Raw genomic sequence first — 54,263 nt, forward strand, 5'->3', positions numbered from 1 at the left:
TACGGACCATGGGTGCCTCCGGGATGGCGGGGATGATGCCATGCAATCTGCCGGAAAGCCCATGAAAGATCGAGACTTGACGGCCTCGCCGACACGACGGCGGCGTGGCGGGTCACGTGCCGGACGGCCGTGACGGCCGGCCCATCGCTGAGCCGGTGGCCGGGCAGCGGCGGCACAGCCTGATCGGCCGCTCCCCGCGACCGTGACCGGGCGCGTGTTGCCTTGACACCGGCGACAGGGTTCTAACGTGACTGCGACGGGCGGGTGAGGAGGCCGGAACCCGGCCGACGGCTACGCAAGTCATCGCACCGGCCGACCAGAGGAATGTCGATGAAGTTCGCGATCAGCTACAACACCGCCTACTACGGCGCTGACCCTGACAGGATCATCGCCTATGCCCGGCACGCCGAGGACTGCGGTTTCGAGTCGCTGTATCTGCCTGAGCACATCGTGCTGTATCCCGGGGCGATGGCCGGGCCCTTCGAGCTCCCGCCGTCGCTGCCCTACGTCGATCCGCTCGACTGCCTGAGCTTCGTCGCCGCGGCCACCCGGCGGATCCTGCTCGGAACGGGTGTGCTGCTGCTGCCCTACCACCATCCGGTGGTCCTCGCCAAGCGCCTGGCGACCGTCGACGTGCTGTCCAGGGGGCGGATGCGGCTGCTGACCGTGGGGCTCGGCACCCTGCCGGGCGAGGCCCGGGCGGTGGGGGTCGACTTCAGCACCCGCGGCCGCCGTGCCGACGAGGCGATCGACGTGATGCGGCTGCTCTGGGCCGGCGGCGAGGACGGCGTCAGCTTCGCCGGGGAGTTCTTCTCCTTCGACGACCTGTGCAGCTTTCCCAAGCCCTACGGGGTCGCACACCTGCCGATCCACATCGGCGGATCGAGCCGGGCGGCCGCGCGCCGGGCCGGACTCCGCGGCGACGGATACTTCCCGGGTGGCGCGCTCGATCCGGACGAGCGCGCCCTCCAACTGGACCTCGCCCGGTCGACCGCCGCAGAGGCCGGCCGCAGCCCGCAGGCACTGGAGTACACCCGGTGGGGATCGATCGACATGACCGCCGAACAGGTCGAGGCACTCGCCGCGCAGGGCGTGACCCGCATCGTCGTGACCCCCACCGCCACCGAGCCGGACCGGCAGCGCGACGAGATGTCCGCGTTCGCCCAGCGGTTCGCCCTCCTCGAACACCTCTCCAGCTAGTCCGGCACGACGTCACCGGCGCGACATCACTGGCACGGCACCCGTCCGGCACGGCACCCGTCCGGCACGGTGCCGGTCCGGGGCGGCAGGCGGGCACAGGCACGCGGGCCGGGTCTATCGTGAGGCCATGAATCCGGGTCTATCGTGAGGCCATGAATGTGGACACGGCCTTCGTGCTCGGCGGCGGAGGCGTGCTCGGCGCCCACGAGGTGGGCATGCTGCAGGCGCTGGACGAGGCGGGCATCAGGCCGGACGTGATCGTCGGCACGTCCGTGGGAGCGCTGAACGGCGTCATGCTGGCGGCCGCCCCCGGCGACGCGGTCGCCGGTCTGACCCGGCTGTGGCGCTCCGACGTGGTCCGCACCGCCTTCGGCGGGTCGTGGATGACCCGGCTGTCCACCCTCGCCAGGACGGGCACCCACCTGCACTCCCCCGGCCCGCTGCGCGGCCTGCTGACCGAGATGCTCCCGGTCTCCAGCATCGAGGACCTCGCCGTGCCGTTCCAGTGCGTGGCGGCCTCCGTCGAGCGCGCCACCGCCCACTGGTTCACCGAGGGCCCTCTGGTCGACGCCGTCCTCGCCTCCTGCGCCGTCCCCGGCCTGCTGCCCCCCGTCCGCATCGGCGACGACCACTTCCTCGACGGCGGCCTGGTCCACAGCATCCCGGTCGGCCGCGCCGTCACCCTCGGCGCCCGCCGCGTGTACGTCCTGCACGTCGGCCGGATCGAGCGGCCCCTGGTCGCCCCGCGCCGCCCGTGGGAGGTCGGCCTGATCGCCTTCGAGATCGCCCGCCGCCACCGCTTCGCCGAGGAGATGGCCGCCCTCCCCACCGACCTCGAGGTCCACGTCATGCCCGCCGGCGGCGGAACCCGCCCCGGAGTGGACCTCTCCCAGCTGCGCTATCGGGACGCGTCACGTATATCTGAATACATAGAACGCGCCTACAGGGCATCGTCCCAGTATCTGGCCCAGCGCTCGACGCGCTGAGCCGGGCCGTTCAGGCCATGTCCCGGCAGGAGGTCTCCATGCTCCCTCCCCGCATCCTCCGCCGCCTGATCCTCGCGCCCCTCGTCATCGTGCTCACCGTGGTCGCGGTGGTCACGCTTCCGATCTGGCTGCTGGTGGTGACCGCGGCCTCCCTGCGCCTGCCGCCCCCGCAGCGGCGCGGCACCCGGCTGGTCTGGTTCGCGGCGGCATGGCTGACCCTGGAGTCGATGGCGCTGGTCGCCTGCCTGGGACTCTGGGTGGCCGGCGGGTTCGGCGGGAGGCTCCACCGGGACGAGCAGCAGGAGCGGCACTACGCCCTGATCCGGTGGTTCCTGTCCCGGGTGTACGGCGCCGCCGTACGGATCTTCGGCCTGAGCGTCGAGGTCGACGAGCCGGCGCAGACCGCCGACGAGCTCTCCCGCCGGCTCACCCGCCCGGTCATCGTCCTGTCCCGCCACGCGGGCCCCGGCGACTCCTTCCTCCTGATCCACCATCTCCTCAGCGTGTACGGCAGGCGCCCGAGGATCGTGATGAAGGCGATCCTCCAGCTCGACCCGTCCCTGGACGTGGTGATCAACCGCCTCCCCAACGCCTTCGTCCCCCGCAGGACCGCCGAGAGCGGCATCCTCACCGAGATCCGCCGCCTGGCCTCGGACATGGACGCCGACGACGCCCTGGTGATCTTCCCCGAGGGCGGGAACTTCACCCCCAGGCGCCGCCTGCGGGCCATCCTCCACCTGGAGCGCAAAGGGCTGGCGGAGGAGGCGGCCCGGGCCCGCGGGATGGAACACCTGCTGGCCCCCCACCCCAACGGGGCCATCACCGCCATCGAGTCCTGCCCCCAGGCGGACGTGGTCTTCGTCGCCCACACCGGCCTCGACGACCTGGTCACCCTCGGCGACCTCTGGCGCAGGCTCCCGATGCGCGCCGAGATCAAGGCCCGGTGGTGGCGGGTGCGGGCCGCCGACGTCCCCCGCGACCGCGAGAGCCGGATCCACTGGCTCTTCGACCACTGGGAGGAGATCGACGCCTGGATAGCCGAGAACCGGCCCGCCCCGGCGGCGAAGACCTGACCACACCCGCTCGACCCGCGCCGCCGGACGGAGCGGCTCCGGGCCCCGCCGATCAGCCGGCGCGGCTCCTCCCACCGGTCCTGTCACCAGTCCCGGGAGAGGGCGGACACGCGGCTCACCAGTCCTGGGAGAGGCCGGACATGCGGCGGAGGTATTCGTCCTCGTCGATCTCACCGGCCGCGTAGCGGCGCTTCAGGATCTCCTTGGGGTCGTCGAGCCCGGGCCGGCGCGCCCGCGACGCGCGGAACACCAGGGCGGCGCCGAGGACCACCGCGGCGACCACGGCCATGATGAAGAGGATCAATACGACCCGGGTCATCTTTCACTCTCCATGCCTCTATTCTGCGAGAAATCGGGTGCGCCGTGCGGAGATCCGCCGGGCGGCAGCAGCGGCAGGCCCTGCGGGGCGCCGCCTTCCAGGAGCCGCAGCAGGGCGTCGGTGTCCACATGGCGTTCGATCAGGTCGCCGAGGGCGTCCAGCCGCTCCTCACGCGCCGCGGCGAAGGAGACGCCGGGGGCGGGGGTGAAGTCACGGCCGGAGACGGCCGCCACGTCGGTGAGGAACGCCCGGCGGAAGTCGTCGTTCTCCAGGGCCCCGTGCCAGGTGGTGCCCCAGACCGAGCCGGACCGGCAGCCGTCCAGGAAGGGATCGCCGCCCTCGGCCGTCACGACGCCGTGATGGATCTCGTAGGCCGCGACGCGGCAGCCGTACGCCTCGCCGACCGGGCGGCCCAGCGTCTTCTCGGCGGCGAACTCCACCGTCGCGGGCAGCAGCCCGAGCCCCTCGACCGAGCCCGCCCCGGACTCGACGTCGTCGCGGATGGTCCGGGCGAGCATCTGGTAGCCGCCGCAGATGCCGAGCACGGCCCGGCCGGGCAGGGCGTCGGCCAGACCGGTGGCGCGCAGCCAGGCCAGGTCGGAGACCGTCGCCCGAGAGCCCGGCAGCACCACCAGGTCGGCGTCGTCCAGCTCGGCCGGGGAGGTCACGAAGCGGACCACCACACCCGGCTCGGAGGCCAGGGCGTCGACGTCGGTGAAGTTGGAGATGCGCGGCAGCCTGACCACCGCGACCCGCAGGGTCTGCCCGCCGTACGGCGGGCGCGCCCCGACCGCGGGGCGGTTGTCCAGGGCGAGGGAGTCCTCGACGTCCAGCCAGAGGCCGTCCAGCCAGGGCAGCACGCCGTACACCTCGCGGCCGGTCAGCTCCCTGATCATGTCTAGGCCGGGTTCGAGGAGCTCACGCGCCCCCCGGAACTTGTTGATCACGAACCCGGCGATCAGCGCCTGGTCGGCGGGCTCCAGCAGGGCCACCGTCCCGTACAGCGAGGCGAAGACCCCGCCCCGGTCGATGTCGCCGACCACGACGACCGGCAGATCGGCGGCGCGGGCCAGGCCCATGTTGGCGATGTCGCCCCTGCGCAGGTTGATCTCCGCCGGGCTGCCCGCACCCTCGCAGACCACCACGTCGTAGGTGCCGCGCAACCGCTCCAGCGCCTCCACCGCGACCTGCCGGAGCCGGTCCTTGACGTCCCAGTATTCCATCGCGTCGACATCGGCCAGCGGCCTGCCCATCACCACGACCTGGCTGCGCCGGTCGCTGCCCGGCTTGAGCAGGATCGGGTTCATGTCGGCGGTGGGCTCCAGTCCGCACGCCGCGGCCTGCATCGCCTGCGCCCTGCCGATCTCGGCGCCGTCGGCCGTGACGAAGGAGTTCAGCGACATGTTCTGCGCCTTGTACGGTGCGACCTTCACGCCCTGCCGGGCCAGCCAGCGGCAGATCCCGGCGGTGACGACGCTCTTTCCGGCGTCGGAGGTCGTCCCGGCGACCAGCAGGGAGCCTCTCACGCGCCCACCGGACACGATCGTGCGGACGGCGCGGCGGACGCGGTCACGGTGCGAACGGGCCTGGGACCGCCGGGACCGGTCAGGATCACGGGCAGCTCCTCGAATGGATCGACAATCATGGTGACCAGCATGACGCGCGACACGCCGCACCGCCCACTCAGGTCACAGGATTGTCAACGCCAGGACCCATGACGCCCGTTCGTGTCCCCCGGCCACCGGCGTGTGAGCCCATACCGCCCGCCCGCTCATGACGCGGAGCCCGTGCCGCACGTGACCACCGGCACGAGGACCCCGGCACCGCACGTGACCACCGGCACGAGGACCGCAGCACCGCACGTGACCACCGGCACGAGGTCCGCAGCACCGCACGTGACCACCGGCACGAGGACCCCGGCACCGCACGTGACTACCGGCGTGAGGTCCGCAGCGCCGCGAGAACGGCCAGGCCGGCGGCGGCACAGCCCACCGCCCGAGCCAGCCGTACGGACCTGCGGATGTCCTTGACCGACGGCTTGGGCCCGTCGCCCATCTCGGGCCGGTGCTCGACGCGGTGGCCGTAGACGTTGGTGCCGCCGAGGGTGACGTCCAGCGCCCCGGCGAAGGCGGCCTCGCACCGGCCCGCGTTGGGACTGGGGTGACGGTGGCCGTCCTCGCGCAGCACTGCCGCCGCCCGGCGGACCGAACCGCCGGCCAGGGGGGCGGCGAGGACGGCGAGCACCCCGGTGATCCGGGCGGGGACGAAGTTGGCCACGTCGTCGAGCCGGGCCGCGGCCCAACCGAAACGCTCGTAGCGGGTACTGCGGTGACCGACCATCGCATCCAGCGTGTTGACCGCCCGGTATGCCAGCAGCCCGGGGACTCCGGCCACCGCGCCCCAGAACAGCGGCGCCACGACGGCGTCGGAGGTGTTCTCGGCGATCGACTCGACGGTGGCCCTGGCCAGCTCGGGCGCCTCCAGCAGCGAGGGGTCGCGTCCGCACAGGTGGGACAGTCTCCCGCGCGCCCCGGCCAGGTCGTGAGCCTCCAGGAACTCCGCCATGGCCACCCCCTCGCGCCCCAGCGTCGTGCCGCCCAGCACCGACCAGGTCGCCACGGCGCTCAGCGCGCCCCTCGCCACCGGGTTCCCAGTGCGGGCCGCGGCCACCCCGAGCAGCGCCGCCGGGCCGACGCACAGCGCCACGTACAGGACTCCGTTGGGCCGGGCGTCGCCGTACACCCGCCTCTCCAGCGCCGCGGCGGCCCGCCCGAACAGCGCCACCGGGTGGGCGCGCCGCGGGTCGGCGAAGACGGCGTCGAGCGCGACCCCGGCGAGCATCCCCAGCGCCTCGGCCCGCCTCGACGCGGGCCGGCCGGCCGAGAACCTGAATCCCGGTCGGTCAGACGCGAACCTGGACGCGGACCGGTCAGATGAGATGGGCATGGAGCTCGTCCTGGTTGGTCTCGAGCCAGGCGCAGGCCCGGCGGATGCGCTCCCCCGCGCCCCCCTCCCACATGCGGGACCAGCCGCCGCCTGTGGTGAGAGCCTTGGTGCGCATGGCGTGGTAGGAACGGTCGAAGCGGAGCCGGGCCAGATCGAGGAGGCGGCGGCGGTCGCGCGACGCCAGGCCGTACGCGTCACAGAACAGCCGCAGCCGCGGACCGACCTCCAGATCGCGCTGGAACGGCCCCAGATCGAGGGGATCGGCGATCGGCGCCCAGTGCCGCAGGGTGGTCACCACGTCGAACAGCCGGGTCGTCGGCCGGGCCATGTCGAAGTCGATCAACGCGGCGGGGAGCCCGTCACGGAAGATCACGTTGTCGAGGTTGACGTCACAGTGGCCGATCAGCTCGGGGGCCGCGTCGTCGTTGGAACCGGCCTCCCAGACGGCCTGCGGCGGCGGGACGAAGCTCGCCGAAGCGTCATGGAAACGCCGCAGCAGCCCCGCCAGCGCGGCGAGCGACTCGTCGGTGACCGCGTAGGCGGCCGGCGGTGTGACCGCGGAGTCGCCCTCGACGAAGGTCAGGACCTCCCGCCCCTGCGCGTCCAGTCCCACCACCCGGGGCGCGCCGCCGAACCCGGCCGCCTCCAGATGCCGCAACAGCGCGTGCACGGACGGAGTGGAAGGCCGGGTGGGCCTGCGGACGGTGTCACCGACCCGCACCACCCCGTCGGTCACGTCACCGCCCAACAGGGGGATCTCCTCATGGACCGTGCCGGCGAACATGACATACGAGCCTAGACCGGTCCACCAGCCGAGAAGACCCGTTTCGGATAACCATGTCCCCCCATCAAGACATCTCCGGCCCGCCCGTAAAGCCCTCTCGCCCGGCCGCCCCCCACCTTTTCCACGCGGATCACCACCGGCTCCAGGAGAGTCACCATCGGTCCGCCGGAGCCACCAGAACGGTCGCGGCGCCGGTCAGCCCCCCGGACAGGCACCTCAGGCACCCCTCCGACAGCACCGGCCACCGGCCCCGTAAAGTGATCCTCGCGACACGAGCGCCGATCCGATGCATGGACACTCCTCAGATCATGCACAATTAGGCGGGAGCGCCCTTAGCTCAGCTGGATAGAGCATCGGACTTCTAATCCGACGGTCGCAGGTTCGAATCCTGCAGGGCGCGCTTCGCATGACCAGCAAAGAGAGCCTCTGACCAGCAACAACGCTGGGCAGAGGCTCTCTTGCTGTGTGCGATGGTGTGCGACTGTCGGCGGGCGACTGCGGCTGGCTGTGCCAAATACGTGCGCAACCTCGTCCTTGATCGTTCATGCCCAGCTGTCACCAGCACGACCGAAAAGAGGAGTGTGACGGCCGGATTTCTCCTACGGAGGCGTCTCTCATCATGTGGGGTCCGGCTCATCCATGATCATCTAGAGCAAAGGCACGCGAGGCGACCGGACTGCCCGACATTGCACAGCTGATCACCTCAGAGCCGGAGTCTTCCGCCGAAGACACCAGGGCAGGTCATGCAGCCAGCGAACAGTGTGACCCCAATGAGCAGCGCTCGTTCTAACGAAAATTCGTTTTGTGCAGTGAGACATAGGTCGATCCGATAAGAATTGACCCATGCCTAATGACACGTTATATACCGCCAACTGGAGGCTCGGAAAGCTATCGGAAGTCGAGCAGCGACTATGCACGGCGTTCATACAGGACGAAGTGGTTGATCTTAGGGTGAGCGATCCAGAGAAGGACAATCCACAACAAGGCGGCGAATGGGGCAACGAGCGGCAAGTTCGGGCTGAGGTCATCGCAGCGCTACTGCTGTCGAATGTGCAGCCGGCTATCGGTCGAGTGACGGCGCTACGCCTGGTAGGAGCACGTGTGACCGGCAAGTTGGCTCTAGCTCGTGCGGAAGTAAAGTCCTCTCTGTCCCTAGAGAGATGCTGGTTCGAGGCACCGATATGCCTGGACGAGGCTGCGACTCATACAGTGATTTTGGCTGGCAGCGTCGTTCCCAGCCTAGCTGTGAACGACACGAAGATCGACGGACACCTCTGGCTGTATGAATGTCGTGCGCAGGGCATCAGCTTGACTGATGCCCGCATCGCCGGCCAGCTTGGCTTCAGCGGAGCCCGACTGACCAACCCCAACGGAACAGCACTCGGCGCCGATGGGCTGGTCGTCGAAGGAGGCATGTTCTGCGATAAGGGATTCCAGGCGGAAGGAGAAATCCGCCTCCCGAGCGCCCGCATCGCCGGCCAGCTCAGCTTCAACGGAGCCCGACTGACCAACCCCAACGGAACAGCACTCGGCGCCGATGGGCTGGTCGTCGAAGGAGGCATGCTCCTCCAAGGAGGATTCCAAGCGGAGGGGGGAATCCACTTTCTGGACGCCCGCATCGCTGGCCCGCTCAGCTTCAACGGAGCCCGACTGTCTAACCCCAACGGAACAGCACTCAATGCCAATGGGTTAGTCGTCGAAGGAGGCATGCTCCTCCAAGGAGGATTCCAAGCGGAAGGAGAAATCCGCCTCCGAGGCGCCCGCATCGCCGGCCAGCTCAGCTTCAACGGAGCTCGACTGACCAACCCCAACGGGACAGCGCTCAGTGCCGACCGGCTGATTGCTGAAGGAGGCATGTTCTTCCGAGAGGGATTCCAGGCGGAAGGAGAAATCCGCCTCCGAAGCGCCCGCATCGCCGGCCAGCTTGGCTTCAGCGGAGCACAACTGACCAACCCCAACGGAACAGCACTCGGCGCCGATGGGCTGGTCGTCGAAGCGGAGATGTTCTGCAATGAGGGATTCCAGGCGGAAGGAGAAATCCGCCTCCCGGGCGCCCGCATTGCCGGCCAGCTCAGCTTCAACGGAGCCCGACTGACCAACCCCAACGGACCAGCACTCGGCGCCGAACGGCTAGTCGCCGAAGCGGATGTGTTCTGCGATGAGGGATTCCAGGCGGAAGGAGGAATCCGACTCCGAGGCGCCCGCATCGCCGGCCAGCTGGACTTCAGCGGAGCTCGACTGACCAACTCCAGCGGACCAGCACTCAGTGCCGAGCGACTGGTTGTCGAAGAAGGCATGTTCTTCCGAGAGGGGTTCCAGGCGGAAGGAGGAATCCGCCTCCTAGGCGCCCGCATTGCCGGCCAGCTCAGCTTCGACGGAGCTCGACTGACCAACCCCAACGGGACAGCGCTCAGCGCTGACCGGCTGGTCGTCGAAGCGGACATGTTCTGCGATGAGGGGTTCCAGGCGGAAGGAGAAATCCGCCTCCTAGGCGCCCGCATTGCCGGCCAGCTCAGCTTCGACGGAGCACAACTGACCAACCCCAACGGGACAGCGCTGGCGTGCGCGGGTGTTGAGGCCGACTCCCTGTGGTTGAGGGCAGGATTTGTCGCCAGGGGAAAAGTCGATCTTAATGGCGGGCGAGTGGGAACACTGCTCGATAACCCTTTTTGCTGGCCAGCCGATCTGAATCTGAACGAGCTGGTCTACAACGACCTAGAGCCGGATCTGCCTGCCCAGAAGCGGTTGCTGTGGCTACGCCGAGGCAAGAAGACATATCAGGCTCAGCCGTACGAGCAGTTGGCAACCTACTATCGCCGCCAGGGTCATGATGAAGAGGCCCGGCAGGTCCTGCTGGCCAAGCAGCGCCACCATCGGGCCGAACGGCCTTGGTATGCAAGGATCTGGGGCTATCTACTTGACGTAATGATCGGCTACGGCTACCGACCCGGGCGGGCCGCCCTATGGATGTTGGGGCTATTGGCTGCGGGCAGCGTGTTCTTCAACTACCACCGCCCAGTGCCGATCAAGGCAGGCGAACATCCCTCTTACCAGCCAGTGCTCTATGCCGCCGACGTGTTACTGCCGATCGTCAACCTTGGCCAGGAGAGCGCATTCAAACATTACGGGCTGGCGCAGTGGGTCGCCTCTTCGATGATCCTGCTCGGCTGGCTGTTCGCCACGGCTGTCATTGCGGGTGTTACTCGCGTACTCACCCGTAACTAGCATCGATCAACCGGCGTGCCGCCTGCAACCTTGCCCAGTGCGACCAAGATCGGGCCGACATGCCCTCTCCACTGTCTGGGGCGGTCAGAGGCACAGCCGGGTTCGACGGTGAGGATGCCGTGGGCCTGGAGGGTTCGAAGACAAGTTCACTGAGATCTACGACGAGAACTGAGTTCCGGCCCCAAGCCGCCGGTGGCCGAGACAACGTTAGTCCGCCCACTGGCCACCGAGCGGGCAGGCCATACCACTGTCTTTATCGCAGGACATCATTCAGCAGCTATTGAGCGCATCGCTGATCCGTCGTCGGGCCGACTCATCTTGCCCCACGACACACTTGGCGTAAATACGCAAGAGGACTTCCACACTGTGGCCGGCCCACTCGGCTACCTGGGTGGGTGCCACTCCAGCGTTAAGCCAGGTCGAGACGCAGGCGTGCCGGAGGTCGTAGACCCGTTTGGCCAGCGGTGAGGCGAACTCCTCCTTGGTGAGCGCGTCTTTGCGGGCCTTGGCCCACACGCGGCGGTAGGTGATGCTGGGCAGCTCTCCCTCGCGGACCCCGGAGAACAGTCGGCCGTCAGCGGCCTTGCCGTACGGCGCGGCCAGGTGGGCGCGGAGAATCCTGACCAAGGCGGGCGAGATTGGCACGGGGCGGGCGTGACCGTCCGCCCGGTGCTTGAGTGAGCGTTCCTCACGGAGCGCGCCGTCATCGGTCCACTCTCGGCCGGCGAACGGGGCGGCCGTGGCGAAGCGCAGCTCTCCCCACTCCCCCGCCGGTTCCTCCCACTCGCCGGTCTCCTTGTTCAGGACCAGGGATGGCAGGGTGACATTGTCGGCCTTGAGGTGGACGACTTCCTCAGGACGTAGACCCGCGTAGTACATGAGCGCGAAGAAGGCCACCAGGCGCTTCCCGCTCGGCTTCTGGGCTTCTACGGCGGCCAGCAGGGCGCGGGCTTGAGTGTGGTTGACCACGCTACGGCGGTCCACCTCGTGACTGCTCTTGGGTGCCTTCCACTTGATGCCCTTGAGCGGGTTCTCTGGAAGGAGCTTCAGCTCCACGGCGTAGTCCAGGGCGTTTTGCAGGATGGTCTTGTTCCGGAGAACGGTGCTCGTAGCAGCCCGCTTGCCGTCCAGGCGCGACGTGGCCGTGTCCAGCATGGTCCGCACGAGAACGGGATCATCAGCCAGCGCGGACACGGGCTTGGTGTTGGCAACCAACCAGCGGAGGGCGTCGGCCACGTCGCCGGATGCCTCGTCCCGCTGCTTGGTGTTGAAGCCCCAGCGGCGCATGGCCGTACGCAGGGCGAGGTCATCGGGCTTGCCTCGCTCGCTCGCGAGCATGGCGGGGGTGGCGGCGGTGAGCGTGCGGGCGATGTCCTGCCGGTACTTCGCCGACGCGCCCTTCCACTTCATGTCCGCGAACTTGCAGGCGAAGCCGTACCAGCTCATGTCCGGGCGCTCCGTGCGGTTCCATGAGACCGGCTCTCCGGTGAGCATGCTGAATGCCTCGCCCTTCCGCGCGGCGGCCTGAACCTCGCCTCGGTAGGTGTCGGCCTGAGCCGCGTTACGGAACGGCTTGCGCCATGGCTTCTTTCCAACCTTCCACCGTACGTAGTACGTGGTGACCTTCTTGCCCTTGTAGACCTCGGTTTTGTAGACGCGCACGTCGTAAGTGATGTCCTTCATCAGGCGGCACTCTCCAGGTCGGCAAGCCACTGCTCGAAGTCCGCGCGGCGGATGCGGAGGTCGCCGTTGGGCAGCTTGAGGCAGCGTGGGGCGCGGCCCTTGGCGCGCCAGTCATAGAAGGTGCGTCGGCTGATCTGGAGGTCGTCGCAGAGTTCGGCGAGGGTGAGCGTCCCTCGCGGCTTGGCCGTGGCCATGGGTGGTATCTCCTTGCTTCGGCGGTCAAGCAATGGACTTGCACAGGTCGGGGTGGACGGCGTAGCGCGGTGAAGGGTTGCCGCGGGTGCCGGGCGGTTCGGGCTCACGACGGATCCAGCCCAGGTGCTCCAGCAGGTCACACGCCGGTTCCAGATCGGCGGCCTTCTTGAAGCGGCGCTGTAGGGCTCGGTGGGCGTCCCGGCGGGTGAAGCGCTCGGGCCGAGTGCGAGTGAGCCAGTCGTGGACGGTGCGGGCAGCTTCCTGGTCGGGATCGGCGCCCATGGCGTCGAAGGCGGCCAGGGCGTGGGTGGTGAAGTACTCGCCCAGCTCCATGGCGGCGGCCATGGTGGTGCCGTCGATGGGGCGGCGCCAGCCGTCTTCGATGTGGCCGGCCAGGTGCAGCAGTCCGGCGAGGCGGGCGACTGCGCCGTCGAACTTGGCGGCCCAGTCGGCGATGTGGCCCAAGTCGCCGGTGTCGGGCCGCAGTCGGGGTTCAGTGCGCTCGCGCTGGGCGGTGAACAGCTCAGCCGCCTCAGGCGACAGGATGAGCCGGGCAGGGTCGTCCCAGCCGTGCATGGTCAGCACGAGGCGTTCCAGGTTCGCGGCATAGACAGTTGACACCATCTCCGGGATGGGCGGTGAGTCGATGCGGCGGAATCCGACGTTGGAGGCGGGCAGGCTGTAGAGGATGCGGCCCAACAGTCCTTTGCCGCGAAATCCGGGCGATTTGGCGATCTCGGTGATGATCTCGGGTTGGACCGCGAGCCCGAGAGTAAGGGCGGGATTATCAACCCTTTCGCGGCGGTCGCGCCGGTCCACGATCAGCAGGTCCCCGGCGTGCCCCTTGAGGAACAGGTCCAGGTTGGGGGTGCCGGAGTAGCGGCCGGCCAAGGTGGCGAAGATGCCGCCCTCTGCGCTGAGGACGGCCAGGCGTCCACCCTGCTCGGTGAGCAGCGTCGTGGCGGTCTCAGGGGTGGCATCGTCGCTGACCAGTCGGGGAGCGACCGGGACGGTGATGTCCTCCACTGCCAGGGCGGCGCTTTGTGCCTCGGCCAGCGCCGCCGGAGCGCCCTCCCCGCGGGCAGTGGTGGCCTTGTGGGTGGCTTTCTCGGCGGTCTCCTGAGCGACCTTCTGGGCAATACGGGCTTCGGTGATCTGCGGTTTGATCTGCTCTTGTAGGAGCTTCTCGGCGGCCAGCAACGGCACGACGATCGCCCGGAACACCGGGGACTTACGGCTGCCAGGTGGCATGGCCACCACTGTGTAGATGTTGACCGGCTCGCTCCAAGTGCCCCGGACGTTGACGAGGGCGCGCCCGCCAGCGGCCGTGGAGACGGCCGCCAGCGCGATGCACCCGGCCAGGTCCGGCGGGGTCTGGGTCTCCTCGGCCAACGCGGTCACGAACTCGGCCAGCCAGCTCGGGAAGACGTGCGTGGGGAAGACGGGTAGCGCGGGCCGTGCACCGAGCGGGACTGGGGTCTCCCAGGCGCGAAGGGGGGTAACGGTCTCGTCGGGCCAGGGCACCACGTTGTCCGCGCTCATGCGGCGCCCTGCTGGGGTCGGTGCTGGTCGGCGGCCAGGCGAAGTCCCTGGCGGTCGGTGGGGCGAGGTTGGGCGAAGTCCTGGTGGGGGCTGTTCCAGCGGCGGGCGTGCAGCTCGGTGTGGGTGGGGATGCGGGCCAGGGTGCGCACCTTCTCCGCCAGGGCGGCCCAGGAGATGGCCATCTCGTGGTGGGCGTGGCCGTAACCGATCTCCCAGCCGGAGCGGTGACCGTCGCGATAGCCCTGCTCGTAGGCGGCCCGTTCTCGACGGTGCTGGTCATCCAGGTCGGCCACAAGCGCGGCCATGGCGCGATAGAGGTCGGTTGGAGTGGTCATGTCGCGGTGACCTCCTCTACGGGCATGCAGGGCGGGGTGGGCCGATCGTCGTAGTTGTTGGTGTAGGTGCCGTCCGGCAGGCGCCATTCGGTCCACCAGCGGCGCCCGTACGGGTGGGGGCGCTTTTGGGCGATGGTGCCGCATCGGGTGCAGGTGGCGTTGTGCTTGTCGTGGCGGGTCCAGCAGTGTCGGGCACTGGTCTTTCTTGCGGCAGTCATGACAACTGCTCCCCGCTCTGCTTCTCCGTGCCGGGCAAAGGGGCCGGGCTGTTGGCGATCTCCAGCAGGACATCGGCGTGACAGAGGGCATCCGCCTTGCACCAGCAGGCAAGGGTGCGTCCCCGCAGCAGCCGCCGGATCTGGTCCTCCCACGGGAAGTGTGGTCCGCGCGGACTGCACCAGCCGAGCGTCTCCTTGACACGTTCGGCGCGCCACACCAGGTAGGAGCGCAGCAGCTCCACGGCATGCGCCGCGTCGCGGACAGCAACCCCGGCGAACGGGGAGTGCCAGTCGTCCGGGGTGGTTTGCCTCGGGCGGAAGGGGTTGCCGTAGCAGGAGGGCCGCCCAACGTAGACGACGCCGAAGGGCATGCGCCATCCCGCGGTGCGCTTGCGCTGGATACGTCCAGGCATGAGGTCTCCGGTGGTCTGGGTAGTGGTCATCGGGTGCCGTCCCGGTGCAGGCGACGGAAGTGGACGTAGAGCTGCCAGCCGAGACGGGGGCGCATCCCGGTGCCGTTGCAGGCGCGGCAGGTGCGGTTCTTGCCGCCCGGCGCGCACCGGCGGCAGGTCCCCCACGGGGCGATCAGGCAGCGGACGATGTAGCAGAAAGTGACGACGGGTAGGCAGAGTCCTAGTAGGACGATGGCGGTTGCCATGAGGGCCTCCAGGGCCGTTTTCGGGGTTTTCGCAGGTCGCGCTCTAGGCGCTAGGTCGCTGGTAGATCAGCGAATGGGGCTCTAGGCGGGCCTCTAGGTCTAGAGGGGGCAGCCTCTAGACCTAGAGGCGAATCTGGGGTCAGGAGACGGCGCCGGAGCCCTTCTTGCCGTCACGCTCGGTGAGGGTGGCGATGATGTCGTCGCGGACGATGCCGATCCGGTTGGCGCCCTTACCGCTACCGGCCGGCGTGCCCCACACCTGGCCAGTCTTGATGCCGTAGGGCTTGAGGGCGTTGGTGAGCTGAGCGGTCTTGGCGCTGCCCTCCTGCTCGGCCCACAGCCCGTAGACTTCCGGGCGCAGTTGGGCCAGCCGGTCCACGACGATCTCGTTCCACACCTTGGCCTCGCTCGCGGCCAGCACGGCGGCGATGTCGGCCAGCAGGTCGTAGGCCGGGGCGGTGGCCTCGGGCTGCTGTCCGGCGGCGTGGCCGGACAGCACGCCCGCCGCGGTGCGCAGCGCGTGCGCCCGGTCGGCGATGCGCTGGGTGGCCGGGGTGTCGAGGTAGGCGGCCTTGACCACCTTGGCCATCGGGGCGGCGCCGACCAGGTAGCCGGTACCGGCGTCGACCTTCGGCTGGAAGACGGTGGCGCGGATGCCGTTCTTGTAGGCGGAGGTGCCCAGGATCATGTCGTTTTCGAGCTGGCCGGCCACCCGCAGGCAGAACCGGATGGACACATTCGCGCTGATCCCGGTGGGCAGGCTGTCTTTGTCGGGGCGCTGGGTGGCCAGGATCAGCACCACGCCCAGGGCGCGGCCCAGCTTGATGATGAACTCGGCGTCCTCACCGGCCTTGTCGCCGTAGTCGGCGTGGGCGAACAAGTTCTGGCACTCGTCGATGATGCACACCAGCGGGTGCAGGCCCAGGGAGCGCTTGTCGGCGATGGCGCGGGTCACCTTCCGGTCCGGGCACAGGTCGGCCGGCAGGGTCTTCAGCGCGGCGGCGCGGCGCATGACCTCCTTGCGCAGCAGCGCCAGCGAGTCGGCGGCGTAGCCGATGGCGGCGTCGTCGATGCCGGAGACGTAGCGGTGGCAGACCTGCTCGTACGGGTCGAGGTCGCCGGTGCCCTTCAGCTCGTGAAACCACGCCTCGGTGCTGACGTCGAGCACGATGCCGGCGGCCAGCTCCCGCACCGAGGCGGTCTTGCCCTGGCCGGGCTGGGAGCCGATCAAGATGTTGTGCTCGATGAGCGGCACCGTCACCAGGCGGCCCCGCGGGTCGTTGCCGAACGGGATGCCCTTGAACACATCATGTGAGCCGGCCTTCTCCAGCGGGGACTTGACGATGGTCTTGGACAGGTCCTTGTCGCCGACCCACAGGATCAGCCGTCCCTCGTGGATGCTGGAGTCGCCCTCGGGCCAGATGCAGCCCAGCGGGCGGCGCAGCGCGGAGGCGAGCCGTTCGCGCTTGTCCATGACGTCGGTGACGGTCACGCCGTAGGGCAGGTCCACATCGGCCCGCCAGCCGGGGCCGTCACGGGTGATCGGCGCCACGAAGTTGACGTCGGCCTTGGCGTTCAGCCCGGACACGCCCAGCACGGTCAGCGCGCGGATCACGATGTCGCTGGTGAGCTTCTCCACGCGGGTCGGGATGACCGCGCGGTCGATGAGCGGCCGATCGGCCGGTCGGCCGATGACCCCCAGCACGGCCACCGCGACCGCGAGAGCGGACCACTGGGCGAAGGTAGACACGGACGCGACGATGAGGGACGCGATCAGCAGCGTGACCAGCGCGGCCCCGGACACCCACACGCGCAGCCGCACCCGTGAATCGCGCTGCCGCGACAGCTTCAGGTACGCCTCCGGGTCGGCCTTCTGCACCGCGGTCAGCCGGACCGGCTCACCCTCCAGATCGAAGGTCCAGCGCACCATGCCGGCCACGAGGCGGGCCAGACCGCGCGGGGCGCGCACGGTCAGCCGCGTCGCGTACAGCGGGGAACGGGCGAGCTGGTAGCCGGCCACGTAGGCGGAGTACTCCCCCGCCCACTTCAGCGTCTCGACAGCGTCGGCGCGCGAGCGCAGCCACAACGGGACGATCGGGCGGCGGGTACGGTTCTTCTCCGCCAGCTCGGCCCGCCAGTCGCGGTCGGCCTCACCGGGGGCGTCCACCCGGATGACCTCGCCCTCCAGCACCGCCCCGCCGGTCAAGGCGCCCGACGCCGAACCGGTCGCGGTGGTCGGGTAGGGGTGGCGGCGGTCGCGGGCGGTCTCGATGGACACCACCTGAGCGCCGGGGCCGTCGCTCTGCGGTCCGGCCGGCGGACGGGCGGGCAGGACGGTCGGCTCCGCGGGGGCGGTCGGGTTGGTCGGGCGGTGGCCGTTGGTCTCGGTCGGGAAGTCGGTCATGATGAGGTCACCTCGTGTGCCTTGGTGTGGGCGGGGTTGCGGGGCGCGGCCACTGTTCTTGGCGGAGTGGGGGCCGCGTCCCGTACAGGACGGTCGAAGTCAGTGGGGTCGAGGGGCGGCAGGCCGAGTTCGGCGCGCCAGTGGTTGATGAACAGCCACAGCCGGTGGCCGGGCGGCGGGGCCAGGGCGAGCGCTTCGGCGATGCTCAGCGCGGTGAGGGCCTGATCCCGGGTGAACAGGCGTTCCGGGTGGCCGGTCATGCTCCACCAGCTGGCCGCGGTGCGCTGGGCGTGGTGACCGGACAGCTCCTCGGTCATGGCGGTGTGGGTGATGTGGATGCCCATCACGCCGTCCCCTCGGCGAGCGCGTCGCGGACCGCGCGGGCGGTGTCCATGCCGCAGCGCAGTGCTTTACGGATCGTGGCGGCGCCGGCGTCGGCCGGCAGTTGTCCGGCGGCGATCATCTGCCGCACGTGGACGGTCAGGGCGTCGATGTCGGCGCTGCTGTAGGTGTGCTCGGCGCGGTAGGTGGACGGGGCGTTCGGCCTGTACTCCGGGCCAGTAACCCCCTTACCGGTCGGGCCGTGATCCAGGTGGGTGAAGGCGGCCAGGATGATCGGCAAGGCGGTGACGATGGCCACCGCGACGATCGGCCCGAGGATGTGCAGTACCAGCCGGGAGATGGAGAAGTCCGTCGCGATGCCGGGCAGGTAGGGCCAGGCGTTCATGCCGAGCGTCAGGGCCAGAAACAGCCACTCGATGCGGACCAGGGGCGGCGAGTCGATCGGCTGGCCCCGGGTGCCCAGATAGGCGCGGGCGCCGACGACGACCAGCAGGGCCAGGGACAGGAACGGCTCGACCAGCCAGGCGAACACCCACGACGGCGACCACGGGGAGGCGCCGTCGGCGGCGAAGGTCTGCACACCGGCCGTCGACCAGGCCAGCGCCAGCGTCAGGGAGACCATGCCCGCGCCCACCAGCAGCCGCCGCATGCGGGCGGCTTGCCAGGCACGCATGGCCGGGTCCTGGGCCAGTTCGTGCAGCCGGGCCGCCTCTCGCGCCTGCTTGCGGCGCTTGCGGACCTTGGCCGTGTCCAGCATCAGCGGGGCGTCGTCGTCCTGGAGGGCGGCCAGCGCGTGCGCTTCGGTCACCTCGGCGCGGAGTTGGCGCACGCGCCGGGTCTCACCCTCCGGGGCCGGTCGCGGGGCGGGAAGCGGCGCGGTGGGCGCCTGGGTGGCCAGGTGGCGCTCCAGGTCGGCCAGGCCGCGGGCGACGTCGTCGGGGGTCGGTTCGGGGGTGGGGGTGGTGATGCTCACTGGTGGTGTCCCTTCTCAAGGACCGGCTTGACGATGTCGCGGTGTTCCACCTGGGCGCCGAGTCCGATGCGCTCCAGCGCGGAGGACAGGGCTTCGGCGAGGGCCACCGAGCGGTGTCGCCCGCCGACGCAGCCGATGGCGATGCGCACCGGCCGGCCGGTCGGGGCCTCGGGCAGCAGAGCGACCGTCAGCACGGCCAAGCCGCGCACGGCCTCGATGGCGCCGGGGGTGGTCATGACGTGCTCGCGCACGGTCTCGTCCAGGCCGGTGCGGTAGCGCATGGCGGGGTCGTGGTGGGGGTTGCGCAGCGAGCGGCGTACGTCGAGGGTGATGTCCGCCTCGGGCGGGGCGGCGTGGCCGTAGCCGAAGGAGATGACGGTGATCTCGGTGGGGGCGGCCGGGATGGGAGCGGCCAGGGTGGGGGCGGGCTGGCCGAGGACGTCGCGCAGCAGGTCCGTGTGCGCGGCGAACACGCGCCCGCTGTAGATCACCTTCAGGTAGGCGGTCAGGGCGGTGTAGCTGTCGGCGCGCACCCACGCGGCGCGGGCGGCGTCATCGGCCCCGGTCACAGTGGGCAGGTTGCTGCGGTAGACGGTTCCCAGGTCGCAGCGGGCGGGCACGGTGACCATCCACGCCTCGTCCGAGGCGCGGGGGTCGGGGACGTAGCGGGCCGGGAGCGGCTGCCAGGACGATCCGCCTTCCAGGAGCAGGCCCGTCTCCTCGGCCAGCTCGCGCACCGCGGCGTGTGCCGGGTCTTCTCCAGGGTCCACCGTGCCGCCGGGCAGCGCCCAGCCGTGGCCGTCGCCGCGCTCGACCATGACCAGCCAGCGGCCCCCATGCTCGTCGGTGGCGGTCACGATGGCGTCGGCGCAGACCTGCTCGCCCCAGTGGCCCAGTTCGTTGCGGCCATACCGGATGCCGGTCGGGGCACCGGGGTTGACCGGGCGGCCGTCCACCACCTGGAAGGGGATCGCGGCGGCGGCCTGGCGGGCGGCCCAGTCGAGGCAGGTGGGGTCGGTGGTCGGGTCGGCCCAGCCGTCGCGGACACCGATGGTCAGCACGTCGGGGTGGGTGTAGGTGCGGGTGGTCTCGTTCATGGCGTCTCCGTGTTGGTCAGGCGGCGATGATCAGGGCGGTGATGAACAGGAAGCCGAGGTGCCAGGACTGGTCCAGGGCGTAGGCGCCGGTGCCCAGGTGCGGGGCGTCGTCGCGGCCCTCGCGGGGCTGGCCGAGGCGGTAGAAGTCGCCCTTGCCGAGCGCGTCGGCCAGGCGGGCGAGGGTGGTGCGCCGGTCGGCCCAGTAGTGCGAGAGCGCGTCCACCGCCAGGCCGGCCAGCAACGCCAGCGGGGACAGTGCCAGGTCGGTGACCAGGGCGAGCGCGGTAATGGCGGCGGCCTTGGTGATGGTGAGCGTGGCCACGTGCCGGATGCAGGCCAGCCGTCCGGCGGCGGTGGGGGCGGCCTTGACGCACGCCTGGTGGTGGGTCTGCACCCAGTGGTCACCCACGGAGTGGGCGGCGAACAGGGCCGCGAACACGGCGGCGAAGGTCGCGCTCATCGCGCGTCACCCTTGATGAGCTTGCGCACGCAGTCGTCGGCGTGCCGCTGGTCCCGTTCGGCCACACGCCGGGCGGTGACGGCGTCCATGGAGGACAAGGCTCCGGCGATCGGGTCAAGGTCGGCGATCGCAGATGCTTCGGCGGCGCTGTACTTGGCCTTGCGCGCGGCCTCTTGAAGGTTCTTACGCGTGTTGGTCATGGAAGTCACCTCGGGTCAGATGGCGGAGTGGGAACGGGCCAGACGGCGGCAGGTCCGGCAGGCCGGGACGCAGCGGGCACCGTGGACGGGGCAGCTCTGCGCGGTACGGCCGGCGGTGATGCCGCAGCGGCGGCACCCGATCGCGTTGCACGAGCGGGAACCGCAGTCGAAGCAGCGGAAGCGGGCCATCACGCCACCTCGCGGTCAGCGTCGGCGGCCAGGCTCAGGACCTCGGAGGCGGTCAGACCGGCCCACACGCCCTCCTCCGGGCGGATGGCCAGGGAGTAGGCCAGGCACGCGGCACGCGCCGGGCATCCGCCGCAGATGGCCTTGGCTTCCGCCTCACGGACCAGCCGGTCCCGCTCGGGCTCCTCGGTGAAGGCATCCGGGCCGGTGAACAGCTCCGCATCGGTGGTCTCGCACGCCGGCGCTGCGTCAATCAGCGCATTACGCAGGTCGGCGATCTCGTCACTCCCGAGCCGGGCCAGGCGGTAATGCTCGGGACGGATCGTGTCCCCGTTCTCGGCGGGGGAGAGCGGGACGGTCCGCAAGGGACGGGTCATGATGGGTGTGCTCCTTGTCTGGAGTTAGGAGCGGCCCGTGGGCCGCTCCGGTCGGTAGGGATCAGCCGAGACCGCTGGCGAAGGTGAGCAGCGCGTCGGCCACGGTCATCAGGCCATTCATGGCGCCGGTCGCGACGTTCGCGGCCTTCTCCGGCTGGCGGACGATGAAGAACAGCGCCAGAGCGACGAGCAGGAACGGCAGGAAACGGCTGGTCTTGGGAGTAGGTAGCACTGGATTGATCCCTTCGATGAGGTCACTCTGCGCTCTCTGTCTCAGAGTGCACTGAGTACTCAGACTGGTCAAGCACTTCTTCGGTTGTTTGTGTGTGATGGACTATGGAGGTGCGCCCCAGCAGGGGCTTTGGAGCGGAAGGTGAGGGCCAGATGGCGGAATGGTCAGGTCAGTTCGCTTACAAGCAGGTGGCTGACGACCTCCGAGCCGACATCAACCGGGGGAAGTACCGTCCCGGCGAGCAGCTTCCTTCCTACGACAGGCTGATGAAGGACTACGGCGTATCCATCACCGTGGTTCGCAGCGCTGTCCGGGAACTCCGCGTGGAGGGCTACGTCATCCCTCACCAGGGCAAGGGCGTCTTCGTCTGTGATCCACTCCCGGAGAACCGGGCCGCTGAAGAGTCCGCCGATTTCAAGGCCCTGATGACAGAGCTCCGCGCGGTCCGGGCTCATCTCGACTCCCTGGAAGGCCGGCTCAGCGCGGTGGAGCGCTTGGTCTCCCCCGCCGACTGAACCGCCGCTTCCAGATCTCGCAGCCGGGCCGCGACCTTGCTCATCCGCTCGGATAGTTCCCCGAGCATGGCCGCGGCCTCTGCCCGCTCCGCCTCCGTCAGTCCCATCTCTTCCTGCCCTTCCTGGCCGCCTCTAGCCGCCAAGAAAGACAGTTCCATCTGATCAGGCCCCTGAGTTGGGACAGTTTGGCCTATGCAGCGCTGGGTTAGGACTGGCTGTCATATCGCCTGGTCAAATGGCTATGACGCCAGGGCTTCGCGGTGCTTCCAAGCCAGTTCCAGTACGGCTGCCCCCGCTGCCTGCATCGGCTCGTGGTGGACGTACCGGCTCACCGAGTCATCGTCGAAGGGGATGCCCTGCATGCCGATGACCTTGCCCTCTTCGTTCGAAGCGACGATGTCACCGAACAGTGCGTCGAAGACGTCGGCGTCGATCACTGTCACAGCGAGGAAGTCCGTCGCGAAGGTCAAAGGGTCCACTCCAAGCCCGAGCATGAACGATCGCAGTAGTCCGTTCTCGCGAGCGTCCGTCATCTGCCGGTAGAGGGGCCATGCCTCGTAGTCGAAGGCGTCGCCGTACACCTCCGAGCGGCCAAGGAACTCCTCACCGTATTCACGGACCACGCACTTCCACAGGTCGAAGTCGGCTACTTCGGCACGCGGCGACTCCTCAGACGGCTGGAACACACCGACCGGCATGACCTGGTAAAGCCCCCCGCCATGCGCGACCCGAGCGGGATCACGCCAGTGGAGCACGAACGTCATCTCACCGGTACGGCAGTCGCGGCGCAGGGTCAGCATTGAGACGGCCGGCAACGCGGCACGGCGTCCCAGGTCGGTGGGGTCGGCCACCAGCGACCGGAACGGCAGTTCGGTGCCGTCGAGCACTTGGGATGCGGCGAACTCGTGGGCAGCGGCTTCGCTGACGTTCACCCCGTCGAAGTAGCGGCCCCGGGTGAAACTGAGCGTGGGCCATGACGTATCCAACAGCCGGTAGCAGGTCCGGTTCTCGAACAGGCCAGGCCGTTCCATAGCCTCCATGGCTTCGGCGTAGGTGGGGATACCCGCGGGGAGCGCGGTCGCGGCCTCGGACTCACGGCCGGTCACAGCGGGCGAGGGAGCTTGGTCGGTCCACTCCAAGCTGATGCGCTGGAGTTCGAGGGGTTGAGCCAGCGTCCATGTCTCGCGGGTGAGCAGGTGCGTGGATCCCACCTTAGGAACATCCGGGTAGAGCTGATCAGCGGTCCGCGCCAGTTGGTGACGGTGCTCGTTGAGGTAGCGACGCACCTCCCGCCATGGCATACGAGAGTCGTACGGCTGCGTGGTCGCACTCATCAACGGCCCCCGAGAACAAGGAGTGGATGCCTACCCCCGAACCCTACGACGACAGCAGAAGCGCCCGGTATCTCCACGCCATGGAGATGCATCCGGCACCGGGGGAGGCCATCGGCTCCGATCTGAGCAGCCGGTTGACGTTCTGATCGGTGAACGGGATGCCGTGCTGCTGTCCCGCCTCGCCGAAGACAGTGACACCTTCCGAGTTCGCCGTAACCACGTCGGCCAGCAGGTCATCAAACACGTCGTCATCAATCACGAGGGCGGTCATGATGGTGGTGGCCAGGGTGAGTGCGTCCAGAGCCACACCCAGGCAGTAGACCGACACCTTCCCTTCGCCACGCGCCCGTTCCAGGGCGCGGTAGAGCGGCCATGCCTCGTAGTCGATCGGCGCGCTCCGGCTGCCGTCGTGCTCGGGCGTGCCGAGTAGTTCCTCACTGAGTTCACGGACGATGTTGCGCCACAGGTCGAAGTCGTTCGACAGGTCCCACGGGGCCATGCTGGACGGCTGGAACTCACCCGCCGGGATCACGTCGTAGAGCCCCGACGCCGTGGCCACCTTGGCGGGGTCTCGCCAGTGGAGCAGGAACGTGGCCGTGCCATGCGTACGGCGCCGGCGAAGCATCAGCGTCGTGATGGCCGGGATAACCGCTCGGCGGTGAAATCCGAACGGGTCGCCAATGAGTGCCCGGAAGGGGAGGTCCTCCCATGACAGACCCGTTTGCCCTTTCATCATCGCGACGGCGGTCTCATGGCCGACGGCCTCGGAGACATCCAGCTTGTCGAAGTAGTTGGCCAGGCCGAACGTCATCTCTCCCCGACCGTTCGACCAATGCAGATCAAGCAGCCGGTAACTCGGCCGATTCTCGAACAGGGTGGGCGGGTCTATGTAACGGACAGCCGAGGTGTACCGGTCATAGGCGGAACCGGGAGCACGGAGCGGCCGGGCCGCGAACGCCTCCGGCTCGGAGCCGTCGACCGCTACCCACTGGGGACCGTCGATCCACTTGAGGGTGATGTCAGCCAATGGCACGGGCTCATCGGGAAGCCACCCCTTCCCGGCGATGAGCGGCACATCACGCACCCGGAGGTTCTTGGGGTACATGGCCACCGCTGTGGCAGCCAGGGCGGCACGGTTCCGGTTGAGGTAGCGGCGACCCTCCAGCCAGCGGCGTTGGCTGGCTGCCACTGGATCGGGAGACGCTCCCGTTTGAGGAGGATGGCCATTCGCGGGATATAGCTCGTTGAGCGGAACGCCCAGCAGATCGGCGACACGCGCAAGGAAATCCACGTCCCTGATGGCTCGAACACCGCGTTCAATCTTGGAGACATATGTCTGGTCAATCAGGAGACGGGCTGCAAGCTCTCCTTGCGTGAGTCCATTCGTAGACCGGTACGACTTCAGCATCTCCCCTAGCGACGGTGAGGCCCGCTCCACCTCTGTGGATGCACGGTGAGCGAGCCAGTCAGGGTGCGCGCCAGTCATGCTTGCATCATCGCCAAAGAGAGGCGTGAAGCACAGCCGAAACCGATTTTCTCTCTGCCGAAGATCAGAGATGAACGCCCTAAAATACTTTATTATGCTGCCTTTTATTCTCCGGTCTTTGAGGTGGTGAAGAGTTCTATCCCGCACGCTCTCCTCACAAGCCGGCGTCCGTGCAAACGTGATGAACATGACCGTCTCACCTCCTGCCCCGGACCACTCCCCCGTGGATGCTCCAACGCTGAGAGTCACGATCGTGTCCAACACTGAGCTCTCAAAAGAGGACTTTGCCTTTCAAACCCAGATGATCGGCAAGGTCGCCACCTGGAACCCGCACACACGCATATGGAGTGCAGAGCTGCCGGCCGACGATCCGCGGCGGATGGCGGAGGTGCTGGCGCACCTGTTCGAGGTCTCTCGCCACTACAAGGCTATGGTCCGGGTCTGGGCCGATGGCGCAAACTCTCCAAGCCGCTTCAGGGAGGGGCGAGAAGGGGAGGATCCGAGGATTGCTCCCTGAACCGTTGACAAGCGTGACAGTGTTGACACAGCCGAACATTCATACAGGTCAGCCCGCGTTTTTAGGAGGATGGGCGGGCGTTGACAGACGGTGACAGCCGTTGACAGCATCCTGGAGCTATAGCTAGCTGTCACCGCTGTCACCACCTGTCAACGGAGCCAGTGACACTTAAAAGGTGGATCTGAGCTGCGGAAATGGCTGAATCTGTCGACCCCGTCAACACTGTCAACGGGTACGGCCCCTATAAGGCCGAACTTCGAACTTGGGGACCTCCGGTCATGAGTAGATCCCTACCTTGACGTGTAATCTGCGGTCACGCTGACCCGGAGAGGTCTCTTCGGATCTTCCCTGCTGGTTTCATGCCGCTTCCTTCAAATAGCGACAACTGAGCCAAGAAGAGTTAGCCCCTCTCCATCGTTCGCGTAAGACAGCACCCCGCCAACTTGCAACTGGTAGGGGCACTTCCATGAGGCAAATTCCCAGACTCAAGTGAGCAGGACTGACGACCGCCTCAAATCCCAGTCTGGTGAATATAGGACACGACGGTCAGGCTCTCGTCGTCAATGAACCACGGCGAAGTACAGCGCAACGTGCCGCCAGTGGCCACCACAGGCTGGACACTACGGTTGAGCTCGATCGAGTGGACGACCACGAGTGCGTTGTGCGGCGCGAGCTCACGCTGTCGCTCAACCTCCGAACGCGTCAGGATCACCTGGGTGCCCTCGGAGATCGTCCCCTTGACCTCGACATGCAACTTCTCGTCGTCCCGAGTCAGGTATAGGTCATAGGACTCCTTTGCCCCCACGTCCTTGACCTTCCAACCCCGGGCCTCGAAGTACTCCGTCGCACGAAGGACGCTGTGCATCTCGATGGCGCGACGCTCATCAGCGGTGAGAAGGAATCCCTGCCCTGAGCGGCGCGTAGTGCGCCGGCCAGCTACTCTGGCGGCGCTCTGGGTGGCTTCAAGTACCTCTGGCGCCGTGTCCCCGGGGATGTACGGGGTGATGCTCTCCGCCTTGTAGAGCGTCCCCAGGAGCGCGCACATGAAGAGCAGATCCTCTCTGAGGACTTCAGGGCGCGGGAGCGCGTCGCGCCGGTACTCCATGGCGACGACATTTCCGGGTTCGTAGCCCCGCCCCAGCTTGGTGCGTGCCCCGAGGTGGATGGACGTGACCAAGTCGCCGCGTGCTGCCGCTTGGGCGGCGATCAGCGGCCGGGCCCAGTCCACGCGTCTCCTGAGCTCCTCTTGTTTCCGAGGCTTGAACTCTCCTCCGTTCCACACGGTGGTGCCCTGGTTCAGGGTGAGGTAGACGCGGTCGCCTGTTGCGCTGAAGAGGTAGGTGATGTACCACCCTGTGGTCGCGCTGGGGGACCGGTCCTGTGCGTAAATCCGAGTCCAGGGGATCTCGGTCTTGAGTCCGGTCGCATCGCGCCCCTGGATGCCCACTGTGTCCGAGGGGACTTCCATGGCCTGTGCTATCTCATGCCGGAACTCGCTCAACCAGTCGGGAATCTCCCGTCGGATGATGACGCCGCGGCGCTTCATGTCATCCGTGTTCTCCGCCTGCCAGACCTTCTGAAGGTCGAGGACCTCACTCAAGAGTTCATCCACACCAGCAGCCTAGCTATGCGGCCTGACAATCCGGCTGGCCATTCGAGGGCACTAATCCGTAGGCGAGTGCCCCTCTCACACGGCTGTCAGCGAGCGGCCCAGCGACGGCAACGTTCTTGACATCGACACCCGCACCTACAACATGCTGCTCCGCACCCTACGCTGCCTGGGCGAACGAGGATTCACCCTCCTGGTCACGCGCTGGCGCATCCTCCAACACATCACCATCGACGGCAGCAAAATCGGGGACATCGTCAAAGCCGCACTCGCTCTCACTCATTCCGAACACAGCTATCTGACGTAAAAGTCGTTGAGAGCACCTCACTATCGCAGGGACCATCTTCCCGAAGTGGACCGTAAGTCCTGCTCGTCTCCACCATTATGGAACTCGTGGCAAAGACAGATGAACCGACACCCACCTCAGCGGAGAAAGCCCTCGTACCCGCTTCCGGCGAAGGGCTCCGACTCGCCCGCATCGGTCCTGTTCTCACGCTTGCCTTGGCCGGTTCCATCCTTCTCAGCGGTGGCCTGTTCACCGGCGCCTTGTGGCTTCTCGACTTCCCCAGTATCACACCAGTCGCTCAGCAAGGCATCTCTCTCGCCCGCCTACTTGACCTGCTGAAACTGTCATTCGCTGTGGCTGCAGGTGTCGGAGGCGTCATTGCCCTGGTCGTCGCCTACCGCAAGCAGAAAGTCACGGAAGCCGCCGAGCACCGCCAGCAGGCCGCCGAGCGCCGGGCCGACGAAGCCCACCAACGTGAAGCCACAAAGCTGTTCAACGAGCGCTTCTCCACCGCCAGCGACAAACTCGGGCACGACTCACCCGCAGTGCGCTTGGCCGGCGTGCATGCCCTCGCTGGCCTGGCCGACGACGCCCCTGCCCGAGAACTGCGCCAGACTGTGATCGATGTGCTGTGCGCCTACCTACGTATGCCCTACGCACCCAATCCCGGCGAAGCCGGCGACCCGGCCGAGCGCTTGACTTTCGCTGGTCTGCGTGAGGTACGACACACCATCATCCGCATCATTACCGCCCATCTTCGCGACAAATCCGCGATTCCTTGGCAGGGCCACGAATTCGACTTCACTGGAGTCGTCTTCGACGGAGGAGATTTCTCCGGAGCAGTATTTTCCGGCGGCAGAGTTCAGTTCAACGGCGCGGTGTTCGCCTCCGGTGAAATCTTGTTCGATGGCGCGGTCTTCTCCGCTGATCAGGTCTCGTTCGACGACGCCGAGTTCTCGGGCAGCGAGGTCTCATTCCTCGGCACAGTGTTCTCCAGTGGAAAGGTCTGGTTCGGAGGCACGGTGTTCTCCGGCGGAGAGGTCTTGTTCCTCCGCACGATGTTCTCCGGCGGAGAGGTCTTGTTCCTCAACGCAGAGTTCTCCGGCAGCGAGGCCTCCTTCTCCGGCGCAGAGTTCTCCGCCGGCCAAGTTTCTTTTCCTGGCTCAGAGTTCTCCAGCAGCAAAGTCTCGTTCGGCGGCGCAAAATTCTCCGGCAGCACGGTTTCATTCGGTGGTGCGGAGTTCTCCGGCGGAGAGGTTTCGTTTCCTAACGCGGAATTCTCCGGCGGCAAGATCTCACTCAAGCACGCAAAGTTATCTGGCGGCCTAGTCTCCTTCCCCGGCGCAAAGTTCTCCGGCAGCAAAGTCGTGTTGAGTGGCGCGCAGGTCGTAGATCCAGCGGTGGTGGACTTCACTCAATCTAAAGATTGGTCGGTTCCCCCGGAACTGCCCTCACCGCTTCCTGCCGGGATACACCTTCCGTAGAAGCCATCTCGATGATGGAGTACCCCAACAAAGAGACATCCAGTAACCAGTAATAGGTGATGACCTTCGCCCAGGTAGCGCGATCCGCCGCATGAGCAGCCGTGATCACAATCACTTCACAAAAATCTGATTCTTGATCATGTCGAATATGTGCGCAAATCTGTGTTCGCCGAGGCTCTCCTAGAGAGTTCTCCCAGGTGAGCGACAGAGGCATACCCTGTTGCGCTCCTGACTTCTAATCCGACGGTCGCAGGTTCGAATCCTGCAGGGCGCGCCACCAAGACCAGGTCATCTCCACTCTGACCTGGTCTTCTGCATGTGTACGGCCCGCACGGCCCATGCAGCCGCAGGCAGTCGGTTGCAGCCGTATGCCACCGGTCGCGGAACTGGGCTTAATCCGGTTTGACGGACATCCGAGATCAGGGGCTCGTCCCCGGAAGGATGTCCATGATGGAGAGCATGGGGGAGAAGAACCGCGCCCTCGCCGTTCGTTCACCCGCGAGTTCAAGACCGAGATCGTCGAGTTGTGCCAGCGAGGTGACCGTTCGATCGGCCAGGTTGCCGAGGACTTCGACCCATCCGAGCCACGATCCACCCATCCACCAGCAGCGTTGCGTTGATCGTCTGAATCTGAGACGGCTTTCTTCGCGGAGACCCGGTGAGGGTGCATCCCTTCAACGAGGCGGAAAAGCAGAGCGGACACAACGTCAAACGGGCGTGTGAGCCGCTGGAGGTCTCCCGAGCCGCCTTCCATGCCCGTCGTCCGGGCGTATCTGGCCCTCGTGCGGTGCGTGATGGGCACCTGGCTGAGCGCATCACCGAGATCCATCGGCACTCGCACGGCACCTACGGCGCTCCGCGCATTCACGCCGTCTCGCAACGAGAAGGGGCCAGCTGCGGCCGGCGCCCAGTAGCGCGGCTGATGAGAGCGGCCGGATTGCAGGGCCGTCACCGATGGTGATCTTTCATTCGGATCGCGGCTGCCGATACACCAGCGGCGCCTTCGCCGAGTTGGCCGGCCGGCTCGGAGTGCGGCTGTCGGTCGGCCGGACCGGCCAGTGCTGGGACAACGCCCTGGCCGAATCGTTCCTCGCCACCTTGAAGGGCGAACTGCTCGGCGATCGTCCCTGGCCCAGCCGTGCCGCGGCCCGCAGCGCGATCTTCGAGTTCATCGAGGGCTGGTACAACCTGCACCGGTTACACAGCAGCCTCGGTCACCGTAGTCCCGCCGCCTACGAGGCCGCGCATATGGCCTGACCACCACACCAAAGGTGTCCGCCAAAACGGAGCAAGCTCACCACCGGGGTGGAGTCCACCACCCAGACATCGTCGCTCCACAGCGTGGTGTCGATCGCCAGTAGCCGTGTGGTCTGCTGGAGCAGGCCCGCCGCCTTGCGCAGCCGCTTGTTGTAGCCGGGAGCCATCGGTAGGTACGGGAACAGATTCCGTAGGTGAGCGCGGGCATGACGGATCCACCGCCGCTCGGAGGTGAAGCCCAACAAGGCCTGCGGCACCGCCAGCGTGACCAGCTCCGCGTCGCTGAGCTTCGGTGTGATGCCCACCGACGGGCGCCAGGGTGCCAGCTGAGGTGATTGTTTCAGCAGGTCGTCGGATCTCACGTACAGTGCGGTGGCCAAGCTGTCGAGGTCCGGCTTCACCGATGTCTCCGTCCCCCCAGGCTAAGGAACATGGTGCGAGGTGGGCCCTCGTTACCGAGTCAGGTGATCACACTCTTCGGCGGCACTTTCGTAACTGCCGAGAAGGAAGGTGTGGATCGCCGCCAGTTGGTCTCCGGAGAAGGTGGCCATCAAACGGCGGCTGCGAGCGTCGATCCCGTCGTAGAACGAAGCGATCCGTTCGAGTCCTGGGGCCGAGGCTTCGACGAGTACGCGGCGGCGGTCCCGCGGGTCGGGTTTACGCCGGACGTATCCCGCCTTCTCCAGACGGTCGAGCATGTGCGTGACCGCGCCAGTGGTACGCCCGAGCTGAGAGCTGAGTGCGCCGGCGGTGCAGGCTCCGGCGCGGTTGAGTACGTGCAGGCAGAGCAGATCGGTCTGTGCGATGCCGAGATGTTGGGCGATCAGGTCGTTCAGTCGTCCCAGGGCTCCGGCGAGGTCCGTCATGGAGGCAACGATCCGGTTGGCCAGTTCGTCGTTCTGGTCGTCCTGTGGTTTGACGGGCATGTGGGGTTCCATTTATCTTCGCAATTGAGATACTTAGCTATGCAGTTACTGTATCCGATGCATTGCCTCTGCGACTTGGAGAGGCAACGGCGGCCCTGGTCTGGGTCCCCCTTGGAAGGAGTCCCGCCGTGGACGGCTGGTACGTGGACGACCGCTGCATCAACTGCGATGCCGCCCGGCAGCTCGCGCCCGACCTGATCGGCGAGGTCGGCGGAAGGTCGCAGATCCTGCGCCCGCCGAACGATGAGGCGGAGACACGGCGCCTCCACGCGGCCGCCTTCGCCTGCCCCACACGCTCGATCCACCCGGCGTCCGGGCCGCCGAACCAGGCGCTCGACCCTTTTCCGATGGCCTTGGACAACGGCGTACTGATGTGCGGGCACAACTCCCGACACACCGCCGGGGCCAACTCCTACCTGCTGCTGCGTCCGTCCGGCACGGTCATGATGATCGACACACCGCGCTGGAGCCGTGAACTCGCCGAGCGTTACGCGGCATCAGGTCTGGTCACCGATGTGCTGCTCACACACCGAGACCACGCCGCACACGGCCGCCGCTATGCGGACCATTTCGGCGCTCACCTGTGGATCCACGAGGGCGACCTCGACGCGGCACCGGACGCGGACCGGGTGATCCGGGGCCTGGAACCTCTGGAGATCAGCGAGGGGGTCACCGCCCATCCACTGCCCGGCCACACCCGGGGCAGTGTGCTCTACCTCGCGGATGACCGGTACTGCTTCAGCGGAGACAGCTTCTACTGGTCGCGCACCACCGGTGATCTGGAAGTCGCGGACAGCGTGACCTGGTACTCCATCGAGGAGTTGGCCATCTCCTTGGCCAGGACGGCCGGACGGCTGCGATTCGAATGGATCCTGCCAGGCCACGGTGACCGCCAACGCCTGGCCGTCGACGAGATGTCCCGGCGGCTGCGAGCGCTGGCCGAACGCACGCGACTGCTACGGCCCAGGCCGATCGACTTCACGGCCGTCCGCTGGTGAGGGAGTGGCCCAACCGGCACCAAGGCCCGCACGGCATCGGCCACAGCACCCTTCCTCAATATTGGCGTACTGCCGGAGCCCGATGAGACAGTCCCCCATGGTGCTGCACGGTGAGCGGAAACCAGCCTTGCGCGTCACGGCGGCCCCAGCCGCCGCTCGCAACGTCGGCAGGGCCCAACTGTTCGCCCTGTCCACCGCTATCACCTCGGCGAAAGGCGACGCAACGCTGGACACGGCCAAGCCCAGGGCGGTGCTCGCCGCCGTAATCGGTTCGGTCCTGGCCCGCGGCCGCCTCGACGGTCTCTACACACGCTGACACCGCACCGACGGCGCAACAGCAACGCTAGAACTTCCCGTTACGTCGGGTTCAAGCCCACGCAGCCCACGCCTTGGAAGCAATCATCTAGTCCTCTGACAGGCGGGTCACGCCTCGCCTACCAACATGGTTTCGTCCTGAAGCGATGGAACGGGAAGGCCGAGAAGCTCTAGGGTCCTACGCAGAACTGTCTCGTTGCTGGCGACGAAGTCGAGCATGTCTAGCGCCTGGTAATTCTGCATGATCCTGTCGACGGTGCTGAGCAGTTCTTGCGCGCCTTGTTCCCGCTGCTCGACAAAACCTCTGATGATCTGCGGCAACTGCGTGCGATCGGCAGCAAGTTGAATCGCATGCACCACCCTGTCGCTTCCTTCGACGGCAGCGAGGAATTCTTGCCATTTTAGTCTGACCCTGTCAGTGCTCTCGATATGGAGTAGCGCTGCGGCAGCTTCGGACTGTATGGCGTGCTGTTTCCTGTAGGCTTCCCGGTTGATCTGCCTTACCTCCTCAGAAACGTTCACCTCAGCTCTGACTGTCCACCGGTAGCTCCCGGTCATTGCACTTGCCACCGAGGCGAGTCGTTGGTTAGTCGCGAGCTCCGCCGCGCCCGCCTCAGTGATCTCGAACTGGCGAGTGATCGACCGGACCTCTTCAAAGGCCCGCTGAAGAACTGCCTCGATCTCAGGCGTTTCATCATTGAGAACGGTGCGGGCCTGTCTCGCAGCCGATCTCGCGGTCCGGTGTAGCGTGACGGAGAAGTCATAGGCGTCGCCCTTGGCGGGCGAGTCGAATGTGAATGGCTCGATGTTCGTTGGCGGCGCGGCCTCGGGCTCATTCTGGTAGGCGTGGTAAAGCATTGGTTCCAGCCATTTGCGCATGAGATCAGCTCCTGTGAACGAGTGGGCGCAGGTGGTGGTAAAGCTCGGCAGAGATCTCACCCTGGTAACGCCAAAGCCGTAGGTAGAGCAGTGCTCGTTTGGTGTTCCACCCGTCGCTTAGGCTGAAGATCTTGTCTGTAATCTCCCGCACGGCGGATCGCTTGTCGTAGTGCCGCAGCCACTCGCTCAGCAGCAGATCCCAGGACTCTGGCACGATTAGACGCTCTCCTTCCTCCTGACTGAGCGCGTTACGCCAGAGCGTCACCAGTGAGGGATGAGAATCAAGCTGGCTCAGCTCCGGCCGTTCCAGGGTTGGGATGACTGGTGCGGCTAGCCGTACGAAGGCAAGGGCGGCGCTGCGACGGCCAGCCGGTCCTCCGTCTCTGACCCAGTTGGCGAGGTGGTTCAAGATGGTGTGAGCCGTATCGGTGCGGTACAGGTAAGCGATGGACTGGGCTACGTCCTGGTGAAACTTGACGCCCTGGGTGAGTACCAGACTTCTGAACGCAGCGAGTGCTTGGTCGGGTGCAGACAGACCGACCGATGAAGCGTAGGCGCGGATCGCGATTGCCTTCTCTGCTTCCCTTCCGCCGATCATCGAGCGGAGATGGAGGTGAATGCGACGTGTCAGAGACGGGTCTTCGGCGGCGGCCTCAAGGGCCAGGGCCGCGAGCTGGTGATCGCGCGCGCGTTGGGAACGACTCCATACCTGCAGGAACCGTTTGTCCACGGTGTCGAAGTCAAAGGTTGCTAGCTTCCCGACTGCGTGTCCGACCTTGATCCTTGTGAGCCAGGAGCCCTCGTCGCCGAGCCAGAGCAGCCAGTCGATGAGGGAGTCACGGATGGTCGGCTGATCCTCCCAGATGACGCGAAGCATGACTGCCGCCAGCTTTGGGCGCCTCAACTTCATGATTCGCCCACCCCCAGGCCCTGCGGGTGTGGCCTCGGCATCCGCATAACTGAGCCAAAGAGGCAGTCCTTCCCATAGCTGGACCGGTCTCGGTGACCTATCACGACGCCATTTCTCATCGAGCCGCTCGGCCAGGGCTAGCGCCGCACCAGAGACTTCTGCCTCGGGTAGTCCGTGGAGTACGGCGATGCTCGTCATGAAGCAGCGCCCCAGGATCGGCCGGCGCTTATCGAGATCGTTGCCCACCTTCGCCCGCATTCGATGGAATCGCCTATTCAGCATGACGTCGATGGGGGTGCCGGACTGTATCGTGGCGGCCACCTGCTTAGCCAGATCGACGACCTGCCAGGGTGCGGAGTACGCGCGTAACTCCTCGTCGAGGAGTCGCTGGTCGTCCGGAGCAAGGCGTATACCTGATGCCTGGGCGGACAGATGCTTTGCGAAGACTCTGCCATTCGGCGGCGGATCGTGGTCGATCACCGGCGCGACGGAGGATCTGGTGTGCTCGGGCACGAGGACTATCACCCTGCTCTCAGCGTTGACGCCGGCACGCTTGAGATTCGTGGTCACTCTGTCCACGCAGTCGGGGGTGTCCACGAGGTCCAGCAAGTAGCTCTGGCCTGCCTCCAGTTTCCAGTCACGCGGATTCGGCATGCTTGCCCCATGCGGGATGATCCAGTTTGCCCTGCCGCCCCAGTCGAGCATCGCCGCCAGGGCCGTGGTCGCCTTTCCGGTCTCCGTTGCGCCGCCGAGCAGGACCAGGCATTCGCCATCGAGCAGCTTGCGTGTTTCCGCCTGCGACTGAGTTGGTACCAGTGTTCGCCGCAGATCCTCGATTTCGCCGTCCGATAGGGCGTGAATCGTCTCGGTCGGTTGTGGACGTCCCTGGTCTATATGGATGTCACGCTGGGCCAGCCAGACATTTCCATCCTTGACGCGGTTCGTCACGCGTCCGATCAAATTGCGCGTGCCGACGCTGGGCCGCTCGTCGGCGAACAGGTCATCCAGGCTCTGCCTGCGTTCGAGCCACTCCTGTCCTGACGCGGTCATCTCTTCGCGGACCGATTTTCCGTGCTCCGGCTCCTCGGAAGTTTTGGCCGCTTCCTCAGAAGGAGCGTCCTGAAGATGTTTGTCTTCTGGGTGCGGAACCTCGGGGTTTTCTTCTTCGGGCGGAGAGTCGCTCACTTCTTCCTCCGCTTCGGGTCATACGAGACGTTCAGATCTCGCTGTGCAATGTTGACATCACCCCCCTTCACTCGATTTTTAATCGATCCGATTGTTGATGGAGGTGGCGGTGTCGCCTCCTCCCTGAAGGGCGAGGGTGCGGGAATCTCCATGGCATGGACATCGAAGTGCGGAACATACAAGTACGCCTGGTACGCCTGCTTCTTCTCTGCCACGGCCACCTCCAGGAACTCCGATGGCCTCGGCTGCCCCGGCCCTTGAGACACGTAGTCGCGGAACACCTCCCGAGAGATGATCAGCGCCAGGTCGGCGTCGCGGAAGGTGTCGAGAGCGGCCCGGATCGGTGCCGAGTCACGCAATCTTGCGGGTTGAACGGCGTGCTGTCCCGGCCATCCCGCCGCGCCGCCCAAGTAGAGCGGCCCGACGTGTACGGCCAGCCGTACCCTCATTCGCGCCCAGGTGGGATCGGCGCGCTGGCTGTTGTGCACCGCGATGGCCAAGTCCATCTCGGTCAAGAACCGGTCGAGGAGAAGAGGAATAGTGACGAAAGGGCCTGGTTCGGCAGGAAGGACAGCGGTCAAAGAGTCACCTCCCATCTGAACCTCCCAGGACTGGCGGTCCAGGCCGACGCGGTCTGCTGCTGTGTCGATCGCTGTGATCAGGCCTGACTGGAGGGTTCGATGCTGGGCGTCGGTACGACTGCCGTAGTTCTCGATGTCGGCGGTGAGCAGGACGCGGTAGTCGTGTATGGCCATGTCATCTCCAATGAGCGTGTGGGCTCAACGGTGAGGCATGACCAGGCGGATGAAGCCTTATAAATATGGCTTGGCGAGTAAGGGAAGGTCGGCGATCTTGGTTAGTTCGACCGGGTTCTTCACAATCACGTCGCGGTGTCCCCGCAGGATGAGTCCCTCCGCGGCCAGCTCACGCAGCGCCTTCTGTGCCGTGATCTCCTTCGCCCCCACCAGCATGCCTAATTCGGCCCTGGTGAGCGGTACGCCAATGCTCACACCGTCATCCGTGGCTCGGCCGTGCCGCGAGATCAGCGCAATTAGCACGCGTGCCAGGCAGATCTTCGTCTCATATCCAGCGAAATCGAGCCGTCGCTGATTAGCCCACCGCAGCCGGTCGGCGACGACTTGGGCCAGAGCCAGCGCTGCTGCCGGTCGCCGTGCCACGAAAGAACGGAACACGGGGCCCTTTATCTGCTGGCAGACCGCGCGCCCACACGTGGCCACGGTAGCCGACCGTGGCGACCCATCCATGGCGGACATATCGCCGACGATGTCGCCTGATACCCGGATAGCCAGCGTCGCCTCCACGCCGTTCTCAACGATCCCGGTGACCTTGACCAGTGCGTCCAATAGAAGCCAGACCGATGTGCCGCGATCTCCTTGGCTGATCAGGATGTGCCCGGGAGGGAACGTGCGCAGGGTGCCGATTTCGAGGAGTTCTGAACATAAGTCGTCCGTCAGACGGTGCATAAAGGTGCCGGCCGGCCAGCGGTTGGGCGCCACAGGTGTCCTCCAGCAATCGGTGCCTCACACATATGTCAGCCCGGTTGTCCAGGCAAGCCCGCTCACCGATGATCGAGAGATCGCAGCAGTCCTGCGTGGCCGCATCTGCATGGTCGGCGACCATTTCACAGCTGGCACACCCATGCACACCAATCGAGGGGTTTCTCGGGAAGACGAGGGACAGCTTGCCGAGGTCATGTGTGATCTAGGCAAGGCATTCAGCGGTCCTGGATGCATCGTGTGCCATCGATAGACGCGCGCACTGTTAAACCCCTACGGCTAGAAGCAAGATCCGGAACATGCGCGGAACGCCGACCTGCCCCTCCATAAGATCACATGGATTGACAGCAGGTCATCGCGTCATCGAGCCGAGAAACAGCGTTCCACTTCTAATCCGACGGTCGCAGGTTCGAATCCTGCAGGGCGCGCCACCAGGACCAGCGGAAACCCCTGCCTGACCTGCACTGACGCAGCCACGCGGGGGTTTCTCATGTCCGGCTGCCCACGGCTCTCACCGGCCGTCTGCGGTTGATCCTTCCCGATGCCTTCCCACGGCGAGGCGCCCGGCTCACGGGTCGAGCGGTGGAGCACCCGCCCAGTCCGGTAGCGGTTCGCATCTCCTCCTCCACTCCGGAGGGAGGAAGCCGGCGGTGCCTGAAGCCGCGACGATGCCGCCGACGATGGCGCAGGTGGTGTCGACATCACCTCCGGCTGTCGCGGTGGTCCACATGGCCGCTTCGAAGTCATGACGTTCGCGAGCCGTCACCCAGAGCGTGAAGGGAACCGTGTCGTGCGCACTGACCTGCCGCCCGTTCCCCAGCACCTGGGCGGCAAGCACGGGATCTCTGATGGTGAGGAGTTGGCGAGCCTCGGCGATACCTTCCTGGACCATGCTCGCGGGCACATGTTCCCTGACCCTGTCGAGAAACCGCCCTGGGGAGAGATCGGGCTCCCTGACCGCCGTCGCCGCGGCCACGGCCACGGCCACGGCGCCGGCCACCGCTTCCGGGTGCGTGTGAGTGACCTGCGCCGACAAGGCTGCCTGTCGAACGACTTCCGCGAGATCCTCAGCGAGCCAGGCACCAAGTGGTGCCACCCGCATCGCAGCGCCGTTGCCCCACGAGCCTTTGCCGTCGAACAACTCGGACGAAAGTGTCCGCCAGTCGCCTCCTTCACGGATTAGGCGGAGCATCCGATTGGTGGCCGGGCCGTATCCACGATCGAAGTCGTGGCGGCCCGCGAAACTCGCAGCGAGCCTGTCCTGTTCGACAACACCATGATCAGCCAGGACGCGATAGATGGAGCACGCCATCTCGGTGTCATCGGTCCACTGCCATGGGTCAGGCGGAAGCAGACGGCCGGAGAGAGCGTGACGATTGGCCGGAACGAAGAACTGGGAACCAAAGGCGTCGCCGAGGGCCAGGCCATGCAGAGAGGCCATGGCACGCGCAGAAGGAGTGATTGACATCCCTTTCATTGTGAGGGACGCCAGCCGGTTGTCTCTGGAGCTCTTCGCCGCAAGCACCGCAGCCGGCCACGCCCCGGCGGTACCGCCCCTCGTGGCGGTACCGCCGTACCCGCGTCAGGAGAGCGGGCGCACGTCCATGCCGTAGCTCAGGCGGTCGATCCACCATGGTCCGCAGCTCGCCATGCTCCACTGGCCGCTGTTGGTCGTCACCCAGCCGCCGTCCCTGCGACCGTTGATGCACTGGACCCACGCGCGAAACTCGTAGGCGGGACCGTTCGTCGCGCATCGGGCGGAGAACGAGTTCTGACCGAAGGTGTAATCACAGTCGTTGACCCCCGCCGACGCCGGGCTCAGCACACTTGACCCGACGGTAACGGCTCCCGCCGCGAGCACGGTCGCGGCGAGGACGCGCAGGGTTCTTCTCATACCCTCTCCTAGTACTGGTACCGGATGGCCGTTTCACGTTCCGTACGCCCCGATTCGCGCCTTACTTCGGGGATCCGCAACAGAGAGAATTCTTAGGAAACTTTCCTAAATGAAAGATACGTGCCAACCGCAGCGCGTCAACCCTGCGCGTACCGACAACCTCATCCGTCCAGCGGGCACCGGAAGAAGACCGCTTCATTCCGTTAGACGCTCTTGAAGCGCCTGTACGTGCTGTCCGTCATCGAGGGCCACCCGGCACGTGCACATCCTCGGCGTCACCGCCAACCCGACCGGTGCCTGGACGGCTCAGCAAGCCCGCAACCTGCTCATGGACCTCGGGAGGCGGATCGGCTCGTTTCGCTTCCTCATCCGAGACCGAGATCCCAAGTTCACTGTGGCGTTCGACTCCGTGATCTCGGGGGCGGCTGGTGCGTGGAGCAGCGGTCAGATGTGGCAAGAGACGGCCGTGGCGTCATCGTGTGCCTTACCGCGTGGCCAGCGGGAGCCGTCCGGATCGCTGTGTTCGGCCTCGCGGACTCGGCGGATCAGCCCGTCAGGGCCGGAGTCGTCGAGCAGGTCGAGGGCCTGTCGCCAGGTGGCCAGGCGGAAGCGGTCGACGAGGCGGGATGCTCCGTCACTGAGCAGCGCGGCGGCGCGCACACGGGCGGCGGGAACCGTTCCGGTGAGGGCCTGTTCGGCGGCGAGGGGGTCGACGGCGGCGACCCAGAACCCGCCGTCGCGGTTACGGTGATCACGCAGGGCCTCCACGTAGGCACGGTGGGCCGAGACATGCCCGGGGCTGCCGGAGGCGAGCGCGTCCATGGCCGTCCGGTGGGCCGCGCCGATCTGGGCCTCCCGGTCGTCGCAGACGACCATCGGCTCCGCCGTACCGATCACGTCGAGGATGAGGACGGAGTCGGCCAGGACGAGGAAATCCAGCGCGTCAGCCGTACGGCGGAGCATGACCACGGTGGCCGAGGGCGATCCGGGATGGGTCAGGTCGCAGACGAAGTCGTGCAGGGAGGCCACGGCCTTGATGCCCTCGGCCAGGATCTCGGTCAGCGGCTTGCCGTCCTGGGCCAGGCCGGCCAGAAGGGTGGAGCCGAGGGAGCGCGCGTACCAGGCGACACCGTGAAGGCAGCCGGATTCCGAGCCGGGCGGGGTGCCGGCACCGTCGAGCAGGACGATCGCGTCCGGCGTGGCACCGACGAAGTCCTCATTCGGACGGCCGGGAACTGCTTGGGTGGCGAAGGTGACACGCATCGGGTTCAGGTCTCCTCGTGCCGGTAGAGCGGGCTGGCCGGTTCCGCTCTGACCGCTTCCCCGGTCGCCGGGTCGTATTCCACCCCCACCACGGTGGACCGGGTCGTATTCCACCCCCACCACGGTGGAGAAGCGGTTTTCGCCGACCTGCCCCCGCAGGGCGGCGATCCCGGAGGTGAGCAGATCGACCACGCCGAGGGTGCCTTGCGGGTGGATGCCGGTGAAGCCCAGGCCGTTGCCGCCCGGCCGGGCCGGTCGCCCGAGGTAGGTGTGGTCGACCGGTCGCGCCGGATCGGAGTCCTCACCCTAACGGTAGCTCTCTCCCGTGCGGCGATCCCGCAGGGTCCACGCACCGTTCTTGACCCACTCCAGGACCGGATCGGATTCATCCAGCGCGCCCATGACTTGTGCTTGATCTGGTGGATGCGACCACGCGAGAGGCCGGCCTGCTCGGCGAGCTGGGCATAGGAGACGCCCTGCGTGTGCAGTTCCTGGATGACACGGCGGCGCATCCGGGCCAGCTCGGCGACCTCCTGCTGGGCGGCGCTGAGCCGTTCGGTTGTGACCCGGATCAACCGGTGAGCGGCAGCGGGGCCATCACATGCGTCGACCACGTTCGGAGGCGTACGGGTGCGACCGCTGCGGAACACAGGCGGAATGATCTTCATCGCACTCACCATGCCATGGGTCATAGCCGCAGGCCATCGCATTACGGAGCCTCAACGACCGATCCCCTTCTCATCCGACGGTCGCAGACGCCCGACCTGCCTGAGCCGTCAAGCTCTGTGGCCGTCTCGCTTCGGGTCAGCCCCTGGCCATGGGGTCCGGTGGCGGTTCAGCGTTCCTGGTGTGAAGCGCAAGGCCGCCGCCGTTCGCGGGCTGGAACCCCAGTCCGTGAAGTTCGGGAACGTCGATGGCGGTGACCACGCGCAGGGCACCGGCCTCGGCCACCTCGCAGACCGTCAGACGCACCAGCGCATCGCCTACCTCCGAGGGGACGCCGGGCTGGATGTGCACCAGGTCGAGACGGACGGCGCTGTGCTGCTTGTCCTCCCAGGACGCGACTGCATGACCGACAGAAGGTTCCCCGTGGGCGTTGTCGACGTAGGCCTGGAGCCAGCAGGCAAGCCTGGCCTCGACGATCAGCTGTCTGGGAATGGTGACATCCATCCCCGCCTTGGCCAACCAGTAGCCGGCCTCGGACGCAGGCGGAAAGATCGATGCCGACGGCGATCCCGGAATGGGACAGCCCCTCTCCTGGCCATCCCCTTGCCGCGGCGAGGGGCAGAGCACGACCTCGTCGTCGAGTGGCACCGAATCGATCGCGAACCCGGCGGGGCAGACGTCTGGAGCATCGTGGGTGTCCAACACGACGTAGCCATCTCGGATCATCCGGCGGCTTCGGCGGACCAGCCCGGTCCCGAGTTCCTCCGCGAGGTGAAAGGCGACGTCTGCGGCCCACCCGTCCACCGAGGTCACCGGCTCGCCGGTCACCAAACTCTTCGGCGCCGTCGGAAACCCGACCTTGATGGCGTACGTGTTCGGATCTCGCTGCCAGCGGAAGATCACCAGCATGCCGTCGGGCTCCGCCCTGACATCGACGACGGAGCACCCGGCTGTCACAGCGCCCACACGTAGCAAGCACGTCCTGACCGCTTCGAGGACTTCCTGCCGGGACCACTCAACCGCCATATGTCCAGCCTTCCATACCCTTGCCCGATCGGATCGAAATCTGAAGATCATGGGTCTATCCGCCGAAGGCTGGAGGGTTCGCCGGTGTTGGCCATCCGCTGGGTCCGCGCGATCAGCCCAAAGTCGGGAGCTTCCAGGTCACGGTAGGGATCGGGCGCGTCTGGGGACTGATTTCGGTCTGGACGATCCTTCCCGTCACGTTGGAAAGGTGGCAATCCCCTGAAACCGTGGAGACTTCTCTGTGCGGCGATGAGCCGCTGATGTCTCGCCGGGGTGACCGCTCGGGCGGCCATGCTCCGCTGTCCGTAGCGGCCTGAGATCGGAGCCGGTACCGTGCCCACGGTGCTCACCATCCGGATGAACGGAGCAGCGGCGTCCGCGCTTCAACCACTGACGACTGTCGATCCACCACCCGCCGTTCCCGACCTCGGCCAGGATCTCCGCGACAAGTTCGCCGAGGGACTCACCTACAACGAGGGCGCCTGGATATTCACCGAGCACGTCGGTCAATGGGTGGGCGTGCCGGCTTCCGCTCAGGCGGCGATCGCCAAGATGGGCTGGCAGGATCTGTCGGGCTACGAGTGGTACGTCAACGCTTTCCATCTGGAGGACTACGCGCCGGTACATGTGGCGAACCTCGATGGGCAGCCTCAGATCGGCTACGAAGATCAGGTCGTGTTGATGAGGTTCGGTCTGGCTGTGGCCGACGGCGTGTTCAGTCTTGTCCGAGCGCTACTGGAGCCGGTCCCCGTCCGATGTGTCATCAGTGCGAACGAAACCTGTGTCGTGTTCCGCTTTCACCAGATCCGCTCAGGGGACGGCTGGATCGATGATGTCCTGAAAAGGCCGGATGATCCAGACATGATGGTCGTCGCTGACTGTCATCCCTGAATGTGCTCGTCGCACGTCCGACGGGGCGGCGGGCTACTCCGTCGGAGTGCGGCAGAACCTCATCGAGGAGCACCTGAGCGACCCGGACGTCCGCACCTCGCCCCCCGGAGCAATGTCCACGCCTTGCCCCCGGAGCAGCGGAGCGGGCGTCATGAACGCGGGCGCCCTTGTCGCTCTCGGCGAGCTTCGGGAGTCCCTTTTCACTCGTCCCGGCCGTCTTTCGCGTCGATGGGACTTCCGCCCGGCGCGCACCACACGAGATTCCGATCCCGCCACTTCTTCCCACCGCTTACCATTCGGCTTTCTGCGCCTCTCTGCGGCACTTCAGGAGGGCCATAAAAGGGGGAGGAATGGCGGGCCGCTTTCCTTTCTCACCGGGCTTGCCGAACGTCTCCCCCGGGTTTGCCGGACGTCTCCCCGGGTTTGGTGAACCTCCAACCGCCGGCGCGCCTGCCTCTGGTGCAGCCCGTCGGGCAGGGGCGGTGGTGGAGGCGATCACCGCAGCCGTGCGGGCCCTTGCAGCCGTGCCGGCGGCGGAGCCGCTGGAGCCGCCAGAAGATCCGGATCGCGCCCTGCCCAGATCCACGCACTTCCACCGGACGCCCAGCCTTCCACCGGACGCCCAGCGCCTCACGCTGCCGGAGGCCGAGCGCGAGCGCCACCGACCAGCGCGTGCCGCTCCGGCGACGCTCGACCACGTCGAGGATGCCCTGCGCCCCCTCCCTGAGCAGCGGCTCGATCTCGGTGTGCCCACCGGTCGGGGCGTCGATCATCGGGCAGACGTTCCGCACGATCGGCTCCCGCCGCATATCGATCTTGAGTACCCGCGACGGAATTCATAAATCCTCGACAAAGCCACCGTGCCCCGATTCTCAGCGAACCAACAACGCTTTTATGCCTGTTAACAACTCCCTGGCCCGCCGACCCGAATTTCGAGTACGACAAAAATGGCCAGCGATATTGTAAGTCCGGCCGCGGCGGCACACACTCGGTGGCAAGGAGGCCTGCCCCAAATTTTGGAGCCGCAATGGACCGATCCGTAACTGAAATTCACGGGCGTAGAAAATCGATGCTCCGGCGCCTCGCATCGGCCGCCGTCGCGATGCTCGCCGTGGTATTCCTCTGCGTGCCGCCCGCCACCGCCCTCGCGCTGCCGACACCGAAGAGTCTGACCGCCTTCCTCGATCTTGAATGCTTCAAGACCAACCCGTACCAGCCTCCGACCACCACGCTGACGCTGCGGCACATCAACCCTGTGCTCAGCACCCTGCCGATCGAGACCGTCACCCTCGGCCAGCGCGAGCAGCTGTGCGTGCCGGTCGCCAAGAACACCCAGGTCCCGCCGTCGCCCGCGATCGACTTCATCAAGTACATCGACCTGGCCTGCTACAAGATCTCCGGCACCACGGTGACCACGGGCCTCGTGCTCAGCCACCTCAACCCGCTGTTCCAGAGCCTGCCGCGCACGCAGATCTCCATGAACACCCCGCAGCAACTGTGCGTGCCGGTCATCAAGAACAACGTGGCCCCACCCCCCGAGGTGCTGTCGCTCGCCCGCCACATCGACCTCAAGTGCTACGGCATCACGCCCAACGCCCCGTTGAACCAGCAGCTGTCCCTGCGCCAGCTCAACCCCGTCCTGGCCCCGATGATCCCCACGCACGGCGCGCAGGTCCTCTACGCCCGCCAGCTGTGCGTCCCGGTGCAGAAGGCCGGCGACAACATCCCGAGTGAGGTGTTCAACATCGTCCGGTGGATCGACCTGGAGAAGTTCGACCTCGCCACCCCGGCCCTGCCCACGGTCTCGCTGACGCTGCGGCACATCAACCCCGTCCTCGCCGGACTCCCGATAGAGCAGGCCGTCCTCACCGGTGCCAGCCAGCTGGCCCTGCCGGTCGCCAAGAACGGCAACTTCCCCCCGGGCTGACCCTCTGGCCGGCCCCCTGGCTGACCCCCTGACCCGGAGCCCTTCCACCCGCACCGGTGGAAGGGCTCCGCCGTCTCCGCCGGCCGTCGGCGCCCCCTCGTCCCCGTGGGTCGCCGCTCCCGTTCCGAGCATGAACCTGCTTACCGGACTGTCATGTGCCCTTGCCCGCCATCGGCGAGAATCGGGTGGACGACGGAAGGTGCCGGATGGTCCGCCTGCGGGAAGCAGTCACACATTTCGCCTTCACGACGGCCTTGGGGTTGATCGGATTCGGTGTGATCTTCGGCGTGTCCGCGCTGTTCGACCTGCCGTGGCTGGCGGACGTGCTGGGGGGCCGCGGTCCCGTACTCATCGGCACGCTCGCCCTGCCGGCCCTGTTGGGACTCATGGTCCTCGTCATGTGGTCGGTGCGGAAGATCGGGAAAAGGCGACGTCAGCCGGATGAGTGACATCCGCGCATGTGAGTGCGCCACGTTGCGAACCGTTCCGAGTCCAGCGGAGACTCGATCCTTGAGGGGTCGGGTCCATGCCGGGCAGGCCGCCCCACCCCGCCGCTACGCCCGGACCCACTGGTTCACCAAGGACACCACCGCCACCTGCTGGGACTGGACGGCTTCCAGGTCCGGGAGCGTAACGACGCCACGGTCAGGTGCGAGCCACGTCATCGGACCCGTGGGATCCAGGAAGGGCGGACGGGGGCTCCGGCGGCGATCTCCGACAGCGTGCTTCAGCGTCGGCCGCGGAAGGTGCGACGCAGGTCATCGACCCAGCCGTCGGGGATCTCCCATGGGATGAAGGGGCCGCCGCTCTCGTGGACGGTGAGGTTGACGTGGTCGTACCAGGCGGCGCGGTCGCTGGCCAGCCAGCTCTGGATCCGCTGCTCGGCGGTGGTGACGCCGGGCGGGTTCTCGTAGCCGACGAAGGTGATGCCGGTGGGGCCTCGATCGAGTCGGTGAGCCCGTAGGCGAGGGTGCTGGGATCGAGGACGTGGACGGCCAGGTGAGCGGCGAAGCGCCGCTCCAGGGAGACGAGCCGCCGGCGCACGGGCTCGGGCAGGCCCTCGGGGATCGGCCGGCCGCCGCTGAAGTCCCAGGCCCGGTCGCCGTTGAAGAAGGTGAGCTTCTGGCCGGAGCCGATGTGGATGCCGTGCAGTTCGCCGGCGTACTTGTGGCCGAGCTGGCCGGTGACCAGGGCGCCGATGTCGCATCCGCCGGCGGCGTACTTCCGGTGGCCGAGGATGCCGGTCATCAAGGTGTGCCAGAGGTCGGCGACCTTCCAGAAGTTCATGTCGGGATGGCCCGGCAGCGGGGTGGAGAAGCCGAAGCCGGGCAGGGAGGGGACGATGACGTCGAACGCGTCGGCCGGGTCTCCGCCGAAGGCGGCGAGGGGGTCGACGACCTTCGACCAGTGCCAGAAGGTCCACGGCCAGCCGTGCGTGAGGATGAGCGGCGTGGGATCGGGACCGACGCCGGGCTTACGCATGAAGTGGACCGGAACACCCTGGACGCCCACCTGGTAGTGCTCGTAGGCGTTGATCGCGGCTTCGGCCTTGCGCCAGTCGTAGTGATCGAGCCAGTAGTCGGCGAGTTCCTGGAGGCAGCCACGGCTGACGCCGTAGTACCCGTCGTGGTTGCCCGCGTCGTCGGGCCACCTCGTGAGCTGCAGCCACGTCTTGAGGTCCTCCAGCACGGTGTCGGGGACGTGAATGGGCGCGGGCTCCAGCGGGAAACGCGCTGTGGCTGACATGCGGTTCCTTCCGGGACATGAGAGGCGGCCGCGCTGCGGATCAGTGCTCGACGTCCATGAGCGCGGCCATCCGTGCCAGCGTGGGCAGGGCGGCGCCGCCACCATGGTCCTCACCCCCTCGACGCGCCGGCCGCCACCGGCTCCCGCAGGCCGGCCGGCGGCGGACCGGGATCCGGACCCGGCCCCGGCGATGGCGGCCCCGGGCCTGGCGCCGCGCGAGGGGGCCACACGGGGCCGGGAGCCGGATTCCGGCGGGACCCGAGGCCCCCTCGGAGGTCAGAGGCTGCGGCGCAGGCGCGCCTTCGGCATCCGGCGGATGACGGCCACCCCGGGCTGTTCTTCCGGGAGTGCCGCGGCCCGGTTCCGGCGCTGGGCGGTGAGCGCGTCCAGCGACCAGGGGCCGCCGCCGAGCACGGCCAGCATCAGGAACGACCAGGCGAACAGCGCCGCGGGCTCGCCTCCGTTGACGATCGGGAACAGCCCTTTCGGCTGATGGACGACGAAGTAGGCGTAGGCCATCGTCCCCGAGCAGAGCAGCGCGGCGACGCGGGTGGCCAGGCCGAGCAGCACGAGGCTCCCGCCGCCGAATTCGATCACCGCTGCCCACCATCCCGGCCACGCCCCGAACTCCGGCGGCCTGCCGCCGTTCGGACCGCCGAGGACGCCGAACAGGCTCGCCGCCCCATGGCAGGCGAACAGCAGTCCGATCACGGCTCGGAACAACGAGAGCACGGCGCCACGGACCTGGTCGTGATTCATCGATCTCCTTCGGGCATGAGCTCCTGTGGTTGACAACCGTCCGGTCCGGGCGGCATCCGGGTCACGTGACCACGCCGGCGCGGCGGGACGCAGATCGGCGAGGTCTGTCAGCGCCCGACCGGGCGGCACGGCACTCCTTTGCTGGGAGGTTGCCAAAAATATAAAGGAAACTTTCCTAACAGTAAACGGTCCACATGACGATTTTCCGCGGCCCCTGTCAGGCCCGCGGGCTCACTCCCGGGAGTGACGCCGGTGATCCCTCCGGCGGCTGACGCGCTCACCGCGGCGCCGTCGTAGGCTCGGCGGACCAACCGGCCGCGGGGTCGGCGGACCGACCGACGTCAGGAGTCCCACAGTGGCGCAGTGGCTGCGGGAGTCGCCGCCGGTCCGGATCGACCTCGCCATCACCGTGGCCGTCACCGCGGCGACCGTCGTCCCCCTGCTGCTGCCCGCACCGCGCGCGTGGTGGGTCGTGGCGCTGGCCGTGCTCGCCTCGGTGCCCGTGCTGTGGCGGCGCAGGGCCCCGATGGCGACGGGGCTGGTGGTCGCGCTGGCCATGAGCGTGATGGTGATGTGGGAGAAGCCGCTGCTGCCGTACGGGCCGATGGTGAGCCTCTACACCATCGCGGCGCTGGGCACACCCCGGCAGCGCCTGCTGTCGATCCCGGTCGCCGGGCTGATCGCGGCCTTCTCCCTCGTCCTGCCGCAGGAGGGGCCGGAGACCTACCGCTTCCTGGTCACGGCGCTCGTCGCCGCCTACGCCCTGGGGACCGGCGCCCGCGCCCGTCGCGCGCAGGCCGCCGAGCTGGAGGAGCGCGCCCGCAGGCTCGCCCAGGAGCGCGACGCGGCGGCCGCGCGTGAGCGCACCCGCATCGCGCGCGACATGCACGACATCGTGACCCACTCCGTCGGCCTCATGGTGGTGCAGGCCGAGGCGGGACCCGTGGCGATGCGCTCGGACCCGGCGCGCGCCGAGGCGGCCTTCGACGCGATCGGCGAGATCGGCCGCGGGGCGCTGGTACAGCTGCGTGACCTGCTCGGCACCCTGCGCTCGGGAGAGGACGCGGGCAGGGGACCGCGCCCGGGGCTCGACTCCCTCCCCGAGCTCGTCGAGCGGACCGGGCGGACCGGGCTGAAGGCGACGCTGGCCCGCGAGGGCCAGCCGCGCCGGATCTCCGCCGAGGTCGACGTCGCCGCCTACCGGATCGTTCAGGAGGCGCTGACGAACGTGCTGCGCCACTCGGACGCGGGTGCCGTACGGGTCCGGCTGACCTGGACGCGGGCGTCGCTGGAGATCGTGATCGCCGACGACGGCGGCGGCGCCGGGGACACCGGGGACGGCCACGGGCTGACCGGCATGCGGGAGAGGGCGGCGGCCTGCGGCGGGACCCTGCACGCCGGGCCGGGCCCCGGGGGATTCGTCGTGTCCGCGGTGCTTCCGGTTAGATGAAGCCCATGCTGCGCGTCCTCATCGTCGACGACCAGGACCTGTTCCGCGGCGGCTTCTCCCTGATCCTCGACGCCCAGCCGGACATCACGGTCGTCGGCGAGGCGGCCGACGGCCTCGCGGCCGTCGCGGCGGCGGCGGAGCTCCAGCCGGACGTCGTGCTCATGGACATCCAGATGCCGGTCATGGACGGGGTGGAGGCGACCGGGCGCATCTGCGCGACGACGTCCGCGAAAGTGCTGGTGCTGACGATGTTCGACCTGGACGAATACGTCTACGACGCGCTGCGGGCCGGGGCGAGCGGCTTCATCCTCAAGGACATCCGCCGCGACGAGCTGGCCCACGCCGTGCGCGTGGTCGCCGCCGGAGAGTCCCTGCTGGCTCCGACGATCACCAGGCGGCTGGTCCGGGACCTGGTCCGGCGGCCCGGCCACGGCGTGGCGCCGCGGCTGGCCGGCCGGCTCGCGGCGCTGACCGAGCGCGAGATCGAGACGCTGCGGCTGGTGGCGGACGGCAGGTCCAACGCCGAGATCGCCGCCGAGCTGGTCGTCAGCGAGCACACCGTCAAAACACACATCAGCCGCATCCTCACCAAGCTCGACCTGCGCGACCGGGTGCAGGCCGTCGTCTTCGCCTACGAGGCGGGCCTCGTCGTGCCCGGCGCGTAGTCCGCACGGGTGATCCGCCGGATCGATCGCGGCGGCGATGCCCGCCGCCCGCGCCAGGCGGAGCATCGGAGCATGCACTCGAAGATCTGGAGATCCGCCGCCGCGATCGTGGCGGCCGCGCTGTCGGCGCTGCTGTTCTGCTCCGGCAGCGGACTGCACCCCGTGCCGTGGTGCACCTGGCTCGCCCCGCTGCCGGTGCTGGCGCTCGTACCCAGAGTCGGCGCGGGCACGGCTTTCGCCGCCGGGACCGCCGCGTGGCTGGGCGGCACGGCGCCGCTGTGGGACTACGCGCTGAACTCGATCGAGCTACCGCTGCCGGTGGTGGCGGTCTCCTTCGTGGGGACGGCGTCGCTGTTCGGGCTGGCGTCGGTCGCCTTCCGCGCCCTGACGTCGCGTGGCCGCCCGCTGTCGGCGGCCCTCGTCGTCCCCGCGGCCTGGGTCACGGTGGAGTACGCCCTGTCGGTGATCACACCGCACGGCGTGTGGTCGAGCCTGGCCTACACCCAGGCCGACGTCCTGCCCGTGCTGCAGACGGCCTCGGCCGCCGGCGTCTGGGGCATCACGTTCCTCCTCATGGCCGTACCGTCGGGGATCGCCGCGCTGCTCGCCCCGGCCGCGGCCGGACGGCTGCGCCTCGTGGCCGTCCTCGGCTCGGTCCTCGCGGTGGCGCTGGGGTACGGCGGCTGGCAGCTGCGCACCCCGCCCCCCGCGCAGCGCGACACCGTGGCGCTGCTGGCGACCGACCACCCGAACGATGTGATCAGGCTCGGCACGCCGCAGGGCCGTGACCTGGTCCGGCGCTACGCGGCCCGCATCGAGGCCCTCGCGGCGGCGGGGGCGCGCGTCGTGGTCACTCCGGAGAAGACCTTCCTCGCCGACGGCGCGGACCTGCGGACCCTGACCGCTCCGCTGTCCGCGATCACCGCCAGGCACCGGGTCGACGTCATCGCCGGGCTGGTCGTCTCCCGCGGCGGAGAGCTGTACAACGTGGCGCTCGACTTCCCCGCGGGCGGCGGCGCGCCGGTCGAGTACGTCAAGCACCACCTCATCCCGGGCCTGGAGGACGGGCTGCGCACCGGCACCCGGCCGGCCTTCGTCCCCGGCAAGCCGTGGGGCCTGATCATCTGCAAGGACCTGGACTACCCCGGCCTGGTCCGCGACTACCGCAACCGGGGCGCCACCGCCCTGTACGCGCCGGCCTGGGACTTCGACCGTGACGGGTGGCTGCACAGCCGGATGGCGGTCACCCGCGGGGTCGAGAGCGGCCTCAGCGTGGCCCGCGCGCCCCGCGCCGGCCTGCTGGTCCTCAGCGACCCCCAGGGCCGGATCGTGGCCGAGGCCCCGACGGCGGACGCGCCGTTCGCGTCGGTCACCGCCGCCCTCCCCGCGGCGACCGCGCCGACCCTGTACGCCAGATGGGGTGACTGGGCCGCCTGGAGCTGCGCCGTGCTGCTCCTGCTCCTGCTCGGCGCCCTGCTGCGCCGCCCGGCCACCCCGTCCTCAGGTCACGGCAGGCCGGTGGCGGGGTCGACGGCGGCCAGGAACAGGTCGCCGTTGCCGAGCGCGGCGCCGCCGGTGGGTGCGCCGTAGGTCAGCCCGGCCACCAGCACCTTCCCCGCCGGGGTCGACGTCGCGTACAGGTCCGGCTCGGCGAACGGGTCGACGCCGTCGTCGCGCGCCGTGCCGAACTGGGCGGCCGCCTGCCGCACGCCGCCGGCCGACAGGCGTACGGCCAGCACGTCGGCGCCGCCCGCCGCCACCCCGATCCGGCCGCGGGTGTAGCCGATCACCTCGACGGCGCCGCCGGGCAGCGCGACCACGCCGGCGCCGGCGTCCGGGGCCGGCGTGGCGACGGCCGTGCGCCACTTGCGCCGGTTGCCGGAGGTGTAGGCCACGGCCAGGAGGTCGCCGCCGCTCTCGCCGGTGGCCACCGTGAGACCGTCCGTGGTGACCGTCACCGCGGCGAGCCGGTCGTCGCCGGCGCCGCCCTCGGCGGACACCCACTGCGGGGTGCCGTCGGTGCCGTATCTGGCGATCCAGCCGTCCAGCCCGCCGAGCGCCGGCGCGCCGGGCAGTCCCGCCGTGGCGCTGCCGACCACGGAGACGCCGGTGCCGTCGGCGGCCACGCCGTTGGCCTTGTCCTCGCCGGCGCCGCCGAGCTGGCGGGTCCAGGCGATCTGCCCGTCGGCGGCGACCCGGACCAGGATGGCGTCCTTGTCACCGCTGTTCGGGCCGGCGAGCGCGCCCTTGGTGTAGCCGGCCAGGTACGCGCCGCCGTCCGGGGCGGCGGCGAGCCCGTAGACGCGGTCGGCGGTGCCGGCCACGCCGAACTGGGTCAGCCACCGGACGGCGCCGTCGGCGTCCAGCCGCGCCACGAACGCGTCGTCGCTGGTGTTGCCGGGGTGGTGGCCGTCCAGGTCGCCCTTGGTGTAGCCGGCGGCCAGCACGCCGCCGTCGGGCAGGGCCGCGACGCCGTACAGGCGCTCGTCGGAGGCGGTGCCGAGCTGCCTCGTCCACCGCGTGGCGCCGTCCGGGCCCCGGCGGATCAGGACCGCGTCCAGCTTGCCCGCGTGCGGCTGCCCGTCGACGGGACCGCCGGCCGCCAGTCCCAGGGTCACCGAGCCGTCGGCCTGCGCCGCGACGCCGCCCGCCCAGTCGGTGCCGGCGGTGCCGTACAGCGGCGCGGGCAGGCCGGTCGGCGGGACGACGCTCAGCGCGGGTCCGAGGTCGGCCATGCCCTGCTCGAAGGCGGGCGCCCAGACGCTCCAGTCGTGGCCGCCGTCCAGGATGCGCATCTGCGCCGAGATGCCCGGCGCCCGCCGTGCCGCGTTGTAGAGCACTTCGGATTCGAAGTCGAGGTCGTGGCGGGCGTCGGCGGGCTGCGGGTTGGCGTACTCGTCGTCGCCCACCGCGACGAACAGCCGCACGGGCAGCTCGGGGTCCACGCCGGTCAGCAGATCGGGGTAGTTGAGCTTGCGATACACCTCGTCGACGAACTTCTCCTCGCCGAGACCGAACGCGCCGTGGTCGCGGGCCGAGGAGTCGGCCGGCGGCAGCGGCGTGTAGACGGCGGGGCTGAGGACGAGCGCGCCGCCGAAGAGATCCGGGTGGGCCAGGGTGAGGCGCAGCGCGCCGTAGCCGCCCATGGAGTAGCCGCCGACCATCCGCGCGCCGCGGATCGGCGCGGTGCGGTAGGTGGAGTCGACGTGGCCCACCAGGTCACGGGTCAGCGCGGTCTCCACCGGGCGGCCGGGCTCGTCGGCGCCGGTGTAGCGGGAGTCCACGTACCAGCTGCCGCGTCCGCTCCAGGGCGCGTCCGGCATGACCGCGATGAGGGCGGGGATCCGCCCGTCCCGGATCAGCTGGTCCAGCGTGCCCTTGACCCGGGTCCACGCCTGCATCGTGTCGCCCCTGCCGTGCAGCAGGTAGAGCACCGGGTAGCGCCGCGCGCCGCCGCCGTAGCCGTAGGGGAGGTAGACGTTGTACGGGATGGGCCCGCTCAGCGCGGCGGAGTATGCGGAGCCCTCGGTGATCGTGCCCGCCCGCTCCTTGCCGACCTGCGCCTGACCGGGTACGGCCAGCAGGGCGACGAGGGCCAGGGCCGTCAGGACACCGAGCCCGCGCCATCGCGTAACGGCCATCGGGTCACTCCTCGATAGTGCTGTAAACGTTTACAACAAGCCGGTCCGGATAGGCGGACCCTGAGCTCGTTTCCGGCGAGTGTCTTGGCCCCGCTCCGGCCGTGTCAATAGGGGCGTCCGTAATCCGACCGGCCCGCACCGCCTCCCGGCCCCGGAAACGGTCCGTCCAGCCACTTGCCGATCCCGTCTTTGAAACTTGCTGATCCCGCCTTGAAACGGTCCGCGCGCACTCCATGATGGTTGACCTGCGGCGTCTCGACATGTGGACAGATTTCTTTCCTACTCTTCAGGTAGGATATTGTGGTTTTTATGACCGGCAGCACCAACCACCGCATGGCGGCGGAGCGCAGCGCGCGTCCGCTCCCGGCGCGGGACGACACCAGCATGCGGCACCGCCGCGCCACGAGCTGTCGGGGTTCGTCCTGTAGCTGAGGCCCCACGGGTCCCGGAATCCGGCAGGCCGCCGGCCGCCCGCTGCCGCCGCGTCCCTCTCCTCTTCGCGCTTCGCTTCTTGTCGCTTCACTTCTCGCTCCCGCCTTCCGATCCCCCTCCCCTCGCGTCCCCGGCACCGCCGGCCGCCGCGTGGCGGTGCCGTACGGCCGACCGCCCGCCCCCGTTCACAAAGGTCTCCTGCTCATGAAGGGCGATAACCCCATGCCATCATCCAGACTGCGGTCCACAGCGATGGCGAGCGCCGCCGTGCTCGCCGCCGTGGGGCTCCTCGGCGCCTGCGGCGGGGAGAGCTCGCCCAGCGGCGCGAAGGCCTCCGGCGGACCGGCGTACGGGGGCACGCTGACATATCTGGAGCACCAGGCACCGACCTGCCTCTACCTGCCGGCCGCGGGTTTCTATCCGAACGGCGGCGTGCTCAACCAGCTCACCGACAAGCTCACCTGGCAGAACCCCAAGACGCTGGAGATCGAACCGTGGATCGCCACCTCCTGGGAGGTCAACGCCGACGCCACCGAATACACCTTCCACCTCCGTGAGGGCGTGACCTTCAGTGACGGCAGCCCGCTCGACGCGTCGGCCGTCGCCGCGAACTTCGACGTCTACGGCCTCGGCGACCCGGACCTGAAGCTGCCGCCGGCCGAGTTCGTGAACAACTACGACCGCAGCCAGGTCGTCGACCCGCGCACCGTGAAGTTCTTCTTCAAGCAGCCCTCCCCCGGCTTCCTCCAGGGCACCTCGGTCATCGGCGCCGGCCTCGTGGCCAAGTCGACGATCTCGCGCCCCTACGAGGAGCAGTGCCAGCTCAAGAACATCGTCGGCTCCGGGCCGTTCACCGTGGCCCGCCAGGTCGTCGACAAGGAGATCGACCTGGCCGTCCGCAAGGACTACAACTGGGCGCCGGCGTCCTCGGCGCACCAGGGGCGCGCCTACCTCGACGCGATCAAGATGATCGTGACGCCGGAGGACAACGTGCGTGTCGGCGCCCTGACCTCCGGGCAGGCCGACTATGTGCGCTACGTGCAGGCGTACGACGAGGAGACGGTGAAGAACGCCGGTTTCACCGTCTACGCGGAACCGACCCGGGGCGTCAACAACGGTCTCTACCTGCGGCCGGCCAACAGCATCCTGAGTGACGTCAGGGTCCGCAGGGCGCTGCAGGCCGGCACCGACGCCAAGGAGGCCGTGGACACCCTGTTCACCCCGGGCTACCCGGTCGCGACCTCCGTGCT

General features: G+C 67.9%; 56 protein-coding genes, 1 tRNA gene and 2 pseudogenes (2 of these 59 only partly in view). 20 read left to right on the forward strand and 39 right to left on the reverse strand.

The window, feature by feature from the left end:
* On the reverse strand, positions 1 to 10 hold the start of the coding sequence (locus tag ACZ6R6_RS23180; protein WP_470096437.1) for an FAD-dependent oxidoreductase. Its footprint begins 1,292 nt before the window's first position; 10 of the gene's 1,302 nt are visible here — the first part of the coding sequence; it begins with the start codon at positions 8 to 10; the stop codon falls past the left edge of the window.
* Between the two features lie 320 nt (positions 11 to 330).
* On the opposite strand from ACZ6R6_RS23180, the gene ACZ6R6_RS23185 reads away from it, so the two are divergent.
* From ACZ6R6_RS23185 to ACZ6R6_RS23195, 3 genes are all read left to right on the forward strand, one after another.
* Positions 331 to 1,200 carry a TIGR03619 family F420-dependent LLM class oxidoreductase gene (locus ACZ6R6_RS23185; protein ID WP_470096439.1) on the forward strand — a complete coding sequence of 290 codons (870 nt, stop codon included), beginning with the start codon at positions 331 to 333 and terminating at the stop codon, positions 1,198 to 1,200.
* A gap of 152 nt (positions 1,201 to 1,352) precedes the next feature.
* Entirely contained in the window at positions 1,353 to 2,186 is an 834-nt protein-coding gene (locus tag ACZ6R6_RS23190) for a patatin-like phospholipase family protein (protein WP_470096441.1), read from the forward strand.
* 38 nt (positions 2,187 to 2,224) lie between these two features.
* A complete protein-coding gene (locus ACZ6R6_RS23195; protein ID WP_470096443.1) occupies positions 2,225 to 3,259 on the forward strand; it encodes a 1-acyl-sn-glycerol-3-phosphate acyltransferase in 1,035 nt (344 codons plus the stop codon).
* Positions 3,260 to 3,374: 115 nt separating this feature from the next.
* Here the strand turns inward: ACZ6R6_RS23195 and ACZ6R6_RS23200 are convergent, their stop codons facing one another.
* From ACZ6R6_RS23200 to ACZ6R6_RS23215, 4 genes are all read right to left on the reverse strand, one after another.
* Positions 3,375 to 3,578 (reverse strand): SHOCT domain-containing protein, encoded by a 204-nt coding sequence (locus ACZ6R6_RS23200; RefSeq protein WP_306866126.1) that lies wholly within the window; start codon positions 3,576 to 3,578, stop codon positions 3,375 to 3,377.
* The gene (locus ACZ6R6_RS23205) at positions 3,575 to 5,104 is read right to left on the reverse strand and encodes a cobyric acid synthase (protein WP_470096445.1); all 1,530 of its coding nucleotides are present in this window, start codon (positions 5,102 to 5,104) and stop codon (positions 3,575 to 3,577) included. Before ACZ6R6_RS23205 ends, ACZ6R6_RS23200 begins: the two co-directional genes overlap by 4 nt.
* 406 nt (positions 5,105 to 5,510) lie before the next feature.
* Positions 5,511 to 6,524: a cobalamin biosynthesis protein gene (locus ACZ6R6_RS23210; protein WP_470096447.1), complete on the reverse strand. Its 1,014-nt coding sequence runs from the start codon at positions 6,522 to 6,524 to the stop codon at positions 5,511 to 5,513.
* Positions 6,508 to 7,308, reverse strand: coding sequence for a phosphotransferase enzyme family protein (locus ACZ6R6_RS23215; protein WP_470096449.1), 801 nt, complete (start codon positions 7,306 to 7,308; stop codon positions 6,508 to 6,510). The genes ACZ6R6_RS23210 and ACZ6R6_RS23215 overlap by 17 nt, the downstream gene beginning before the upstream one ends.
* 326 nt (positions 7,309 to 7,634) lie before the next feature.
* Here ACZ6R6_RS23215 and ACZ6R6_RS23220 point away from each other — a divergent pair.
* Positions 7,635 to 7,708 (forward strand) — tRNA-Arg (locus ACZ6R6_RS23220).
* An 845-nt stretch (positions 7,709 to 8,553) separates the two neighbouring features.
* Entirely contained in the window at positions 8,554 to 10,533 is a 1,980-nt protein-coding gene (locus ACZ6R6_RS23225) for a hypothetical protein (RefSeq protein WP_470096451.1), read from the forward strand.
* Positions 10,534 to 10,803: 270 nt separating this feature from the next.
* Here ACZ6R6_RS23225 and ACZ6R6_RS23230 read toward each other — a convergent pair whose 3' ends face one another.
* The 15 genes from ACZ6R6_RS23230 to ACZ6R6_RS23300 all read right to left on the reverse strand — a co-directional run bounded on the left by ACZ6R6_RS23230 (position 10,804) and on the right by ACZ6R6_RS23300 (position 21,435).
* Positions 10,804 to 12,216 (reverse strand): tyrosine-type recombinase/integrase, encoded by a 1,413-nt coding sequence (locus ACZ6R6_RS23230; protein ID WP_470096453.1) that lies wholly within the window; start codon positions 12,214 to 12,216, stop codon positions 10,804 to 10,806.
* Positions 12,216 to 12,410 carry a helix-turn-helix transcriptional regulator gene (locus ACZ6R6_RS23235; protein WP_470096454.1) on the reverse strand — a complete coding sequence of 65 codons (195 nt, stop codon included), beginning with the start codon at positions 12,408 to 12,410 and terminating at the stop codon, positions 12,216 to 12,218. Before ACZ6R6_RS23235 ends, ACZ6R6_RS23230 begins: the two co-directional genes overlap by 1 nt.
* A 25-nt stretch (positions 12,411 to 12,435) precedes the next feature.
* The gene (locus ACZ6R6_RS23240; RefSeq protein WP_470096456.1) at positions 12,436 to 13,953 is read right to left on the reverse strand and encodes a YfjI family protein; all 1,518 of its coding nucleotides are present in this window, start codon (positions 13,951 to 13,953) and stop codon (positions 12,436 to 12,438) included.
* Positions 13,950 to 14,288, reverse strand: a complete 339-nt coding sequence (locus ACZ6R6_RS23245) for a hypothetical protein (protein WP_470096458.1) — start codon at positions 14,286 to 14,288, stop codon at positions 13,950 to 13,952. Before ACZ6R6_RS23245 ends, ACZ6R6_RS23240 begins: the two co-directional genes overlap by 4 nt.
* Positions 14,285 to 14,506, reverse strand: a complete 222-nt coding sequence (locus ACZ6R6_RS23250) for a hypothetical protein (RefSeq protein ID WP_470096460.1) — start codon at positions 14,504 to 14,506, stop codon at positions 14,285 to 14,287. Before ACZ6R6_RS23250 ends, ACZ6R6_RS23245 begins: the two co-directional genes overlap by 4 nt.
* Positions 14,503 to 14,919 (reverse strand): DUF4326 domain-containing protein, encoded by a 417-nt coding sequence (locus ACZ6R6_RS23255; RefSeq protein WP_470096462.1) that lies wholly within the window; start codon positions 14,917 to 14,919, stop codon positions 14,503 to 14,505. Before ACZ6R6_RS23255 ends, ACZ6R6_RS23250 begins: the two co-directional genes overlap by 4 nt.
* A gap of 26 nt (positions 14,920 to 14,945) precedes the next feature.
* The gene (locus ACZ6R6_RS23260) at positions 14,946 to 15,164 is read right to left on the reverse strand and encodes a hypothetical protein (protein WP_470096464.1); all 219 of its coding nucleotides are present in this window, start codon (positions 15,162 to 15,164) and stop codon (positions 14,946 to 14,948) included.
* Positions 15,165 to 15,303: 139 nt separating this feature from the next.
* Complete coding sequence (locus ACZ6R6_RS23265) at positions 15,304 to 17,568, reverse strand: cell division protein FtsK (RefSeq protein WP_470096466.1); 2,265 nt, start codon at positions 17,566 to 17,568, stop codon at positions 15,304 to 15,306.
* Positions 17,565 to 17,912: a hypothetical protein gene (locus tag ACZ6R6_RS23270; protein WP_470096468.1), complete on the reverse strand. Its 348-nt coding sequence runs from the start codon at positions 17,910 to 17,912 to the stop codon at positions 17,565 to 17,567. Before ACZ6R6_RS23270 ends, ACZ6R6_RS23265 begins: the two co-directional genes overlap by 4 nt.
* On the reverse strand, positions 17,912 to 18,883 hold the full coding sequence (locus ACZ6R6_RS23275) for a hypothetical protein (RefSeq protein ID WP_470096470.1): 972 nt from the start codon (positions 18,881 to 18,883) through the stop codon (positions 17,912 to 17,914). Before ACZ6R6_RS23275 ends, ACZ6R6_RS23270 begins: the two co-directional genes overlap by 1 nt.
* The gene (locus tag ACZ6R6_RS23280; protein WP_470096472.1) at positions 18,880 to 19,980 is read right to left on the reverse strand and encodes a RapZ C-terminal domain-containing protein; all 1,101 of its coding nucleotides are present in this window, start codon (positions 19,978 to 19,980) and stop codon (positions 18,880 to 18,882) included. The genes ACZ6R6_RS23275 and ACZ6R6_RS23280 overlap by 4 nt, the downstream gene beginning before the upstream one ends.
* A 16-nt stretch (positions 19,981 to 19,996) precedes the next feature.
* Positions 19,997 to 20,440 (reverse strand): DUF3307 domain-containing protein, encoded by a 444-nt coding sequence (locus ACZ6R6_RS23285; protein ID WP_470096474.1) that lies wholly within the window; start codon positions 20,438 to 20,440, stop codon positions 19,997 to 19,999.
* Positions 20,437 to 20,640 (reverse strand): hypothetical protein, encoded by a 204-nt coding sequence (locus ACZ6R6_RS23290; RefSeq protein WP_470096477.1) that lies wholly within the window; start codon positions 20,638 to 20,640, stop codon positions 20,437 to 20,439. Before ACZ6R6_RS23290 ends, ACZ6R6_RS23285 begins: the two co-directional genes overlap by 4 nt.
* Positions 20,641 to 20,828: 188 nt before the next feature.
* Positions 20,829 to 21,203: a WhiB family transcriptional regulator gene (locus tag ACZ6R6_RS23295; protein ID WP_470096478.1), complete on the reverse strand. Its 375-nt coding sequence runs from the start codon at positions 21,201 to 21,203 to the stop codon at positions 20,829 to 20,831.
* 61 nt (positions 21,204 to 21,264) lie between these two features.
* A complete protein-coding gene (locus tag ACZ6R6_RS23300) occupies positions 21,265 to 21,435 on the reverse strand; it encodes a hypothetical protein (RefSeq protein WP_470096480.1) in 171 nt (56 codons plus the stop codon).
* Between the two features lie 152 nt (positions 21,436 to 21,587).
* On the opposite strand from ACZ6R6_RS23300, the gene ACZ6R6_RS23305 reads away from it, so the two are divergent.
* A complete protein-coding gene (locus ACZ6R6_RS23305) occupies positions 21,588 to 21,950 on the forward strand; it encodes a winged helix-turn-helix domain-containing protein (RefSeq protein ID WP_470096482.1) in 363 nt (120 codons plus the stop codon).
* A 239-nt stretch (positions 21,951 to 22,189) separates the two neighbouring features.
* Here ACZ6R6_RS23305 and ACZ6R6_RS23310 read toward each other — a convergent pair whose 3' ends face one another.
* Positions 22,190 to 23,236, reverse strand: a complete 1,047-nt coding sequence (locus ACZ6R6_RS23310) for a hypothetical protein (RefSeq protein WP_470096484.1) — start codon at positions 23,234 to 23,236, stop codon at positions 22,190 to 22,192.
* Between the two features lie 91 nt (positions 23,237 to 23,327).
* Positions 23,328 to 24,692, reverse strand: a complete 1,365-nt coding sequence (locus tag ACZ6R6_RS23315; protein ID WP_470096486.1) for a helix-turn-helix domain-containing protein — start codon at positions 24,690 to 24,692, stop codon at positions 23,328 to 23,330.
* Between the two features lie 331 nt (positions 24,693 to 25,023).
* Between ACZ6R6_RS23315 and ACZ6R6_RS23320 the strand changes: the two genes are divergently transcribed.
* Positions 25,024 to 25,287 (forward strand): hypothetical protein, encoded by a 264-nt coding sequence (locus tag ACZ6R6_RS23320; RefSeq protein WP_470096488.1) that lies wholly within the window; start codon positions 25,024 to 25,026, stop codon positions 25,285 to 25,287.
* A 511-nt stretch (positions 25,288 to 25,798) separates the two neighbouring features.
* Here ACZ6R6_RS23320 and ACZ6R6_RS23325 read toward each other — a convergent pair.
* Positions 25,799 to 26,899 (reverse strand): MrcB family domain-containing protein, encoded by a 1,101-nt coding sequence (locus ACZ6R6_RS23325; protein ID WP_470096490.1) that lies wholly within the window; start codon positions 26,897 to 26,899, stop codon positions 25,799 to 25,801.
* A 112-nt stretch (positions 26,900 to 27,011) separates the two neighbouring features.
* Here ACZ6R6_RS23325 and ACZ6R6_RS23330 point away from each other — a divergent pair.
* Together ACZ6R6_RS23330 and ACZ6R6_RS23335 are read left to right on the forward strand one after the other, a co-directional pair.
* Positions 27,012 to 27,203 (forward strand): annotated as a pseudogene (locus ACZ6R6_RS23330) (IS5/IS1182 family transposase); the annotation flags it as partial.
* A gap of 86 nt (positions 27,204 to 27,289) precedes the next feature.
* A complete protein-coding gene (locus ACZ6R6_RS23335; protein WP_470096492.1) occupies positions 27,290 to 28,666 on the forward strand; it encodes a pentapeptide repeat-containing protein in 1,377 nt (458 codons plus the stop codon).
* Positions 28,667 to 29,085: 419 nt separating this feature from the next.
* On the opposite strand, the gene ACZ6R6_RS23340 is transcribed toward ACZ6R6_RS23335, so the two are convergent.
* Positions 29,086 to 29,265 carry a hypothetical protein gene (locus tag ACZ6R6_RS23340; protein ID WP_470096494.1) on the reverse strand — a complete coding sequence of 60 codons (180 nt, stop codon included), beginning with the start codon at positions 29,263 to 29,265 and terminating at the stop codon, positions 29,086 to 29,088.
* A 188-nt stretch (positions 29,266 to 29,453) separates the two neighbouring features.
* Between ACZ6R6_RS23340 and ACZ6R6_RS23345 the strand changes: the two genes are divergently transcribed.
* Complete coding sequence (locus ACZ6R6_RS23345) at positions 29,454 to 29,627, forward strand: IS3 family transposase (protein WP_470096587.1); 174 nt, start codon at positions 29,454 to 29,456, stop codon at positions 29,625 to 29,627.
* Positions 29,621 to 29,923, forward strand: a complete 303-nt coding sequence (locus tag ACZ6R6_RS23350; RefSeq protein ID WP_470096496.1) for an integrase core domain-containing protein — start codon at positions 29,621 to 29,623, stop codon at positions 29,921 to 29,923. The genes ACZ6R6_RS23345 and ACZ6R6_RS23350 overlap by 7 nt, the downstream gene beginning before the upstream one ends.
* Before the next feature lie 41 nt (positions 29,924 to 29,964).
* Here the strand turns inward: ACZ6R6_RS23350 and ACZ6R6_RS23355 are convergent.
* A pseudogene (locus ACZ6R6_RS23355) lies at positions 29,965 to 30,324 on the reverse strand (IS982 family transposase); the annotation flags it as partial.
* A 51-nt stretch (positions 30,325 to 30,375) separates the two neighbouring features.
* On the reverse strand, positions 30,376 to 30,849 hold the full coding sequence (locus ACZ6R6_RS23360) for a MarR family winged helix-turn-helix transcriptional regulator (protein WP_470096498.1): 474 nt from the start codon (positions 30,847 to 30,849) through the stop codon (positions 30,376 to 30,378).
* Positions 30,850 to 30,977: 128 nt separating this feature from the next.
* Between ACZ6R6_RS23360 and ACZ6R6_RS23365 the strand changes: the two genes are divergently transcribed.
* On the forward strand, positions 30,978 to 31,847 hold the full coding sequence (locus ACZ6R6_RS23365) for a 4Fe-4S domain-containing protein (RefSeq protein ID WP_470096500.1): 870 nt from the start codon (positions 30,978 to 30,980) through the stop codon (positions 31,845 to 31,847).
* 82 nt (positions 31,848 to 31,929) lie between these two features.
* Positions 31,930 to 32,163: a hypothetical protein gene (locus tag ACZ6R6_RS23370; RefSeq protein ID WP_470096502.1), complete on the forward strand. Its 234-nt coding sequence runs from the start codon at positions 31,930 to 31,932 to the stop codon at positions 32,161 to 32,163.
* 107 nt (positions 32,164 to 32,270) lie between these two features.
* On the opposite strand, the gene ACZ6R6_RS23375 is transcribed toward ACZ6R6_RS23370, so the two are convergent.
* From ACZ6R6_RS23375 to ACZ6R6_RS23415, 9 genes are all read right to left on the reverse strand, one after another.
* Positions 32,271 to 33,041 carry a hypothetical protein gene (locus tag ACZ6R6_RS23375; RefSeq protein WP_470096504.1) on the reverse strand — a complete coding sequence of 257 codons (771 nt, stop codon included), beginning with the start codon at positions 33,039 to 33,041 and terminating at the stop codon, positions 32,271 to 32,273.
* A 4-nt stretch (positions 33,042 to 33,045) separates the two neighbouring features.
* The gene (locus ACZ6R6_RS23380; protein ID WP_470096506.1) at positions 33,046 to 35,136 is read right to left on the reverse strand and encodes a hypothetical protein; all 2,091 of its coding nucleotides are present in this window, start codon (positions 35,134 to 35,136) and stop codon (positions 33,046 to 33,048) included.
* Positions 35,133 to 35,891, reverse strand: a complete 759-nt coding sequence (locus tag ACZ6R6_RS23385) for a hypothetical protein (RefSeq protein WP_470096508.1) — start codon at positions 35,889 to 35,891, stop codon at positions 35,133 to 35,135. Before ACZ6R6_RS23385 ends, ACZ6R6_RS23380 begins: the two co-directional genes overlap by 4 nt.
* A 57-nt stretch (positions 35,892 to 35,948) precedes the next feature.
* Positions 35,949 to 36,653: a Crp/Fnr family transcriptional regulator gene (locus ACZ6R6_RS23390; RefSeq protein WP_470096510.1), complete on the reverse strand. Its 705-nt coding sequence runs from the start codon at positions 36,651 to 36,653 to the stop codon at positions 35,949 to 35,951.
* Positions 36,654 to 37,221: 568 nt separating this feature from the next.
* Positions 37,222 to 38,121: an ADP-ribosylglycohydrolase family protein gene (locus ACZ6R6_RS23395; RefSeq protein ID WP_470096512.1), complete on the reverse strand. Its 900-nt coding sequence runs from the start codon at positions 38,119 to 38,121 to the stop codon at positions 37,222 to 37,224.
* A gap of 114 nt (positions 38,122 to 38,235) precedes the next feature.
* Positions 38,236 to 38,547, reverse strand: coding sequence for a hypothetical protein (locus tag ACZ6R6_RS23400; protein WP_470096514.1), 312 nt, complete (start codon positions 38,545 to 38,547; stop codon positions 38,236 to 38,238).
* Positions 38,548 to 38,991: 444 nt separating this feature from the next.
* Positions 38,992 to 39,810, reverse strand: coding sequence for a protein phosphatase 2C domain-containing protein (locus ACZ6R6_RS23405; RefSeq protein WP_470096516.1), 819 nt, complete (start codon positions 39,808 to 39,810; stop codon positions 38,992 to 38,994).
* Positions 39,811 to 39,815: 5 nt separating this feature from the next.
* Positions 39,816 to 40,520 (reverse strand): sigma factor-like helix-turn-helix DNA-binding protein, encoded by a 705-nt coding sequence (locus ACZ6R6_RS23410; RefSeq protein WP_470096518.1) that lies wholly within the window; start codon positions 40,518 to 40,520, stop codon positions 39,816 to 39,818.
* 94 nt (positions 40,521 to 40,614) lie between these two features.
* Positions 40,615 to 41,385 (reverse strand): hypothetical protein, encoded by a 771-nt coding sequence (locus ACZ6R6_RS23415; protein ID WP_470096520.1) that lies wholly within the window; start codon positions 41,383 to 41,385, stop codon positions 40,615 to 40,617.
* Between the two features lie 459 nt (positions 41,386 to 41,844).
* On the opposite strand from ACZ6R6_RS23415, the gene ACZ6R6_RS23420 reads away from it, so the two are divergent.
* Positions 41,845 to 42,393 carry a hypothetical protein gene (locus ACZ6R6_RS23420; protein WP_470096522.1) on the forward strand — a complete coding sequence of 183 codons (549 nt, stop codon included), beginning with the start codon at positions 41,845 to 41,847 and terminating at the stop codon, positions 42,391 to 42,393.
* Positions 42,394 to 42,764: 371 nt separating this feature from the next.
* Here ACZ6R6_RS23420 and ACZ6R6_RS23425 read toward each other — a convergent pair whose 3' ends face one another.
* Positions 42,765 to 43,184: a hypothetical protein gene (locus ACZ6R6_RS23425; RefSeq protein WP_470096524.1), complete on the reverse strand. Its 420-nt coding sequence runs from the start codon at positions 43,182 to 43,184 to the stop codon at positions 42,765 to 42,767.
* A 278-nt stretch (positions 43,185 to 43,462) separates the two neighbouring features.
* Between ACZ6R6_RS23425 and ACZ6R6_RS23430 the strand changes: the two genes are divergently transcribed.
* Together ACZ6R6_RS23430 and ACZ6R6_RS23435 are read left to right on the forward strand one after the other, a co-directional pair.
* The gene (locus tag ACZ6R6_RS23430) at positions 43,463 to 44,320 is read left to right on the forward strand and encodes a hypothetical protein (protein ID WP_470096526.1); all 858 of its coding nucleotides are present in this window, start codon (positions 43,463 to 43,465) and stop codon (positions 44,318 to 44,320) included.
* Between the two features lie 161 nt (positions 44,321 to 44,481).
* Entirely contained in the window at positions 44,482 to 44,769 is a 288-nt protein-coding gene (locus ACZ6R6_RS23435) for a hypothetical protein (protein WP_470096528.1), read from the forward strand.
* 196 nt (positions 44,770 to 44,965) lie between these two features.
* Here the strand turns inward: ACZ6R6_RS23435 and ACZ6R6_RS23440 are convergent, their stop codons facing one another.
* Positions 44,966 to 46,066 (reverse strand): epoxide hydrolase family protein, encoded by a 1,101-nt coding sequence (locus ACZ6R6_RS23440; protein ID WP_470096530.1) that lies wholly within the window; start codon positions 46,064 to 46,066, stop codon positions 44,966 to 44,968.
* 276 nt (positions 46,067 to 46,342) lie between these two features.
* The gene (locus ACZ6R6_RS23445; protein WP_470096532.1) at positions 46,343 to 46,825 is read right to left on the reverse strand and encodes a DoxX family protein; all 483 of its coding nucleotides are present in this window, start codon (positions 46,823 to 46,825) and stop codon (positions 46,343 to 46,345) included.
* A 355-nt stretch (positions 46,826 to 47,180) separates the two neighbouring features.
* Here ACZ6R6_RS23445 and ACZ6R6_RS23450 point away from each other — a divergent pair, with 355 nt between their 5' ends.
* The 3 genes from ACZ6R6_RS23450 (at position 47,181) to ACZ6R6_RS23460 (ending at position 50,530) form a co-directional block, all read left to right on the forward strand.
* On the forward strand, positions 47,181 to 48,275 hold the full coding sequence (locus ACZ6R6_RS23450; protein ID WP_470096534.1) for a sensor histidine kinase: 1,095 nt from the start codon (positions 47,181 to 47,183) through the stop codon (positions 48,273 to 48,275).
* A gap of 5 nt (positions 48,276 to 48,280) precedes the next feature.
* Positions 48,281 to 48,940, forward strand: coding sequence for a response regulator (locus ACZ6R6_RS23455; protein ID WP_470096536.1), 660 nt, complete (start codon positions 48,281 to 48,283; stop codon positions 48,938 to 48,940).
* Positions 48,941 to 49,012: 72 nt separating this feature from the next.
* Entirely contained in the window at positions 49,013 to 50,530 is a 1,518-nt protein-coding gene (locus ACZ6R6_RS23460) for a nitrilase-related carbon-nitrogen hydrolase (protein ID WP_470096538.1), read from the forward strand.
* Here the strand turns inward: ACZ6R6_RS23460 and ACZ6R6_RS23465 are convergent.
* Positions 50,446 to 52,581, reverse strand: coding sequence for an alpha/beta hydrolase-fold protein (locus ACZ6R6_RS23465; RefSeq protein WP_470096539.1), 2,136 nt, complete (start codon positions 52,579 to 52,581; stop codon positions 50,446 to 50,448). The two genes, ACZ6R6_RS23460 and ACZ6R6_RS23465, sit on opposite strands and share 85 nt — an antisense overlap.
* Positions 52,582 to 53,265: 684 nt before the next feature.
* Between ACZ6R6_RS23465 and ACZ6R6_RS23470 the strand changes: the two genes are divergently transcribed.
* On the forward strand, positions 53,266 to 54,263 hold the 5' portion of the coding sequence (locus tag ACZ6R6_RS23470; RefSeq protein WP_470096541.1) for a TIGR04028 family ABC transporter substrate-binding protein. Its footprint extends 613 nt past the window's final position; 998 of the gene's 1,611 nt are visible here — the first part of the coding sequence; the start codon lies at positions 53,266 to 53,268; the stop codon falls past the right edge of the window.

This window comes from Streptosporangium sp. NPDC048886 (genome assembly GCF_055586905.1).

What these genes read in the sequence shown, in the direction of transcription:
- ACZ6R6_RS23185 (WP_470096439.1), top strand. Translation starts at nt 331, where the DNA reads ATGAAGTTCGCGATCAGCTACAACACCGCCTACTACGGCGCTGACCCT.
- ACZ6R6_RS23190 (WP_470096441.1), top strand. Translation starts at nt 1,353, where the DNA reads ATGAATGTGGACACGGCCTTCGTGCTCGGCGGCGGAGGCGTGCTCGGC.
- ACZ6R6_RS23195 (WP_470096443.1), top strand. Translation starts at nt 2,225, where the DNA reads ATGCTCCCTCCCCGCATCCTCCGCCGCCTGATCCTCGCGCCCCTCGTC.
- ACZ6R6_RS23200 (WP_306866126.1), bottom strand. Translation starts at nt 3,578, where the DNA reads ATGACCCGGGTCGTATTGATCCTCTTCATCATGGCCGTGGTCGCCGCG.
- ACZ6R6_RS23210 (WP_470096447.1), bottom strand. Translation starts at nt 6,524, where the DNA reads ATGCCCATCTCATCTGACCGGTCCGCGTCCAGGTTCGCGTCTGACCGA.
- ACZ6R6_RS23215 (WP_470096449.1), bottom strand. Translation starts at nt 7,308, where the DNA reads ATGTTCGCCGGCACGGTCCATGAGGAGATCCCCCTGTTGGGCGGTGAC.
- ACZ6R6_RS23230 (WP_470096453.1), bottom strand. Translation starts at nt 12,216, where the DNA reads ATGAAGGACATCACTTACGACGTGCGCGTCTACAAAACCGAGGTCTAC.
- ACZ6R6_RS23235 (WP_470096454.1), bottom strand. Translation starts at nt 12,410, where the DNA reads ATGGCCACGGCCAAGCCGCGAGGGACGCTCACCCTCGCCGAACTCTGC.
- ACZ6R6_RS23240 (WP_470096456.1), bottom strand. Translation starts at nt 13,953, where the DNA reads ATGAGCGCGGACAACGTGGTGCCCTGGCCCGACGAGACCGTTACCCCC.
- ACZ6R6_RS23245 (WP_470096458.1), bottom strand. Translation starts at nt 14,288, where the DNA reads ATGACCACTCCAACCGACCTCTATCGCGCCATGGCCGCGCTTGTGGCC.
- ACZ6R6_RS23250 (WP_470096460.1), bottom strand. Translation starts at nt 14,506, where the DNA reads ATGACTGCCGCAAGAAAGACCAGTGCCCGACACTGCTGGACCCGCCAC.
- ACZ6R6_RS23255 (WP_470096462.1), bottom strand. Translation starts at nt 14,919, where the DNA reads ATGCCTGGACGTATCCAGCGCAAGCGCACCGCGGGATGGCGCATGCCC.
- ACZ6R6_RS23260 (WP_470096464.1), bottom strand. Translation starts at nt 15,164, where the DNA reads ATGGCAACCGCCATCGTCCTACTAGGACTCTGCCTACCCGTCGTCACT.
- ACZ6R6_RS23265 (WP_470096466.1), bottom strand. Translation starts at nt 17,568, where the DNA reads ATGACCGACTTCCCGACCGAGACCAACGGCCACCGCCCGACCAACCCG.
- ACZ6R6_RS23270 (WP_470096468.1), bottom strand. Translation starts at nt 17,912, where the DNA reads ATGGGCATCCACATCACCCACACCGCCATGACCGAGGAGCTGTCCGGT.
- ACZ6R6_RS23280 (WP_470096472.1), bottom strand. Translation starts at nt 19,980, where the DNA reads ATGAACGAGACCACCCGCACCTACACCCACCCCGACGTGCTGACCATC.
- ACZ6R6_RS23285 (WP_470096474.1), bottom strand. Translation starts at nt 20,440, where the DNA reads ATGAGCGCGACCTTCGCCGCCGTGTTCGCGGCCCTGTTCGCCGCCCAC.
- ACZ6R6_RS23290 (WP_470096477.1), bottom strand. Translation starts at nt 20,640, where the DNA reads ATGACCAACACGCGTAAGAACCTTCAAGAGGCCGCGCGCAAGGCCAAG.
- ACZ6R6_RS23295 (WP_470096478.1), bottom strand. Translation starts at nt 21,203, where the DNA reads ATGACCCGTCCCTTGCGGACCGTCCCGCTCTCCCCCGCCGAGAACGGG.
- ACZ6R6_RS23305 (WP_470096482.1), top strand. Translation starts at nt 21,588, where the DNA reads ATGGCGGAATGGTCAGGTCAGTTCGCTTACAAGCAGGTGGCTGACGAC.
- ACZ6R6_RS23315 (WP_470096486.1), bottom strand. Translation starts at nt 24,692, where the DNA reads ATGCTGAAGTCGTACCGGTCTACGAATGGACTCACGCAAGGAGAGCTT.
- ACZ6R6_RS23340 (WP_470096494.1), bottom strand. Translation starts at nt 29,265, where the DNA reads ATGGGTGGATCGTGGCTCGGATGGGTCGAAGTCCTCGGCAACCTGGCC.
- ACZ6R6_RS23350 (WP_470096496.1), top strand. Translation starts at nt 29,621, where the DNA reads ATGGTGATCTTTCATTCGGATCGCGGCTGCCGATACACCAGCGGCGCC.
- ACZ6R6_RS23360 (WP_470096498.1), bottom strand. Translation starts at nt 30,849, where the DNA reads ATGCCCGTCAAACCACAGGACGACCAGAACGACGAACTGGCCAACCGG.
- ACZ6R6_RS23370 (WP_470096502.1), top strand. Translation starts at nt 31,930, where the DNA reads ATGAGACAGTCCCCCATGGTGCTGCACGGTGAGCGGAAACCAGCCTTG.
- ACZ6R6_RS23375 (WP_470096504.1), bottom strand. Translation starts at nt 33,041, where the DNA reads ATGCGCAAATGGCTGGAACCAATGCTTTACCACGCCTACCAGAATGAG.
- ACZ6R6_RS23385 (WP_470096508.1), bottom strand. Translation starts at nt 35,891, where the DNA reads ATGGCCATACACGACTACCGCGTCCTGCTCACCGCCGACATCGAGAAC.
- ACZ6R6_RS23395 (WP_470096512.1), bottom strand. Translation starts at nt 38,121, where the DNA reads ATGTCAATCACTCCTTCTGCGCGTGCCATGGCCTCTCTGCATGGCCTG.
- ACZ6R6_RS23400 (WP_470096514.1), bottom strand. Translation starts at nt 38,547, where the DNA reads ATGAGAAGAACCCTGCGCGTCCTCGCCGCGACCGTGCTCGCGGCGGGA.
- ACZ6R6_RS23405 (WP_470096516.1), bottom strand. Translation starts at nt 39,810, where the DNA reads ATGCGTGTCACCTTCGCCACCCAAGCAGTTCCCGGCCGTCCGAATGAG.
- ACZ6R6_RS23410 (WP_470096518.1), bottom strand. Translation starts at nt 40,520, where the DNA reads ATGCGATGGCCTGCGGCTATGACCCATGGCATGGTGAGTGCGATGAAG.
- ACZ6R6_RS23415 (WP_470096520.1), bottom strand. Translation starts at nt 41,385, where the DNA reads ATGCTGGTGATCTTCCGCTGGCAGCGAGATCCGAACACGTACGCCATC.
- ACZ6R6_RS23430 (WP_470096526.1), top strand. Translation starts at nt 43,463, where the DNA reads ATGCTCCGGCGCCTCGCATCGGCCGCCGTCGCGATGCTCGCCGTGGTA.
- ACZ6R6_RS23440 (WP_470096530.1), bottom strand. Translation starts at nt 46,066, where the DNA reads ATGTCAGCCACAGCGCGTTTCCCGCTGGAGCCCGCGCCCATTCACGTC.
- ACZ6R6_RS23445 (WP_470096532.1), bottom strand. Translation starts at nt 46,825, where the DNA reads ATGAATCACGACCAGGTCCGTGGCGCCGTGCTCTCGTTGTTCCGAGCC.
- ACZ6R6_RS23455 (WP_470096536.1), top strand. Translation starts at nt 48,281, where the DNA reads ATGCTGCGCGTCCTCATCGTCGACGACCAGGACCTGTTCCGCGGCGGC.
- ACZ6R6_RS23460 (WP_470096538.1), top strand. Translation starts at nt 49,013, where the DNA reads ATGCACTCGAAGATCTGGAGATCCGCCGCCGCGATCGTGGCGGCCGCG.
- ACZ6R6_RS23465 (WP_470096539.1), bottom strand. Translation starts at nt 52,581, where the DNA reads ATGGCCGTTACGCGATGGCGCGGGCTCGGTGTCCTGACGGCCCTGGCC.